The 56,840-nt window shown below is 62.7% G+C and carries 51 protein-coding genes and 1 pseudogene (2 of these 52 only partly in view); 37 read left to right on the top strand and 15 right to left on the bottom strand.

Features of this window, described 5'->3' with window-relative positions:
- The 6 genes in view from ACP7CJ_RS19665 to ACP7CJ_RS19640 are tightly spaced (at most 23 nt apart) and all read left to right on the top strand, a layout consistent with a single transcriptional unit that may run on beyond the window.
- Nucleotides 1-802: the 3' portion of an alpha/beta fold hydrolase gene (locus ACP7CJ_RS19665; protein WP_276193546.1), read on the top strand. Its footprint begins 32 nt before the window's first position; only the last 802 of its 834 coding nucleotides appear in the window; the start codon falls outside the window, past its left edge; its stop codon occupies nt 800-802.
- Complete coding sequence (locus tag ACP7CJ_RS19660) at nt 799-2,280, top strand: aldehyde dehydrogenase (protein ID WP_426101185.1); 1,482 nt, start codon at nt 799-801, stop codon at nt 2,278-2,280. Before ACP7CJ_RS19665 ends, ACP7CJ_RS19660 begins: the two co-directional genes overlap by 4 nt.
- A gap of 12 nt (nt 2,281-2,292) precedes the next feature.
- Complete coding sequence (locus ACP7CJ_RS19655; RefSeq protein ID WP_426101183.1) at nt 2,293-2,778, top strand: flavin reductase family protein; 486 nt, start codon at nt 2,293-2,295, stop codon at nt 2,776-2,778.
- 13 nt (nt 2,779-2,791) lie between these two features.
- The gene (locus tag ACP7CJ_RS19650; protein ID WP_247407889.1) at nt 2,792-3,181 is read left to right on the top strand and encodes a carboxymuconolactone decarboxylase family protein; all 390 of its coding nucleotides are present in this window, start codon (nt 2,792-2,794) and stop codon (nt 3,179-3,181) included.
- 23 nt (nt 3,182-3,204) lie between these two features.
- Nucleotides 3,205-3,957 carry a GntR family transcriptional regulator gene (locus ACP7CJ_RS19645; protein WP_276193549.1) on the top strand — a complete coding sequence of 251 codons (753 nt, stop codon included), beginning with the start codon at nt 3,205-3,207 and terminating at the stop codon, nt 3,955-3,957.
- 2 nt (nt 3,958-3,959) lie between these two features.
- Entirely contained in the window at nt 3,960-4,523 is a 564-nt protein-coding gene (locus tag ACP7CJ_RS19640; RefSeq protein ID WP_276193550.1) for an NUDIX hydrolase, read from the top strand.
- An 872-nt stretch (nt 4,524-5,395) separates the two neighbouring features.
- Here the strand turns inward: ACP7CJ_RS19640 and ACP7CJ_RS19635 are convergent.
- Nucleotides 5,396-5,689, bottom strand: a complete 294-nt coding sequence (locus ACP7CJ_RS19635) for a DUF1330 domain-containing protein (protein WP_247407894.1) — start codon at nt 5,687-5,689, stop codon at nt 5,396-5,398.
- Between the two features lie 68 nt (nt 5,690-5,757).
- Between ACP7CJ_RS19635 and ribBA the strand changes: the two genes are divergently transcribed.
- From ribBA to ACP7CJ_RS19605, 6 genes and pseudogenes are all read left to right on the top strand, one after another.
- A complete protein-coding gene (gene ribBA / locus ACP7CJ_RS19630) occupies nt 5,758-6,867 on the top strand; it encodes a bifunctional 3,4-dihydroxy-2-butanone-4-phosphate synthase/GTP cyclohydrolase II (RefSeq protein ID WP_426101181.1) in 1,110 nt (369 codons plus the stop codon).
- A gap of 226 nt (nt 6,868-7,093) precedes the next feature.
- The gene (locus ACP7CJ_RS19625; protein WP_426101179.1) at nt 7,094-8,119 is read left to right on the top strand and encodes an ABC transporter substrate-binding protein; all 1,026 of its coding nucleotides are present in this window, start codon (nt 7,094-7,096) and stop codon (nt 8,117-8,119) included.
- The gene (locus tag ACP7CJ_RS19620) at nt 8,116-9,033 is read left to right on the top strand and encodes an ABC transporter permease (protein ID WP_426101177.1); all 918 of its coding nucleotides are present in this window, start codon (nt 8,116-8,118) and stop codon (nt 9,031-9,033) included. Before ACP7CJ_RS19625 ends, ACP7CJ_RS19620 begins: the two co-directional genes overlap by 4 nt.
- A gap of 6 nt (nt 9,034-9,039) precedes the next feature.
- Complete coding sequence (locus ACP7CJ_RS19615; RefSeq protein WP_426101175.1) at nt 9,040-9,849, top strand: ABC transporter permease; 810 nt, start codon at nt 9,040-9,042, stop codon at nt 9,847-9,849.
- A 17-nt stretch (nt 9,850-9,866) separates the two neighbouring features.
- On the top strand, nt 9,867-11,021 hold the full coding sequence (locus ACP7CJ_RS19610; protein WP_426101173.1) for an ABC transporter ATP-binding protein: 1,155 nt from the start codon (nt 9,867-9,869) through the stop codon (nt 11,019-11,021).
- Between the two features lie 116 nt (nt 11,022-11,137).
- Nucleotides 11,138-11,221, top strand: a pseudogene (locus tag ACP7CJ_RS19605) (flavin reductase family protein); the annotation flags it as partial.
- Between the two features lie 141 nt (nt 11,222-11,362).
- Here the strand turns inward: ACP7CJ_RS19605 and ACP7CJ_RS19600 are convergent.
- From ACP7CJ_RS19600 to ACP7CJ_RS19590, 3 genes are read right to left on the bottom strand one after another with little or no spacing between them, the layout of a single operon-like run.
- On the bottom strand, nt 11,363-12,106 hold the full coding sequence (locus ACP7CJ_RS19600) for a PAS domain-containing protein (protein ID WP_276197487.1): 744 nt from the start codon (nt 12,104-12,106) through the stop codon (nt 11,363-11,365).
- On the bottom strand, nt 12,107-12,766 hold the full coding sequence (locus ACP7CJ_RS19595; RefSeq protein ID WP_046383903.1) for a response regulator: 660 nt from the start codon (nt 12,764-12,766) through the stop codon (nt 12,107-12,109).
- On the bottom strand, nt 12,735-13,847 hold the full coding sequence (locus ACP7CJ_RS19590; protein ID WP_426120560.1) for an ATP-binding protein: 1,113 nt from the start codon (nt 13,845-13,847) through the stop codon (nt 12,735-12,737). The genes ACP7CJ_RS19595 and ACP7CJ_RS19590 overlap by 32 nt, the downstream gene beginning before the upstream one ends.
- A gap of 182 nt (nt 13,848-14,029) precedes the next feature.
- Here ACP7CJ_RS19590 and ACP7CJ_RS19585 point away from each other — a divergent pair, with 182 nt between their 5' ends.
- The 9 genes from ACP7CJ_RS19585 to ACP7CJ_RS19545 all read left to right on the top strand — a co-directional run bounded on the left by ACP7CJ_RS19585 (nt 14,030) and on the right by ACP7CJ_RS19545 (nt 24,973).
- Nucleotides 14,030-14,476, top strand: a complete 447-nt coding sequence (locus ACP7CJ_RS19585; protein WP_426101169.1) for a dimethylamine monooxygenase subunit DmmA family protein — start codon at nt 14,030-14,032, stop codon at nt 14,474-14,476.
- On the top strand, nt 14,473-15,402 hold the full coding sequence (locus tag ACP7CJ_RS19580; protein WP_426101167.1) for a PDR/VanB family oxidoreductase: 930 nt from the start codon (nt 14,473-14,475) through the stop codon (nt 15,400-15,402). The genes ACP7CJ_RS19585 and ACP7CJ_RS19580 overlap by 4 nt, the downstream gene beginning before the upstream one ends.
- 11 nt (nt 15,403-15,413) lie before the next feature.
- Nucleotides 15,414-16,430, top strand: coding sequence for a heme-dependent oxidative N-demethylase family protein (locus ACP7CJ_RS19575; protein WP_276197482.1), 1,017 nt, complete (start codon nt 15,414-15,416; stop codon nt 16,428-16,430).
- 27 nt (nt 16,431-16,457) lie between these two features.
- Entirely contained in the window at nt 16,458-17,588 is a 1,131-nt protein-coding gene (locus ACP7CJ_RS19570; RefSeq protein ID WP_276197481.1) for an aminomethyltransferase family protein, read from the top strand.
- A gap of 30 nt (nt 17,589-17,618) precedes the next feature.
- Nucleotides 17,619-18,485, top strand: a complete 867-nt coding sequence (gene purU, locus ACP7CJ_RS19565; RefSeq protein WP_276197480.1) for a formyltetrahydrofolate deformylase — start codon at nt 17,619-17,621, stop codon at nt 18,483-18,485.
- Between the two features lie 21 nt (nt 18,486-18,506).
- A complete protein-coding gene (locus ACP7CJ_RS19560; RefSeq protein ID WP_276197479.1) occupies nt 18,507-19,874 on the top strand; it encodes an NAD(P)-binding domain-containing protein in 1,368 nt (455 codons plus the stop codon).
- A 13-nt stretch (nt 19,875-19,887) separates the two neighbouring features.
- Entirely contained in the window at nt 19,888-22,197 is a 2,310-nt protein-coding gene (locus tag ACP7CJ_RS19555; RefSeq protein WP_426101165.1) for a DUF1989 domain-containing protein, read from the top strand.
- A gap of 88 nt (nt 22,198-22,285) precedes the next feature.
- The gene (locus tag ACP7CJ_RS19550; protein ID WP_426101163.1) at nt 22,286-23,965 is read left to right on the top strand and encodes an APC family permease; all 1,680 of its coding nucleotides are present in this window, start codon (nt 22,286-22,288) and stop codon (nt 23,963-23,965) included.
- Between the two features lie 63 nt (nt 23,966-24,028).
- Nucleotides 24,029-24,973: a bifunctional 5,10-methylenetetrahydrofolate dehydrogenase/5,10-methenyltetrahydrofolate cyclohydrolase gene (locus ACP7CJ_RS19545; RefSeq protein WP_426101161.1), complete on the top strand. Its 945-nt coding sequence runs from the start codon at nt 24,029-24,031 to the stop codon at nt 24,971-24,973.
- 867 nt (nt 24,974-25,840) lie between these two features.
- Here ACP7CJ_RS19545 and ACP7CJ_RS19540 read toward each other — a convergent pair.
- The 5 genes from ACP7CJ_RS19540 to glnT all read right to left on the bottom strand — a co-directional run bounded on the left by ACP7CJ_RS19540 (nt 25,841) and on the right by glnT (nt 31,627).
- The gene (locus ACP7CJ_RS19540; protein ID WP_426101159.1) at nt 25,841-27,166 is read right to left on the bottom strand and encodes an ammonium transporter; all 1,326 of its coding nucleotides are present in this window, start codon (nt 27,164-27,166) and stop codon (nt 25,841-25,843) included.
- Nucleotides 27,167-27,340: 174 nt separating this feature from the next.
- Nucleotides 27,341-28,663, bottom strand: a complete 1,323-nt coding sequence (locus tag ACP7CJ_RS19535) for an FMN-binding glutamate synthase family protein (protein WP_276197475.1) — start codon at nt 28,661-28,663, stop codon at nt 27,341-27,343.
- Between the two features lie 15 nt (nt 28,664-28,678).
- A complete protein-coding gene (locus ACP7CJ_RS19530; protein WP_276197474.1) occupies nt 28,679-29,353 on the bottom strand; it encodes a protein glxC in 675 nt (224 codons plus the stop codon).
- Between the two features lie 11 nt (nt 29,354-29,364).
- Nucleotides 29,365-30,270: a class II glutamine amidotransferase gene (locus tag ACP7CJ_RS19525; protein WP_426101157.1), complete on the bottom strand. Its 906-nt coding sequence runs from the start codon at nt 30,268-30,270 to the stop codon at nt 29,365-29,367.
- Between the two features lie 22 nt (nt 30,271-30,292).
- Nucleotides 30,293-31,627, bottom strand: a complete 1,335-nt coding sequence (glnT, locus tag ACP7CJ_RS19520) for a type III glutamate--ammonia ligase (protein WP_253394881.1) — start codon at nt 31,625-31,627, stop codon at nt 30,293-30,295.
- A 282-nt stretch (nt 31,628-31,909) separates the two neighbouring features.
- On the opposite strand from glnT, the gene ACP7CJ_RS19515 reads away from it, so the two are divergent.
- From ACP7CJ_RS19515 to ACP7CJ_RS19480, 8 genes are all read left to right on the top strand, one after another.
- Nucleotides 31,910-32,509: a helix-turn-helix domain-containing protein gene (locus ACP7CJ_RS19515; RefSeq protein WP_046383917.1), complete on the top strand. Its 600-nt coding sequence runs from the start codon at nt 31,910-31,912 to the stop codon at nt 32,507-32,509.
- A gap of 342 nt (nt 32,510-32,851) precedes the next feature.
- Nucleotides 32,852-33,718 carry a formyltetrahydrofolate deformylase gene (gene purU, locus ACP7CJ_RS19510; RefSeq protein ID WP_426101155.1) on the top strand — a complete coding sequence of 289 codons (867 nt, stop codon included), beginning with the start codon at nt 32,852-32,854 and terminating at the stop codon, nt 33,716-33,718.
- Nucleotides 33,715-34,620: a bifunctional methylenetetrahydrofolate dehydrogenase/methenyltetrahydrofolate cyclohydrolase FolD gene (gene folD / locus ACP7CJ_RS19505; protein WP_426101153.1), complete on the top strand. Its 906-nt coding sequence runs from the start codon at nt 33,715-33,717 to the stop codon at nt 34,618-34,620. The genes purU (ACP7CJ_RS19510) and folD overlap by 4 nt, the downstream gene beginning before the upstream one ends.
- On the top strand, nt 34,602-35,843 hold the full coding sequence (locus tag ACP7CJ_RS19500) for an FAD-dependent oxidoreductase (protein ID WP_046383920.1): 1,242 nt from the start codon (nt 34,602-34,604) through the stop codon (nt 35,841-35,843). The genes folD and ACP7CJ_RS19500 overlap by 19 nt, the downstream gene beginning before the upstream one ends.
- A gap of 13 nt (nt 35,844-35,856) precedes the next feature.
- Nucleotides 35,857-36,156: a sarcosine oxidase subunit delta gene (locus tag ACP7CJ_RS19495; RefSeq protein WP_426101151.1), complete on the top strand. Its 300-nt coding sequence runs from the start codon at nt 35,857-35,859 to the stop codon at nt 36,154-36,156.
- A complete protein-coding gene (locus ACP7CJ_RS19490) occupies nt 36,153-39,050 on the top strand; it encodes a 2Fe-2S iron-sulfur cluster-binding protein (protein ID WP_426101149.1) in 2,898 nt (965 codons plus the stop codon). The genes ACP7CJ_RS19495 and ACP7CJ_RS19490 overlap by 4 nt, the downstream gene beginning before the upstream one ends.
- Before the next feature lie 3 nt (nt 39,051-39,053).
- A complete protein-coding gene (locus ACP7CJ_RS19485) occupies nt 39,054-39,623 on the top strand; it encodes a sarcosine oxidase subunit gamma (protein WP_426101147.1) in 570 nt (189 codons plus the stop codon).
- Between the two features lie 490 nt (nt 39,624-40,113).
- The gene (locus tag ACP7CJ_RS19480; protein WP_010566648.1) at nt 40,114-40,599 is read left to right on the top strand and encodes a flavin reductase family protein; all 486 of its coding nucleotides are present in this window, start codon (nt 40,114-40,116) and stop codon (nt 40,597-40,599) included.
- Here ACP7CJ_RS19480 and ACP7CJ_RS19475 read toward each other — a convergent pair.
- Nucleotides 40,596-40,874, bottom strand: coding sequence for a hypothetical protein (locus tag ACP7CJ_RS19475; protein WP_276197466.1), 279 nt, complete (start codon nt 40,872-40,874; stop codon nt 40,596-40,598). The two genes, ACP7CJ_RS19480 and ACP7CJ_RS19475, sit on opposite strands and share 4 nt — an antisense overlap.
- A gap of 188 nt (nt 40,875-41,062) precedes the next feature.
- Between ACP7CJ_RS19475 and ACP7CJ_RS19470 the strand changes: the two genes are divergently transcribed.
- The 3 genes from ACP7CJ_RS19470 to ACP7CJ_RS19460 all read left to right on the top strand — a co-directional run bounded on the left by ACP7CJ_RS19470 (nt 41,063) and on the right by ACP7CJ_RS19460 (nt 46,015).
- A complete protein-coding gene (locus ACP7CJ_RS19470; RefSeq protein WP_276197465.1) occupies nt 41,063-42,106 on the top strand; it encodes an LLM class flavin-dependent oxidoreductase in 1,044 nt (347 codons plus the stop codon).
- Nucleotides 42,107-42,271: 165 nt separating this feature from the next.
- Nucleotides 42,272-44,680, top strand: coding sequence for a glucose/quinate/shikimate family membrane-bound PQQ-dependent dehydrogenase (locus ACP7CJ_RS19465; RefSeq protein WP_426101145.1), 2,409 nt, complete (start codon nt 42,272-42,274; stop codon nt 44,678-44,680).
- A gap of 57 nt (nt 44,681-44,737) precedes the next feature.
- Nucleotides 44,738-46,015 (top strand): carbohydrate porin, encoded by a 1,278-nt coding sequence (locus tag ACP7CJ_RS19460; protein ID WP_426101143.1) that lies wholly within the window; start codon nt 44,738-44,740, stop codon nt 46,013-46,015.
- Here the strand turns inward: ACP7CJ_RS19460 and ACP7CJ_RS19455 are convergent.
- A complete protein-coding gene (locus ACP7CJ_RS19455) occupies nt 46,012-47,187 on the bottom strand; it encodes a XylR family transcriptional regulator (protein ID WP_426101141.1) in 1,176 nt (391 codons plus the stop codon). The two genes, ACP7CJ_RS19460 and ACP7CJ_RS19455, sit on opposite strands and share 4 nt — an antisense overlap.
- A gap of 139 nt (nt 47,188-47,326) precedes the next feature.
- Here ACP7CJ_RS19455 and xylA point away from each other — a divergent pair, with 139 nt between their 5' ends.
- The 4 genes from xylA (at nt 47,327) to ACP7CJ_RS19435 (ending at nt 52,560) form a co-directional block, all read left to right on the top strand.
- The gene (xylA, locus tag ACP7CJ_RS19450; RefSeq protein ID WP_276197460.1) at nt 47,327-48,643 is read left to right on the top strand and encodes a xylose isomerase; all 1,317 of its coding nucleotides are present in this window, start codon (nt 47,327-47,329) and stop codon (nt 48,641-48,643) included.
- 101 nt (nt 48,644-48,744) lie between these two features.
- Entirely contained in the window at nt 48,745-49,743 is a 999-nt protein-coding gene (xylF, locus tag ACP7CJ_RS19445; RefSeq protein WP_253394861.1) for a D-xylose ABC transporter substrate-binding protein, read from the top strand.
- A 135-nt stretch (nt 49,744-49,878) separates the two neighbouring features.
- Nucleotides 49,879-51,423: a D-xylose ABC transporter ATP-binding protein gene (gene xylG / locus ACP7CJ_RS19440; protein WP_426101139.1), complete on the top strand. Its 1,545-nt coding sequence runs from the start codon at nt 49,879-49,881 to the stop codon at nt 51,421-51,423.
- Complete coding sequence (locus ACP7CJ_RS19435; RefSeq protein ID WP_426101137.1) at nt 51,424-52,560, top strand: sugar ABC transporter permease; 1,137 nt, start codon at nt 51,424-51,426, stop codon at nt 52,558-52,560. It abuts the gene before it with no gap.
- A gap of 202 nt (nt 52,561-52,762) precedes the next feature.
- Here ACP7CJ_RS19435 and ACP7CJ_RS19430 read toward each other — a convergent pair whose 3' ends face one another.
- The 3 genes from ACP7CJ_RS19430 to ACP7CJ_RS19420 are packed head-to-tail and all read right to left on the bottom strand — an operon-like array spanning nt 52,763 to nt 55,537.
- On the bottom strand, nt 52,763-53,686 hold the full coding sequence (locus ACP7CJ_RS19430; protein WP_426101135.1) for a LysR substrate-binding domain-containing protein: 924 nt from the start codon (nt 53,684-53,686) through the stop codon (nt 52,763-52,765).
- Nucleotides 53,686-54,534 carry an EamA family transporter gene (locus tag ACP7CJ_RS19425; protein WP_276197455.1) on the bottom strand — a complete coding sequence of 283 codons (849 nt, stop codon included), beginning with the start codon at nt 54,532-54,534 and terminating at the stop codon, nt 53,686-53,688. Before ACP7CJ_RS19425 ends, ACP7CJ_RS19430 begins: the two co-directional genes overlap by 1 nt.
- A 55-nt stretch (nt 54,535-54,589) precedes the next feature.
- The gene (locus ACP7CJ_RS19420; RefSeq protein WP_426101133.1) at nt 54,590-55,537 is read right to left on the bottom strand and encodes a TauD/TfdA family dioxygenase; all 948 of its coding nucleotides are present in this window, start codon (nt 55,535-55,537) and stop codon (nt 54,590-54,592) included.
- A 468-nt stretch (nt 55,538-56,005) separates the two neighbouring features.
- Here ACP7CJ_RS19420 and ACP7CJ_RS19415 point away from each other — a divergent pair, with 468 nt between their 5' ends.
- Nucleotides 56,006-56,314: a DUF6124 family protein gene (locus ACP7CJ_RS19415; RefSeq protein ID WP_276197453.1), complete on the top strand. Its 309-nt coding sequence runs from the start codon at nt 56,006-56,008 to the stop codon at nt 56,312-56,314.
- A gap of 153 nt (nt 56,315-56,467) precedes the next feature.
- On the opposite strand, the gene ACP7CJ_RS19410 is transcribed toward ACP7CJ_RS19415, so the two are convergent.
- On the bottom strand, nt 56,468-56,840 hold the end of the coding sequence (locus tag ACP7CJ_RS19410; protein ID WP_276197452.1) for a glycoside hydrolase family 68 protein. Its footprint extends 878 nt past the window's final position; the window shows 373 of its 1,251 coding nt (coding positions 879-1,251); the start codon falls outside the window, past its right edge; it ends in the stop codon at nt 56,468-56,470.

The raw sequence follows: 56,840 nt of genomic DNA, 5'->3' as shown, positions 1-56,840 counted from the left end.
TGGCACCAGTTATCTGGCGACCGGCCAAGGCCAGCCTGTGGTTTTGATCCACGGCGTGGGCCTGAATAAAGAAATGTGGGGCGGGCAAGTCGTTGGCCTGGCCACGAATTACCGCGTGATCACCTATGACATGCTCGGCCATGGCGCCAGCCCGCGCCCGGCCGCCGACACCCCGCTGCTCGGCTATGCCGACCAGTTGCTGGAACTGCTCGACCACCTGCAACTGCCCCAGGCCAGCGTGATCGGCTTTTCCATGGGCGGCCTGGTCGCACGGGCGTTTGCCTTGCATTACCCCGAGCGCCTGCGGGGCCTGGTCGTACTCAACAGTGTGTTCAACCGCAGCCCTGAACAGCGTGCCGGCGTGATCGCACGTACCGCCCAGGCCGCCGAACACGGCCCGGACGCGAATGCCGAAGCCGCACTGTCGCGCTGGTTCAGCCGTGAATACCAGGCGGCCAACCCGGCGCAGATCGCCGCGCTGCGTGAAACCCTGGCGGGCAACGACCCCCAGGGTTACCTGACCACCTATGAACTGTTTGCGACCCAGGACATGTACCGTGCCGACGACCTCGCGGGGTTGCGCGCACCGACCCTGGTCGCCACCGGCGAACTCGACCCCGGCTCGACCCCGGACATGGCCCGGCAACTGGCCGATCGTATTCCCGGCGCCACCGTTGCGGTGCTGGCCGAGCAACGGCATATGATGCCGGTAGAGTCACCGCGCCTGGTCAACCAGTTGCTGCTGGGGTTCCTCGACACGGTGTACGCCCAAAACACTCCCATTAAGGGGATCGTTGCATGACACTCGCACGCTTCCAGATGTGCATCGGCGGTGAATGGGTCGATGCCCTGTCCGGCAAGACCTTCGACAGCCTCAACCCAGCCCTGGCCGAACCCTGGGCGCAACTGCCCGACGCCGACGAAGCCGACGTGGAGCGCGCCGTACAGGCCGCGCAAAGCGCCTTCGACAGCCCCGCCTGGCGTGGCCTCACGGCTACCGCGCGGGGCAAACTGCTGCGCCGCCTGGGTGACCTGATCGCGGAGAACAAGGAACAACTGGCCCAGTTGGAAAGCCGCGACAACGGCAAGCTGATCCGCGAAACCCGTGGTCAGGTCAGCTACCTGCCGGAGTTTTTCCACTATACCGCCGGCCTGGCCGACAAGCTCGAAGGCGGCACCCTGCCGTTGGACAAGCCAGACCTGTTCGCCTACACCGTGCATGAACCCATGGGTGTAGTTGCCGCGATCATTCCGTGGAACAGCCCGCTGTACCTGACAGCGATCAAACTCGCGCCGGCCCTGGCGGCGGGCAATACCATCGTGATCAAGCCGTCGGAACATGCCTCGGCGACCGTCCTGGAACTGGCGCGCCTGGCCCTCGAAGCCGGCATTCCAGCGGGTGTGGTCAACGTGGTCACAGGCTTTGGCCCCAGCACCGGCGCCGCCCTCACCCGCCACCCGCTGGTGCGCAAGATCGCCTTTACCGGCGGCGCAGCCACGGCAAGACATGTGGTGCGCAGCAGCGCGGAGAACTTCGCCAAACTCTCCCTGGAACTGGGCGGCAAGTCGCCGAATATCATTTTTGCCGACGCCGACCTCGACAGCGCCATCAATGGTGCAATCGCCGGCATCTACGCGGCATCCGGGCAGAGTTGCGTCTCCGGTTCGCGCCTGCTGGTGCAGGACACTATCTACGACGAATTCGTTGAACGCCTGGTAGCACGCGCCCAACGCATCCGCATCGGCAACCCGCAAGACGACGCCAGCGAAATGGGCCCCATGGCCACCGCGCAGCAATTGGCCGTGGTCGAAGGCCTGGTGGCGGACGCCATCGCCGAAGGCGCACGCCTGCGCACCGGCGGCAAACGCCCGCAGAACCTCGGCGAAGGCTGGTTCTATGAGCCAACGCTGTTCGAGTGCGACCGCAACTCGATGAAGATCATGCAAGAGGAAGTGTTCGGGCCGGTGGCCTCGGTCATCCGTTTCAAGGACGAAGCCGAAGCACTGGCCATCGCCAACGACTCGCAGTTCGGCCTCGCTGCCGGCATCTGGACCCGCGACCTCGGGCGCGCCCACCGCCTGGCGCGCGATGTGCGTTCGGGGATCATCTGGGTCAATACCTACCGCGCGGTCTCGGCCATGGCCCCCATCGGCGGTTTCAAGAACAGCGGCTACGGACGCGAAAGCGGCATCGATTCGGTGCTCGCCTACACCGAGCTGAAGACCGTGTGGATCAACCTCTCCCAGGCGCCCATGCCTGATCCCTTTGTGATGCGTTAAGAGTCCACAACCATGATCGAACCCGGCATATACAAAGACGTCATGAGCTCGTTCCCGTCCGGGGTCACGGTGGTCACCACCCTCGACCCGGACGGCGGCATCGTCGGCATCACCGCCAGCGCGTTCAGCGCGCTGTCGATCGACCCGGCCCTGGTGCTGTTCTGCCCCAACTATGCATCGGACACCTACCCGATCCTGCGTGACAGTAAGCGCTTTGCGATTCACTTGCTGTCCGCCGACCAGACCGCCGAAGCCTACGCCTTCGCCAGCAAAGGCAAGGAAAAAGCCAAGGGCATCGAGTGGCACTTGAGCGAGCTGGGCAACCCGCTGCTGGCCAACGCCACGGCGATCATCGAGTGCGAGCTGTGGCGCGAGTATGACGGCGGCGATCACGCGATCATCGTCGGCGCCGTGAAGAACCTGATCCTGCCCGCGCAACCGGTCACGCCGATGATCTATCACAAAGGCAAGCTGGGCCCCCTGCCCACCCTGGCCTGAGGAGCTGTGTGCAATGAGCAACGCAAAGTATGAGCAGGGGCTGAAGATCCGCACCCAGGTGCTGGGCGAGGCCTACGTGCAGCGTTCGATCGAGAACGCCGACGACTTCACCCGCCCCCTGCAGGAGATGGTCACCGAATACTGCTGGGGCCATGTGTGGGGCCGGGAGGGTTTGTCGCTTAAAGAACGCAGCATGATAAACTTGGCGATGATTTCGGCCCTCAATCGGCCCCATGAGCTCAAGCTGCATGTGCGCGGCGCCTTGCGTAACGGGCTAAGTCGTGAACAAATACGCGAAATTCTGCTTCAGGTCGGCATCTATTGCGGGGTTCCCGCCGCCGTGGACAGCTTCCGGCTGGCCCGGGAAGCCTTCGCCGAAGCCGATGCCGAGGCCTCCCGTTAACCGTCCCATTCAGAGCAGCCCCCATGAAACGCCTGCCACTCGACGACAGCTTCAAGGTCAATCACAACCCGATCACCCTGCGCGAAATCGTGCTGGAGAAACTGCGCAGCGCCATCATGAACTTCCAGCTGCTGCCGGGTGACCGCCTGGTGGAGCGCGACCTGTGCGACCGCCTCGGCGTCAGCCGCACCTCGGTGCGCGAAGCCTTGCGTCACCTGGAGTCCGAAGGCCTGGTGGAATTCGCCGATGCCAAGGGCCCCCAGGTGGCGATCATTACCCTGGCCGACGCCGTCGACATCTATGAGCTGCGCTGCGTGCTCGAAGGCTTGATCGTGCAGCTGTTCACCCTGCGCGCCAAGGCCAAGGACATCAAGGCCCTGGAAAAAGCCCTGGAGGAAAACCGCAAGGCCCTCAAGGACGGCGAACTGCAACAGGTCATCGATTCGGTGCAGGGTTTCTACGACGTGTTGCTTGAAGGCTCCGGCAACCACGTGGCCGCCACCCAGTTGCGTCAATTGCAGGCGCGCATCAGCTACCTGCGCGCCACGTCGGTGTCCCAGGCAAACCGTCGCGGCACCAGCAATCAGGAAATGGAACGCATGGTCCAGGCGATCAAGAGCGGCGACCCGCTCGCCGCCCACCAGGCCTGCGTCGACCACGTGCGCGCGGCAGCCGCCGTGGCCCTGGACTACCTCAAGCGCAAACAGGAAGAGACCGGCAAGATCCCCGAGATCACCCTGCCCATCGCCCTCAAAGAACCGCGTATAGGTCACTGACCGTGTTCAGGCCAAGCTTTTGCCCCACATGCGGCGGCAGTGACCTCGGTCACCAGCTGCCACCGGGCGATACGCATGAGCGCCTGATGTGCCGCGGTTGCGGCTATATCCACTACATCAATCCCAAGATCATCGCCGGCTGCATCATCGAGCAGGACGGCAAGTACCTGCTGTGCCAACGGGCGATCCCACCGCGCCCCGGCACCTGGACGCTGCCGGCCGGTTTCATGGAAGGTGGCGAGACCACTGAACAAGCGGCGTTGCGCGAAGTCTGGGAAGAAAGCGGCGTGCGCGCGGAGATCCTCTCGCCCTACTCGATCTTCAGCGTGCCGAAGATCAGCGAGGTGTACATCATCTTCCGCGCCATTGCGCTGGAGATCACCGGCCAGTTCGGGCCGGAAACCCTCGACTATCAGTTCTTCGCACCCGAGGACATTCCCTGGGACAGCATCTACTACCCGGCGATCCGGCAGATCCTCGAACGCTACATCGAGGAACGCCAGGCCGGGGTGTATGGCATCTACATCGGCAATGACGACAGCGGCAAGATCCATTTCATCCGCTGATATTCAAACTGAACTCGGTTCAAATGTGGAAGGGGGCTTGCCCCCGATTGCAGTGGCATATTCAACATCGTCGTTGGCTGACACACCGCTATCGGGGGCAAGCCCCCTCGCACAGTTTGAAGCGCGTTTATTCAGCCACGAATCAGCCCTGCTCATCGTCGAAACCAGGGCGCTGCAACGCAGCCTACTCCACACCACCGAACCTAATGTGGGAGGGGGCTTGCCCCCGATGGCAATGGCACATTCAACATCGTCGTTGGCTGACACACCGCTATCGGGAGCAAGCCCCCTCCCACAGTTTGAAGCGCGTTTATTCAGCCACGGATCAGCCCTGCTCATCGTCGAAACCAGGGCGCTGCAACGCAGCCTAGTCCACACCACCGAACCCAATGTGGGAGGGGGCTTGCCCCCGATGGCAGTGGCACATTCAACATCGTCGTTGGCTGACACACCGCTATCGGGAGCAAGCCCCCTCCCACAGTTTGAAGCGCGTTTATTCAGCCACGAATCAGCCCTGCTCATCGTCGAAACCAGGGCGCTGCAACGCAGCCTACTCCACACCACCGAACCCAATGTGGGAGGGGGCTTGCCCCCGATGGCAATGGCATATTCAACATCGTCGTTGACTGACACGCCGCTATCGGGGGGCAAGCCCCTCCCACAGTTTGAAGCGCGTTTATTCAGCCACGAATCAGCCCTGCTCATCGTCGAAACCAGGGCGCTGCAACGCAGCCTAATCCACACCACCGAACCCAATGTGGGAGGGGGCTTGCCCCCGATTGCAATGGCACATTCAACATCGCCGTTGGCTGACACACCGCTATCGGGAGCAAGCCCCCTCCCACATTTGAATCGATTTACACTTGAAAAAACTAGGGTGCCAGCCCTTCCACGATGATGATCTGCGCCTGCCCCACGCCCTCACGGTGGGCCTTCGCCGCCTGATATTCGGCGGATTCGTAACACGCCACCGCCTGCTCGTAGCTATCGAACTCAATCACCACGTTACGCTGCCGTGCCGGCCCGCCTTCCATCGCTTCGCTGCGCCCGCCCCGGGCCAGAAACCGCCCGCCAAACTTCGCAAACGCCGCCGGGGCGCGCTGGGTGTACTGCGTGTACTGCTCTGCATCGGACACATCTACATGGGCAATCCAATAGGCCTTCATCGTGACATCCTCTTGCCTGGTTTTGTGGTATACCATAATACATACAACCAATAAATCGAGCACCCAACATGTCCTTCAACAGCATCGCAGACATCATCGAAGACTACCGCCAAGGCAAGATGGTGCTCCTGGTGGACGACGAAGATCGGGAAAACGAAGGCGACCTGCTGCTGCCAGCAGCGTGCTGCACCGCCGAGACTATCAGTTTCATGGCCCGCGAAGCCCGTGGCCTGATCTGCCTGACCCTCACCGACGAACACTGCCAGCGCCTGGGCCTGGAGCAGATGGTGCCGAGCAATGGCAGCGCGTTCAGCACCGCGTTTACCGTGTCCATCGAAGCGGCCAGCGGCGTGACCACCGGGATCTCTGCCGCTGACCGCGCACGCACGGTGGCGGCGGCCGTGGACGTCAACGCGGGGCCTGCCGATATCGTGCAGCCGGGGCATATCTTTCCGTTGCGCGCCAAAGATGGCGGCGTGCTGACCCGCGCCGGCCACACCGAAGCCGGCTGTGACCTGGCCCGCCTGGCCGGGCATACACCGGCCTCGGTGATCGTCGAAGTGATGAACGACGACGGCACCATGGCCCGCCGGCCTGACCTGGAGATCTTCGCGCGCAAGCATGGGATCAAGATTGGCACTATCGCCGACCTGATTCACTACCGCCTCAGCACCGAACGCACCGTGGTGCGCATTGGCGAACGCGACCTGCCCACGGTGCATGGCACGTTCCGCCTGATTACCTTTGAAGACCGCATCGACGGTGGCGTACACATGGCCATGGTGATGGGCCCGTTGCGCCGCGATGAACCTACGCTGGTGCGCGTGCATGTGATCGACCCGCTGCGCGACCTGGTCGGCGCCGAGTACAACGGTCCGTCCAACTGGACGCTGTGGGCCGCCCTGCAACGCGTCGCGGCCGAAGGCCGTGGCGTGGTGGTGGTGCTGGCCAATCATGAATCGTCCCAGGCGCTGCTGGAGCGCGTACCGCAACTGACCCAGGCACCGCGCCAGTTCAACCGTTCGCAGTCGCGGATTTATTCGGAAGTCGGCACCGGGGCGCAGATATTGCAGGATCTGGGCGTCGGCAAGTTGCGTCACCTCGGCCCGCCCCTGAAATACGCTGGGCTGACCGGCTACGACCTGGAGGTCGTCGAGAGCATTCCCTTCACCGAATGACGGATAACCGGTAAGGCAAAATGCTTGCACAAAGTTTGGAATACCATAATATGATATTCCATAGACCGAACGCTTTCGCCAAGTGCGCCCGCCAGGGACAGCACCAATAACAGCCCTTGGCACGGTCGCCTTTTGGGTCTCGATTAGAGGCTCGGATGGACCTACTGCTCCCGATAGGCGGGCATTACCAAGCCCGCTCAATAACAAAACAAATGAGGGCGTGAAAATGGTGTTGAACAAACGTGCAACCGCTGTGCTGTTCGCGGGTTTATTGGCTACGGCCAGTCACGCGGCCCTGGCGGCCGAAAGCGTGAATTTCGTGAGCTGGGGCGGTAGCACCCAGGATGCGCAGAAGCAGGCGTGGGCCGACCCTTTCAGCAAGGCCAGCGGCATCACCGTTGTACAGGACGGCCCGACCGACTACGGCAAGCTCAAGGCCATGGTCGAAAGCGGCAACGTGCAGTGGGACGTGGTGGATGTCGAGGCCGACTTCGCCTTGCGCGCCGCCGCCGAAGGCCTGCTCGAACCCCTGGACTTCTCGGTAATCCAGCGCGACAAGATCGACCCACGCTTCGTCTCCGACCATGGCGTCGGCTCGTTCTTCTTCTCCTTTGTGCTGGGCTACAACGAAAGCAAACTCGGCGCCGGCAAACCCCAGGATTGGACCGCGCTGTTCGACACCAAGACCTACCCCGGCAAACGCGCCCTCTACAAATGGCCCAGCCCTGGCGTGCTCGAACTGGCCCTGCTGGCCGACGGCGTACCGGCCGACAAGCTCTACCCCCTGGACCTGGACCGCGCCTTCAAGAAACTCGACACCCTCAAAAAAGACATCGTCTGGTGGGGCGGCGGTGCGCAGTCGCAGCAACTACTGGCCTCCGGCGAAGTCAGCATGGGCCAGTTCTGGAACGGTCGCATCCACGCCCTGCAGGAAGATGGCGCACCGGTGGGCGTGAGCTGGAAGCAGAACCTGGTCATGGCCGACATCCTCGTCGTGCCTAAGGGCACCAAAAACAAAGCCGCCGCGATGAAGTTCCTGGCCAGTGCCAGCAGCGCCAAGGGTCAGGCCGATTTCTCCAACCTGACCGCCTATGCACCGGTGAATATCGACAGCGTGCAGCGCCTGGATTCAGTCCTGGCGTCCAACCTGCCGACGGCGTATGCCAAGGACCAGATCACCCTCGATTTCGCCTACTGGGCCAAGAACGGTTCGGCCATTGCGACACGGTGGAATGAATGGCTAGTCAAATGAAAATGACGGCAACCACACCGACCGGGAGCGCCCTCGGCGCTGCCGGCGCGGTTTGCAGCAAAACCGTAGCGCCGTCCCTGGCCCAGCGCTGGCGGGGGGCGGGCAACCTGATCCCGGCCCTGCTGTTCCTCGGCCTGTTCTTCCTCGCACCGCTGATCGGGCTGTTGCTGCGCGGTGTACTGGAACCGGTGCCGGGCCTGGGCAACTATGAACAGCTGTTCGCCAACTCGGCCTACGCCCGGGTAATGCTCAACACCTTTTCGGTGGCGGGCCTGGTGACCCTGTTCAGCCTGTTGCTGGGCTTCCCGCTGGCCTGGGCGATTACCCTGGTGCCACGCGGCTGGGGCCGCTGGATCTTGAATATCGTGCTGCTGTCGATGTGGACCAGCCTGCTGGCCCGCACCTATTCCTGGCTGGTATTGCTGCAAGCCTCCGGGGTCATCAACAAGGCGCTGATGGCCCTGGGCATCATCGATGTGCCCCTGGAGATGGTGCATAACCTCACCGGTGTGGTGATCGGCATGAGCTACATCATGATCCCGTTCATCGTGCTGCCGTTGCAGGCGACCATGCAGGCCATCGACCCGATGATCCTGCAGGCCGGCTCCATCTGCGGCGCGAGCCCGTGGACCAACTTCTTCCGGGTGTTCCTGCCGCTGTGCCGGCCGGGGTTGTTTTCCGGCGGGTTGATGGTGTTCGTGATGTCCCTCGGTTACTACGTCACCCCGGCGCTGCTCGGCGGTGCGCAGAACATGATGCTGCCCGAGTTCATCATCCAGCAGGTGCAATCGTTCCTCAATTGGGGCCTGGCCAGTGCCGGTGCCGCGTTGCTGATCTTCATCACGCTGGTGCTGTTCTACTTCTACCTGAAACTTCAGCCGGAATCCCCGGTTGGCGCGAGCAATGCGAGGTAAGCCGTCATGCTGCTGACTCCGAATGCCATGAGCCGCAGGATGCGCCTGGGCCTCTACACCACCACCGGTTTGATTGGGCTGTTCCTGCTGCTGCCGATCGTGTTTATCGTGCTGCTGTCGTTCGGCTCGTCGCAATGGCTGGTGTTCCCGCCACCGGGCTGGACGCTGAAATGGTACGGCCAGTTCTTCTCCAACGCCGACTGGATGAGCGCGGCGCTGGCCAGCCTCAAGGTCGCCGTGCTGACCACCGTGTTCGCCGTAGCGCTGGGCCTGCCCACGGCATTTGCCCTGGTGCGCGGGCGCTTCCCCGGCCGCGAGCTGCTCTACGGCCTGTTCACCCTGCCGATGATCGTGCCGCTGGTGATCATCGCCGTGGCGGTGTACGCGCTGTTCCTCAAGCTCGGCTACACCGGCACGATGTTCGCCTTTGTGGTCAGCCACGTGATTGTCGCGTTGCCGTTCACCATCATTTCGATCATCAACTCGCTTAAGCTGTTCGATCAGTCGATTGAAGACGCGGCGGTGATCTGCGGTGCGTCGCGCCTGCAGGCGGTGTTCAAGGTGACCTTCCCGGCGATTCGTCCGGGGATGGTGGCCGGTGCGCTGTTCGCCTTTCTCGTGTCATGGGACGAAGTGGTGCTCAGCGTGATGATGGCCAGCCCGACCCTGCAAACCCTTCCCGTGAAAATGTGGACCACCCTGCGTCAGGACCTGACACCGGTGATCGCCGTCGCCTCGACGTTGCTGATCGGCCTCTCGGTGCTGGTCATGGTCATCGCCGCCGCCGTTCGCCGGCGCACAGAAACCCGCGCTTGAGCGCCCAGGAGCAGAACATGAGTGCAGTGATCCAAGATGCCGCGCAGAACCCGGGCCAACCCCTGGTCAGCTTGCGCAACCTGAACAAGTACTACGGCGAATTTTGCGCCGTGGACAACATTTCGCTGGACATCAAGGACGGCGAATTCCTCACCTTCCTCGGCTCCAGCGGCTCGGGCAAAAGCACCACCCTGTCGATGCTCGCCGGCTTTGAAACGCCCAGCAGCGGCGAGATCCTGGTGAGTGGTCAATCGCTGGTCAACGTACCGCCGCACAAGCGCGACATCGGCATGGTGTTCCAACGCTACTCGCTGTTCCCGCACCTGTCGGTACGCGACAACATCGCCTTCCCCCTGGCAATCCGCAAACTGGCCAGCGCCGAGCGCGAGAAGCGCGTCGACGCCATGCTCAAGCTGGTGCAGCTGGAACAATTCGCCCATCGCCGCCCGTCGCAACTGTCCGGCGGCCAGCAACAGCGCGTCGCCATCGCCCGGGCGCTGGTGTACGAGCCGCGCATCCTACTGATGGACGAACCCCTCGGCGCCCTCGACAAAAAACTGCGTGAAGACTTGCAGGACGAGCTGCGCCAACTGCACCGGCGCCTGGGCATCACCATCGTCTATGTGACCCACGACCAGGAAGAAGCGATGCGCCTGTCGCAACGCATCGCGATTTTCAGCCATGGCAAGATCGTCGGCCTGGGCAGCGGTTTCGACCTGTACCAGAACCCGCCGAACGCATTTGTCGCCTCATTCCTCGGCAACTCCAACTTCCTCAAGCTCAAGGCCCAGGGCAACGCGGTGGCGTCGTTCGAAGGCCAATCCCTGTCGATCCGCCTGACCGGCGGCCTACGCACCAAGCAGGATGTGCTGCTGATGGTGCGCCCGGAAAAAGCCCTGGCGCTGAGCGTCGAACAGGCCGCCGAGCAGCCCCTGGCCGCCGGTTGGAATGAGGTGTCGGCGATCGTCGGCGAAGTGCTGTTCCTCGGCGAAAGCCAGACCTGCAGCGTGAAAACCCTGGGCGGCACCTCGATGACGGTCAAGGCATTGTCCGCCGCCGGCATGCCGCTCAAGGCCGGCGACCCGGTGCGCGTGCGCTGGGCTACGGCGGATGCCTGTGTGTACACCGAGTGGGCCGAAAGCGATCTGAACAAGGCCGCCGGCGCTCATTGAGTCACCCATGTGGGAGGGGCGGTGCGACGGTTCGACTTGCTCCCGATAGCGGAGGAACAGTCAACTTATCTGTAGCTGACCCACCGCTATCGGGAGCAAGCCCCCTCCCACAGTTTGAGAACCTCATCGTGCCCCAGCAGAACGCCGGGCCACTGGTGTATTGCCACGGCAAGATGGGCGCCCTGCCCATGCCGGCCTAAGCCACACACAAAACTTTGTGGGAGGGGGCTTGCCCCCGATTGCGGTGGGTCAGTCAGCTTGTTTGTAACTGATCCACTGCCATCGGGAGCAAGTCGAATCGTCGCACCGCCCCTCCCACATTTTTTAACTGCATTTACCCGTTAAATCCTACGCTCGAAAATCGCCCCCTCGATGCCCAGCACCTCGCAGGTATCGGCATAGATCCCCACGCCCTTCTCCCACACATGCTTGATCGACTGGTCGGCGCAGCGGATCTGGTAATTGAGCTCGAACGGTTCATGGCGCGACAACGCATATTGCACCTCGCGCCACACGTAGTCGGCGTCCTGGGCCAGGATCAGGCTGTTGTAGGTGAATTCATGGTTGTCCACCAGCCGCTCGGCGGGGTAGCCGGTCAATTGCAGGCAGCCGGCACTGACGAACTCCATGGTCCAGTCGCGGTTGTTACGGCCGCGATAGATCAGCCCTGGCATGCTGTCGAGCAAGCTCATGCTGCTGCGCTGGCTGGCTAGCAAGGCGATTTCGCGGCGCTTGTGCGCAGTGACATCCCCGGCCACCAGGTAGAAGCCCTGCGGGCCGCGCTTGAGGCTGATCTCGAACCAGCGCAGCTCGCCGCACGGATGCACGAAGCGCAGGCGCTGGTTGAACGAGGTCTCGGGGCGTCGGCGCAGTTCATGCAAGGCCTGGCGCCACAGCGGGCGGTCTTCCTGGTGCACGTAGTCGACGAGGTTGCGCTCCGCGCCCGGCGCGCCCATCAACTCGGCCCAGGCCAGGTTGAAGTGGGCGATCTGGCCGTTGTCGCGCAGGTGCAGCAAGGCGGCGGGAAAACAATCCATCGGGTACGCGGGCGGTGTCTGTACCAAAGCGTCAGGGCTTTCCCTCATCTAATGACGCTCCTCGTGTTTGAGCAACGCGCCGCTGTGTACCCGGGCCGCCAGCTCCAGGCGCGAATGCAGGTTGAGTTTCTGCAACAGGCTGCGCACGTAGATTTTCACCGTGCCGTCGCTGATCCCCAGTTCCCTGCCGATCTGTTTATTGCTCATGCCGGCGGCGATCAGCGCCAGGGTCTGGCCTTCGCGTTCGGTGAGGTTCTCACCGCCCGGCGTCTCGCCGTGTGGCCTGGGCTCGGCCGGGTCGGCGAGCAAGGCGATCAGAGTTGAGTCGAGCATGATCGCGCCCTTGTGACAGTTGCGCATATACGCCAGCAATGCCTCGGGCTCGGTTTCCTTGAGCACGTAACCGCTGGCGCCCAGGCGCAAGGCGCTGAGCAATTCGGCGCGGTCCATCGACGCCGTGAGCACCACCACCTGGCAGTCCAGGCGCAATTGGCGCAGTTCGTCCAGCACCTGCAAGCCGCTGAGGCCGGGCATGTGCAGATCCAGCAGGACCTGCTGCGGCGTCAGGCTCACGGCCAGGTTGATGCCCTCTCGGCCACTGGCCGCCTGCCCCACCACTTCGAAGTCGTCGCTGGCATCGAACAGTTGCGCCAGGCCTTTGCGAAACAGCGGGTGATCATCGATCAGTAATAAGGTCGTGCAGTCCATCGAGACTCCCTTGTGGCAGGTCGTGGTGGCGGCGCAGGCCAAGGTGCACGCGTACGCCGTGCGGGCGGATCGCTTCAATGCTCAGCCGCGCGCCGATGCTGGCGGCGCGCTCGCGGATAATTGCCAGGCCGAAATGGTTCTGCTCATCGCACGCCGGGCTCAAGCCGATGCCATCGTCCTCCACCGACACCGAGGCATCGCCGTCCTGGGTCTGGCGCAGTTCAATACGCACATGCCGCGCGTGGGAATGGCGCACCGCATTGGCCAGGGCCTCGCGCACGATCTGCAGGATCTGCAACTCGGTTTCCGGGCTCAGGGCATCGTCGGCCAGGCGGTTGTCCAACTCGAACACGATGATGCAGCGCCGCGAAAACTCCGCGACCGAGTCGGCCAAGGCCTGGCGCAACGAGCGTCCGTCCATGGTCAGGCGTGCGCTGGTGATCAGCTCGCGCACCTGGCGTTGCAACTGGCTCAGGCCGGCGCAGAGGTCCTGCAGGACGGGCGCGCCCAACTGTGACTGCAAGCCGTGGGCCTGGAATGCCAGGTAACCCAACTGCTGCGCCACCGAATCGTGCAACTCACGGGCCAGCGCACCGTGGCGCGACGTTGCCTGTCTGCGCTGCTGCTCACGGTTGTCGCTGCGCAGACGCACGGTGACCGCCACGGCGTGCGCCGCTTCCTCCAGCAACTGACGCCAACTGGCACCGGCCCGTCTGGGGGTATCGAGCAGTAACGCGCCCTTTTCACCCTCGGGCAAGGCGCACACCAATCGGTGCACCCCCCGTTGTCGGCAAGGGCCGCAGGCCTGGGGCGTGTCCATCGCACTCGCGTCGCGCCAGGGGCAGTGCGCCACGCCCTGGCAGCCCTCGATCAAGCCACGTCGCGTCGGGCCTAGGTCTTCGCCGCCGAGGATCAAATTGAGCCTGCCAGCGGGCAGCAGTGCGTCGAAACGGTCCAGAAAACCCGACAAGGCACCGTCAGCGTGCAGGGGCAACCCGGCCAGCAGCCTGCGCACGCTACGCGCCTGTTCGGGGCGCACAGGCCCCAACCAGAGCGGCCAGCCCTTCGGTCGTGTTCGCACTCTTCGATAACTCCCCGTCCGGTTGCTGAGCGTTAACGCAAGACCAGCAACTTCCATGCCCCGAACGGCCGTGCGGCAAGGCTTATCTCCAAAGGCATAGCCCTTTTTCCAGATTGAGAAGATTTTCCTCATAGGAAATTATCTCTCCCAGCAGGAAACACAACGCACCTTGGAGAGCCCGCATGACGCACACCCACAACCGCCCCATCGTGGTGATGCAATCGGCAACCGCCTTCACGCAGGGGGGCACCGAACTGGACAACCCGTTGCTGCTGAGCGGCGAACAACCCGACTTTGCCCGGCGCTTGCAACAGGCATTGGCCAGCGCCACCGTGGGCTGCCGACTCCACCTGCTAGGCGATGAAGCCTTTGTCTGGCGCATTCACGCTGAGGCCCGCGCCGCAGGCCTGGAAGACGCCGAGATCCACATGACCTGCACGACGCCCGGCCTGCGCCAGGTGTATTGCGCCCATTGCGGGCTGACCCAGACCGCCGGCCCAGCGCCGGTGTTGAACTGCATCGGCTGCAACGTCGGGCTGGAAGTGCGCACCCATTTTTCCCGGCGCCTGGGCGCTTACCTCGGCGTGTGCAGCAACCCCGACCAGCCCTATGCGGGGTTCCAGCCATGAGCGCCGCCCTCAAGGTTCAGGTCAGCGCGGCCAGAATGCTCACGCCCGTGGTGCGCGAGTTCACCCTGACCGCCTGCGACGGCGCCCTGCCCGCTTTCTCGCCCGGCAGCCACGTCCAGGTGCATCTGCCGCTGGCCGAGGGCACGCTGCGCAACGCCTACTCGCTGACCGGCGACCCGGCGCACACGCACCACTACCGCATCGCCGTGCGCCTGCAAGAGGCTTCTCGCGGCGGTTCGCAGTACTTGCATCGCCAGGTACAGGTCGGCGACACCTTGCAGATTTCGCCGCCAGCCAATCTGTTCGCGCCCCATGGCACCGCACGCCGGCACATCCTGATCGCCGCCGGCATCGGCATCACGCCGTTCATGGCCTATATCGCCGCGCTGGAACAGCAGCAGGCCGATTTCGAACTGCATTACCTGTTCCGCCCAGGCCTCAGCGATGCCTACCTCGATGAGTTGCAACAGCGCCTCGGCCCGCGCCTGCATGCCTACGACCGCCGCCCGGACCTGAGCCGCATCCTCACCAACCGGGCGCTGGGCAGCCACGTCTATACCTGTGGCCCGCCATCCTTGATCGAGGCGGTCGAGCAACACGCCGACCGCCTCGGTTGGCCACGCAATCGGCTGCACGCAGAAGCATTCAAAGGCGCGCAACCGGGCCAGCCGTTCGACCTGCAACTGCTGCGCAGTGGCCGCACCCTGCGCGTGGCGGCCGAGCAGAGCCTGCTCGAAGCCTTGGAACACGCGGGGTTGCAGGTGCCCAACCTGTGCCGTGGCGGGGTCTGCGGCCAGTGCATCACGCGCCATCGAGGCGGCGCCATCGAACACCGCGACAGTTTCCTCAGCCCGGCCGAGCAGGCCGAATTTCTGATGCCTTGCGTCTCGCGCGGCAGCGGCCCCTGCGTTTCGCTGGACCTATAGGAGTGAGTGCCATGCCCCTGCAATCGAGCCCTGTGCTGAGCTATCGCGACGATTTCAGCTTTCGCAACAGCCCGGCGGCGATCCGTCGCTTCCCCTTCCCGTTTATCGAGGACAGCTACCTGTACTCGGTGAATATCGAACCGGCCACCTCCCGCGACCCTGGCTCCATTTATGAGCACGCCTTCGACATCGACGAGCACTACCGCTCGGAAATGGCCGAACGCGCGCTGATCCTGGACAACGACCCACGCCGCTACCTGGTGATGCCGCACATGCAAGCGGCGGCCTGGGATGCGCTGCAAATGCTCATGGAAAACCTCGCCATCGACTACCCGCAGTGGTTCAGCCTGGTGCGTGACGGCGACCGCTGGCACTGGCGCAACCACCTGCTGCAGATCGATCAGCCCTTCATCTTCGGCGATGCCGCCAGCCTGCCCTGCGCACCGCTGGAATACATCGGCCGCCAGGTACAAGGGGATTTCGCCCTGCTCGACCAGCGCGACGGCGACCTGTACATGGACGCCGGCCTGGTCACCAGCCCGGCCGACTGGTCGCTGGCGTTCGATGCCGGCATGAGCTTCAAGCAGTGGCATGCACCGGTGCCCATGGCCAACCAGATGGGGGTGTTCGACCGTGCGCTGAAGTACCTGCTCAACCTGCAGGCCGGCCAGCCGGTCCGGCGCCTGAACTGGACCCTGACCATCAACCCGCGCCTGGATTCATCTCCGGAAACCTTCCATCAATGGGGTGCCGACCGCGGTCGGATCACCGCGCAGAACGTCGGGCAACAGGTACACCTGCGGGTCGAACTGCAAGTGATGGCGCGCCTGCCGCGCAGCAACGCGGTGATGTTCAGCATTCGCACCTACCTGATCAGCCTGGACGAACTGGTCACCCAACCCGGCTGGGGCTGCCGCCTGCACCGCGTGCTGCGCGACCTGCCCGATGCCATCGCCGACTACAAGGGCATGACCCGCTATCGACAGCCACTGGTCGAGTGGCTGAGCCAGTTCGATCCATTCGCCTGACCTTCTTTTCCCGACAAGGAACATCACATGACCCACTCCTGGCGTATTTCTGCATTGGCCGAGCGGCACCGCGCCCTTGGCTCGAACCTCGAAGACTGGAACGGCATGGGCACCGCCTGGACCTACAACAGCGCGCTAGCCGACCACCACGAAGCGATCCGCACCCGCGCCGGCCTGATGGACGTATCGGGCCTGAAAAAAGTCCACTACGTAGGCCCGCACGCCGAAAGCCTGTTGCAGTGGGCCACCACCCGCGACATCGCCAAGCTCTATCCTGGCAAATCGGTGTATGCGTCGATGCTCGACGAGGACGGCAAATTCGTCGATGACTGCATCGTCTACCGCACCGGGCCCAATGCCTTCATGGTCGTGCATGGCGCCGGCACCGGGCATGAAATGCTCGTGCGCTCCGCTCAGGGCCGGCAAGTGGCGGTGCTGTTCGACGACGACCTGCACGACCTGTCGCTGCAAGGCCCGCTGGCGGTGGACTTTCTCGCCGAGCACGTGCCTGGCATCCGCCAGTTGCCGTACTTCCATCACCTGCAAACGCGCCTGTTCGAGCGCCCGGTGATGATCTCCCGCACTGGCTACACCGGCGAGCGCGGCTACGAGATTTTCTGCAAGGCCGCCGACGCACCGTTTCTGTGGGACAGCATCCTCGAACAGGGCGCGAGCCTGGGCATTATCCCCTGCGCCTTCACCGCCCTGGACTGGCTGCGGGTGGAAAGTTCGCTGATGTTTTTCCCCTACGACAACTCGCAGATGTACCCCTTCGCCGACCAGAAGGCCGGCGACACCCTGTGGGAAATGGGCCTGGACTTCACGGTTTCGCCCGGCAAGCAAGCGTTCCGCGGCGCCGAGGAACACCTGCGCCTGCGCGGCCAGGAGCGCTTCAAGATCACCGGCGTGCTGCTCGACGGCGTGCGCCCGGCCGAGGCTGGCGACACCTTGTGGCAAGGCAACCAGCAAGTCGGCGTGATCACCTGCGGCATGTATTCGCGCCTGAGCAAACGCTCGATGGCCCTCGCGCGCATGAGCGTTGCCTGTTCCGTCCCCGGCATCGCATTGCAGGTGCGCGGCAGCCTCGAAGGCGCCGCCGCCACCCACGCCTTGCCTTTCGACGACCCGGAAAAAACCAAGCGCACGGCCAAGGGCTGAGTCTTCCTTCATCTTATTCAGGAGCCTTCGATGGACGCCTCCAGCGAACATTACATTCTCAAGATCACCTGCCCGGCAGCGTCCGGGATCGTCGCCGCGATCAGCGCCTGCCTGGCCCGGCAGCAGTGCTACATCAGCGAGCTGGCGCAATTTGACGACGAGTTCACCGGGCAGTTTTTCATGCGCGCGGTGTTCCGTTTCAACACCGGCGTCAGCGGTGATGTCGGCGCCCTGCGCGAAGACCTGGGCGGACTCGCCGGCGGCTTCGACATGCAGTGGCAGTTGTTCAGCTCACGCCAGCCGACCCGCGTGCTGCTGATGGTCAGCAAGTTCGACCATTGCCTCACCGACCTGCTCTACCGCCACCGCAAAGGCGAGATGGACATGACCATCACCGCCGTGGTCTCCAACCACCTGGACCTGCGGGCAATGGCCGAGCGTGAAGGCATCCGCTTCATCTACCTGCCCATCACCAAGGACACTAAGGCCAGCCAGGAAGCCGAACTGATGCGCATCGTCGAAGACACCCAGACCGACCTGGTGGTGCTCGCGCGCTACATGCAGATCCTGTCCGACGGCCTGTGCCAGCAACTCTCGGGGCGCGCGATCAACATCCACCACTCGTTCCTGCCCGGTTTCAAGGGCGCCAAGCCGTATCACCAGGCCTATGACCGGGGGGTGAAGCTGATCGGCGCCACCGCCCACTACGTCACCAGCGACCTCGACGAGGGGCCAATCATCGAGCAGGAAATCCAGCGCGTCGACCATACCCACCTGCCCGATTCCCTGGTCGCCATCGGCCGCGACACCGAAACCGTAGCCCTTTCCAAAGCCCTGAAATACCACCTGGAACACCGGGTGTTCATCAACCACGACAAGACAGTGATCTTTCGCTGAAACCCTTCAGGAGACACGTTCATGACGCTACGTGTAGCAATCATCGGCGCCGGCCCATGCGGCCTGGCCCAACTTCGCGCCTTCCAGTCGGCCCGCGACAAGGGCGCCGCCATTCCCGAGCTGGTGTGCTTCGAGAAACAGCAGGACTGGGGCGGCATGTGGAACTACACCTGGCGCACCGGCCTGGACGAAAACGGCGAGCCGGTGCACGGCAGCATGTACCGCTACCTGTGGTCCAACGGCCCCAAGGAATGCCTGGAGTTCGCCGACTACACCTTTGAAGAGCATTTCGGCCGGCCCATCGCCTCCTATCCGCCCCGCGAGGTGCTGTGGGACTACATCAAGGGCCGGGTGGAAAAGGCCGGCGTGCGCGACTACATCCGCTTCAACAATGTGGTGCGCCAGGTCACCTTCGACGAACAGACCCAGCGCTTCACCCTGTACGCCCACGACTACACCCACGACACCTTGACCTGTGAAGAATTCGACTACGTGATCAACGCCTGCGGCCACTTCTCCACGCCCATGGTGCCGTACTTCGACGGCTTCGAGCAGTTCGCCGGGCGCATCCTGCATGCCCATGACTTTCGCGAGGCCCTGGAATTCAAGGACAAGGACCTGCTGATCGTCGGCAGCAGCTATTCGGCCGAGGACATCGGCTCGCAATGCTACAAATATGGCGCGCGCAGCATCACCAGCTGTTACCGCAGCGCGCCCATGGGCTATGCCTGGCCGGACAATTGGGAAGAAAAACCGCTGCTGCAGCGCCTGGAAAACAACCGCGCGTTCTTTGCCGATGGCAGCAGCAAGCACGTCGACGCGGTGATCCTGTGCACCGGCTACAAGCACCACTTCCCGTTCCTGCCGGATGAGCTGAGCCTCAGGACCGACAACCGCCTGTGGCCGATGAACCTCTACAAAGGCGTGTTCTGGGAACCCAACCCACGGTTGATCTACCTCGGCATGCAGGACCAGTGGTACTCGTTCAACATGTTCGATGCCCAGGCCTGGTATGCCCGCGATGTGATCCTGGGGCGTATCACGCTGCCCAGCCAGGCCGAGATGATCGCCGACAGCCAACAATGGCAGGCACGCGAACAAACCCTGGAAACCAACCAGCAGATGTTCGAGTTCCAGGGCGCCTACATCCAGCACCTGGTGGACGCCACCGACTACCCGAATTTCGACATCGCCGCCGTCAACCAGACCTTCCTGCACTGGAAGCACGACAAGGCCGAAAACATCATGGGTTATCGCGACAAGTCCTACCGCTCGCTGATGACCGGCACCCAGTCGCCGCCGCACCACACCCCGTGGCTGCAGGCCCTGGACGACTCGATGGCGGCGTACCTGGGTGAGCCTGCGACGCCCATCAAGTCAGTCGGCTGAGCGGGCGCCCATGATGAATGCTCCGCGTGTTTCCCACCCGCGAGAACCCGGGCTGTTTGCCCGGGCGCCGAACCTGGAGCGCTACCGCGTGGCCGCAGGCGGTGTGAGCCTGGTCGACCTGCAGCCCGGCGACGGCCTGCAGGTGATCGACGTCGAAGGCCGGCAACCCTGCGCATTGCTGGCCCTCGACGCTAACGGCCGCAGCGCCCTGGCGAGCTGGGGGCTGAGAGGCTCAAGCGCCTGCCGCGTGCCCCCGCGTGTCGGCCAGGCGCTCAAGCGGCGTGGCATCGACGCCCAGGCATTGCCCCTGGCCGCCGCGCTGTGGGACGACGACAGCCCGCCCGGCCACGCCCGGCAGTTCGTCGCCGATGAGCGCCTGCTGGTGATCGTCGCCGCCCCTGCCAGGCCCACCGCCGTCGACCGGCAATACCGGCCCAGCGAACTGCGCCTGCAGGTGACACGGGCCAACCCGTCGCCCCTGCTGGTGCCCGTCCTGCCCGAGCCATTGGGCGAGGTGCTGGACGAGTTCACCCTGCGCGCGGGCACCGCCCGCAGCTACACCGTCGCCAAGGGCCAGTACGTGCAGGTGCTGGACGTCGCCGGCCGCCAGTGCTCGGACTTCGTCGCCCTCGACCGCCGCGCCCTGGATCGCGGCATGGAGTTGGACCTGGACCAGACCGTGACGCGCACGCTGAACGGCAGCGCCTACCCCGCACCGGGGCTGTTCTCGAAGTTTTTCGACCGTCGGATGCAGCCGATGCTGGAGGTGGTGCAGGACACGGTCGGGCGTCACGACGCCTTCGCCCTGGCCTGCGCGGCGCGCTACTACGAATCCCATGGCTATTTCGGGCACGACAACTGCAGCGACAACCTCAGCCGCGTACTCGCGCCCTACGGCGTGCAGGCGCGCAATGGCTGGCCGGCGATCAATTTTTTCTTCAACACCGGCATTGATGCACACCAACAGATGACCCTGGATGAGCCGTGGTCGCGGCCCGGCGACTACGTGCTGCTGCGGGCCATGACCGAACTGGTGTGTGGCAGTACCTCGTGCCCGGATGACATCGACCCGGCCAATGGCTGGAACCCGACCGATATCCATGTCCGTATCTACCGCGAGAAGGAGCGTTTTTCCATCGCCATGAGCACTCGAACTACGGCCGATGCCGACCCGATACTGACCCGTGAGACCGCGTTCCACTCACGCACCAGCGCCCTCACCGGCAGCTTCACCGACTACCGCAACTGGTGGCTGCCGCTGCGCTACGACGGCTACGGCGCCACCGAGGAATACCTCGGCTGCCGCGAACGCGTGGCCGTGATGGACCTGACCGCCCTGCGCAAGTTCGAGATCATCGGCCCCGACGCCGAAGCCCTGCTGCAGTACTGCCTGACCCGCGACGTGCGGCGCCTGGCGGTGGGCCAAGTGGTCTATTCGGCGATGTGCCACGCGCACGGCGGCATGCTCGACGACGGCACCCTGCTGCGCCTGGGCCCGGACAACTTCCGCTGGATCTGCGGCGAAGACTACGCCGGCGTGTGGCTGCGCGAGCAGGCCGAAAAACTGGGCATGAAGGTGTGGGTCAAGTCCGCCAGCGAGCAGATTCACAACCTGGCGGTGCAAGGGCCGCTCAGCCGCGAGCTGCTCACGCAGATGGTCTGGACGCCGCCCACCCAACCGAGCGTGGAGAGCCTCGGCTGGTTCCGCTTCCTGGTCGGCCGGCTGGACGGCTTCGAGGGCTGCCCGTTGATGATTTCGCGCACCGGCTACACCGGTGAACTGGGCTTCGAGGTGTGGTGCCAGCCCGAAGACGCCGAACGGGTGTGGGACCGCATCTGGCAACTCGGCCAACCCTTGGGCCTGGTGCCCCTGGGCCTGGAAGCGCTGGACTTGCTGCGCATCGAAGCCGGGCTGATTTTTGCCGGCTACGAGTTCAGCGACCAGACCGACCCGTTCGAGGCCGGCATCGGGTTCAGCGTGCCACTCAAGAGCAAGACCGATGACTTTATCGGCCGCGACGCTCTGTTGCGGCGCAGCGCCCATCCCAGCCACAAGCTGGTCGGCCTGCACCTGCGCGGCAATGAGGCCGCGCATCACGGCGACCCGGTGTACCACGGCCGCGCCCAGGTCGGGGTCATCACCAGTGCCTGCCGCTCACCGTTGCTGGCCAGCAATATCGCGCTGTGCCGAGTGGACGTGAGCTGCGCCGAGCCCGGCACCCTGCTTGAGATTGGCAAAGTCGATGGCCTGCAGAAGCGCATCAGCGCCACGGTCAGCGCAGCGATTTTCTATGACCCGGACAAGAGCCGGGTGCGTAGCTGATCGTCCCAATAGCGATGTGTGCCACCCCACTTTGACTGCCCACTTTGATTGCCCTTCTTAACCGCTACTCAGACATGGGAATACGAAGATGGAAGCGACGACGTTCGAGGCTGTACCGCAGGCTGCCAGCTCAGTGGGCAGCCTGCACCGCAAGATCGATTGGCGCGGTGCATTCTGGGTCGCCAGTGGCGTACCCGCGCTGGTGCTGTTCTCCATCGGCGCGATTGCCGCCACGGTGGGCAAACCGGCCTGGATCGTGTGGATCGTGTCGATCCTGTTCGGGTTTATCCAGGCCTTTACCTATGCCGAGATCGCCGGGCTGTTCCCGCACAAGTCCGGCGGTGCCTCGGTGTACGGCGCGGTGGCCTGGGTGCGCTACAGCAAGTTGATCGCACCGGTGTCGGTGTGGTGCAACTGGCTGGCCTGGTCGCCGGTGCTGTCCATCGGCTCGGGGCTGGCGGCGGGGTATATCCTCACCGCGCTGTTTCCCGCCGATGCGCTGATCAACACCTGGCAACTGACCCTGCTCGACCTGGGCTGGGTCAAGAGCGGCCTGTCGTTGCGCATCAACGCGACATTCGCCATTGGCCTGTTGATTCTGCTCACGGTGTTTGCCGTGCAGCATGGCGGCATCCTGCGCTCGGCGCGCCTGACGCTGGTGCTCGGCGTCACCTCGCTGATCCCGCTGTTGCTGGTGGGCGTGGTGCCGTTGTTCACCGGGGATGCGACCCAGGCCAACTTCCTGCCGCTGTTCCCGCTGGCGCATGACGCGGCCGGGCAAGTCATCGATGGCCCGTGGGATATGTCCGGCTGGTCGCTGATGGCCGGCGGGCTGTTCATGGCCGCGTGGTCCACCTACGGGTTCGAAACGGCGGTGTGCTACACCCGCGAGTTCAAGGACCCCAAGCGTGACACCTTCAAGGCGATCTTCTACGCCGGCCTGCTGTGCATCCTGGTGTTCACCCTGGTGCCGCTGGCGTTTCAAGGCAGCCTGGGGCTCGGCCAACTGGTGACCCCGGCGGTGCTCGACGCCAGCGGCGCGGTGGTGACACCGGCGGTGTACAGCGGCCTGCTGTCGCCGGCGATCTACAGCGGCATGGGCGTTGGCCAGGCGATGGCCGACAGCATCGGCGGCGGCAAGGTGGTCGCCAATATCGTACTGATCATGCTGGTGTTGGCCACGTTGCTGGCGATCATGACCTCGATGTCCGGCTCGTCGCGCACCCTGTATCAGGCATCGGTGGACGGCTGGCTGCCCAAGTACCTGGGGCGCACCAACGAACACGGCGCGCCCACGGCGGCGATGTGGACCGACCTGTCGTTCAACCTGCTGTTGTTGCTGATGTCGGACTACGTGTTCGTGCTGGCGGCCTCCAACGTCAGCTACATCATCTTCAACTTCCTCAACCTCAACGCCGGCTGGATTCACCGTCTGGACCGCCCCGACTGGGTGCGCCCGTACAAAGCCCCCACCGTGCTGCTGGCGGCCGGCGGCGTGCTGAGCTTCGTCAACCTGGCGTGCATGGGCCTGGGCGCGGATATCTGGGGCGCGGGCACGCTGGTCACCGGCTTGCTGCTGGCGCTGCTGATCCTGCCGGTGTTCTGCTACCGCCACTATGTGCAGGACAAAGGCCGCTTCCCCGCGGCCATGCTCAGCGACCTGTATATCCAGGCTGATGACGGTCAACGCCGCGCCGGCTGGCTGCCCTATGCCACGCTGATCGCCGGTGTGATGGTGGTGTATGCCTGCCATCAACTGGTAGCCTGAATGCCCTGGGCGGCTTATCGCTGAGGGATTTATCCCTCAGCTCCCCTATTTTTCCAGACATCGGTGACGCTTTTGACCAGCACACTCTCCCCCCTTGCCCGCGATATCGACGGCAAGGCCATTTCTGCCCAGGTTCTCGACGAGGTTCGCGACGAGGTCCTGCTGCTTGCCACGCAAAAAATCTTCCCGGCCCTGGCCGTCGTGCTGGTGGGCGACGACCCGGCCAGCGAAGTGTATGTGCGCAACAAACTGCTGCGGGCCAAGGAAGTCGGGATTCGCTCCCTTGAATACCGGCTGCCGGATGACGCCAGCCAGGCGCAAGTGCTCGACCTGCTTGCGCAGCTGAACGCCGACGCTTCGGTCAACGGCGTGCTGGTGCAGTTGCCGTTGCCGGCGAATATCGACGAGGCAGCCGTGATCCATGCGATTGACCCGGTCAAGGACGTGGACGGTTTCCACCGTGAGAACGTCGGCGGCCTGGTGCAAGGCATCGAGGTCCTCACGCCCTGCACGCCCAGCGGCTGCATGCGTCTGCTGCATGAAACCTGCGGCGACTTGACTGGCTTGCACGCGGTGGTGATTGGTCGCTCGAACATCGTCGGCAAACCGATGGCGACCCTGCTGTTGCAGGCCAACTGCTCGGTCAGCGTGGTGCACTCGCGCAGCGTCGATGCACCGGCGTTGTGCCGCTTGGCCGATATCGTCGTCGCCGCCGTCGGTCGGCCGCAGTTGATCGATGCCAGCTGGCTCAAGCCGGGCGCGGTGGTGATCGACGTGGGGATCAACCGCATCAGCACCGAGACCGGTACGCGGTTGGTGGGCGATGTCGACTATGCCAGCGCACGCACCGTGGCCAGCGCGATTACGCCGGTGCCGGGCGGTGTCGGGCCGATGACGATTGCCTACCTGCTGAAGAACACCCTGGTGGCCAGCCAGTTGCAGCGCAGCAAGGCAACTGTGGGAGGGGGCTTGCCCCCGATGGCAGTGGGTCAGCTACAAACAAGCTGACTGTTCCGGCGCCATCGGGAGCAAGTCGAATCGTCGCACCGCCCCTCCCACATTTTGAGCTGCGTTTACTCAGGGAGAGGATCAGTGGTTGTAGGCCCGCTCGTTATGCTCGGCCAGGTCCAACCCCATCCACCGTGGCGCAGCAAGGCAACTGTGGGAGGGGGCTTGCCCCCGATGGCGGTGGGTCAGCTACAAACAAGCTGACTGATCCGGCGCCATCGGGAGCAAGCCCCCTCCCACATTTTGAGCTGCGTTTACTCAGGGGGAAGATCAGTGGTTGTAGGCCCGCTCGTTATGCTTGGCGAGGTCCAGCCCCATCCACCGTGGCGCAGCAAGGCAACTGTGGGAGGGGGCTTGCCCCCGATGGCGGTGGGTCAGCTACAAACAAGCTGACTGTTCCGGCGCCATCGGGAGCAAGTCGAATCGTCGCACCGCCCCTCCCACATTTTGAGCTACGTTTACTCAGGGGGAAGATCAGTGGTTGTAGGCCCGCTCGTTATGCTTGGCGAGGTCCAGCCCCATCCACCGTGGCGCAGCAAGGCAACTGTGGGAGGGGGCTTGCCCCCGATTGCAGTGGGTCAGCTACAAACAAGCTGACTGTTCCGGCGCCATCGGGAGCAAGCCCCCTCCCACATTTTGAGCTGCGTTTACTCAGGGAGAGGATCAGTGGTTGTAGGCCCGCCCGTTATGCTCGGCCAGGTCCAACCCCATCCACCGTGGCGCAGCAAGGCAACTGTGGGAGGGGGCTTGCTCCCGATGGCGGTGGGTCAGCTACTAACAAGCTGACTGATCCGGCGCCATCGGGAGCAAGTCGAATCGTCGCACCGCCCCTCCCACATTTTGAGCTGCGTTTACTCAGGGGGAGAATCAGTGGTTGTAGGCCCGCTCGTTGTGCTCGGCGAGGTCCAGGCCCATCTCTTCCACCGACTCATGGGCACGCAGGCCGACCAGCGCATTGACCACTTTGAGGATGATCCAGCTGACCACGAAGCAGTACACGGTGGTCAGCGCCACCCCTTTGAGCTGTGCCACTACCTGGGCGCCCATGGTCACGCCTTCCACCAGTCCACCCATGGACGGTACGCAGAACACACCGGTGAGTACGGCGCCGATCATGCCGCCGATGCCGTGCAGGCCGAATACGTCGAGGCTGTCGTCGTAGCCGAAGCGCCGCTTCAATACGGTCACGCTCAGGTAGCAGAACACCCCGCACAGCAAGCCGATGGCCAACGCGCCGCCGACGCCCACATAGGCGCACGCCGGGGTGATCCCCACCAGGCCAGCCAATGCACCGCTGGCCAGGCCCAGGGCGCTAGGCTTGCCGACCTTGAACCACTCGGTGAACATCCAGCCGAGAATCCCCGCACAGGCGCCCAGTTGGGTGTTGAGCATGACAATCCCCGAGGTGCCGTTGAGGCCGCCGCCGGAGCCGATGTTGAAGCCGAACCAGCCGACCCAGAGCATCGCCGCACCGGCCATGGTCAGGCTCAGGTTATGCGCGGGCATCGGCGTGTTCTGGTAGCCCTTGCGCTTGCCGAGGATCAGGCATGCGGCAAGCGCGGCCACACCGGCGTTGATGTGGACGGCGGTGCCGCCGGCAAAGTCGAGCACGCCCCAGTTATGCATCAAGGCCCCCGAACCGCCCCAGACCATATGCGCCACCGGGGCATACACCAGGGTGAACCAGATGGCCATGAACAGCAGCGCCGCCGAGAACTTCATGCGTTCGGCGAAGGCGCCGGCGATCAGCGCCGGGGTGATGATCGCGAAGGTCATCTGGAAGGTCACGAATACGCCTTCCGGAATATCCCCCACCAGGCTGGCGGGGGTCATGCCCGCCAGGAACGCGCGGCCCAGGCCGCCGACAAAACTGTTGAAGGTCACCTGCCCTTCGACCATGCCCGTGGTATCGACCACCATGCTGTAGCCGTAGATCACCCACAGCACGCCCACCAGGCCGGCGACGCCGAAGCACTGGGTGAACAGCGAGAGCATGTTTTTCGCACGGACCAGGCCGCCGTAGAACAGCGCGAGCCCCGGCAGACACATGAACAGCACCAGCACGGCGGCGGTGATCATCCAGGCGGTGCTGCCGGTGTTCAAGGTCGGAGCATCGGCGGCCTGGGCCAAGGGTGCGAAGGCACTGGCCGCCAATAAGCCGAAGAGGGATTTGCCGAGAAGACGATTGATCATGTTCAAAGCTCCTGCAAAAGATAGGGGAGATGCATGTAGGAGCGAGCTTGCTCGCGAAAACCGTCCAGACAACGCGGTCATCCAGGATGCCCGCGTTATCGTTAACGACCTTCGCGAGCAAGCTCGCTCCTACAGGGGTGGAACGCCGTAGCAGCCGGCAAGCCGGCTCGTAACTCAGTAACCGGAACCCGGCACCCAGTTGGTCCCTGCCAACGGCACCCGTGCCATGGCGGCCGACTCCACCGTCAGCGCAACCAGGTCCTCGGGGTCGAGGTTGTGCAGGTGCGACTTGCCGCACGCACGGGCCATGGTCTGGGCTTCGAGCACCATCACCCGCAGGTAGTTGGCCAAGCGCCGCCCGCCTTCCACCGGGTCGAGGCGTTTCGATAGCTCCGGGTCCTGGGTGGTGATGCCGGCCGGGTCGCGGCCGTTCTGCCAGTCGTCGTAGAAGCCGGCGGCCGAGCCGATCTTTTTCAGTTCCGCGTCCAGCCGTGGGTGGTTGTCGCCCAGGGCAATCAGCGCGGCCGTGCCAATGGCCACCGCATCCGCGCCCATCGCCATGGCCTTGGCCACATCGGCGCCGTTACGAATCCCGCCCGACACAATCAACTGGACCTTGCGGTGCATGCCCATCTCTTGCAAAGCCTGTACCGCTTGGGGGATGGCCGACAGAATCGGGATGCCGACATGCTCGATAAACACTTCCTGGGTGGCGGCTGTGCCGCCTTGCATGCCGTCGAGCACGATCACATCGGCACCGGCCTTGACCGCCAGCTTCACGTCGTAATACGGCCGGCTGGCGCCGATTTTCACGTAGATCGGTTTTTCCCAATCGGTGATCTCGCGCAACTCGGCAATCTTGATCGCCAGGTCGTCCGGGCCGGTCCAGTCCGGGTGGCGGCAGGCGCTGCGCTGGTCCACGCCGATCGGCAAGGTGCGCATGCCGGCCACGCGCTCGGTGACTTTCATGCCTAGCAACATGCCGCCACCGCCGGGCTTGGCGCCCTGGCCGAGGACGATCTCGATGGCATCGGCCTTGCGCAGGTCATCGGGGTTCATGCCGTAGCGCGACGGCAGGTACTGGTACACCAGGTGCCGCGACTGACCGCGCTCTTCCGGAGTCATGCCGCCGTCACCGGTGGTGGTGCTGGTGCCGGCGATGCTCGCGCCACGGCCCAGGGCTTCCTTGGCGTTGGCCGACAACGCACCGAAACTCATGCCGGCGATGGTCACCGGGATCTTCAGGTGGATCGGTTTCTTGGCGAAGCGGTTGCCGAGGATCACGTCGGTGCCGCACTTCTCGCGATAGCCTTCCAGCGGGTAACGCGACACGCTGGCGCCGAGCAGCAGCAAGTCATCGAAGTGCGGCAGCTTGCGCTTGGTACCGCCGCCGCGAATGTCGTAGATACCGGTTTCGGCGGCGCGCTGGATTTCCTGGATGGTCAGGCGATCGAAGGTGGCCGACTCGCGCAGTACCGGAGGGGTTTGTTCACTCATGTTGTAGCTCCTGAATCAGTAGGCGGAGGCGTTATCGACTTTGAAGTTGTACAGCTGGCGGGCCGAGCCGTAGCGCTTGAAATCCGCAGCGCGGTGGGCGAAACCGGCGCGATCGAGCAGCTCTTGCAGCTCGTGCAGGTGCTCGCTGCGCATCTCTTTTTCGACGCAATCGGAGCCCAGCGACTCCACCGTGCCCTTCACGTAGATGTGGGTTTCGTACAGCGAGTCGCCCAGCGCATCGCCGGCATCGCCGCAGACGACCAAACGCCCGGCCTGGCCCATGAAGCAGCTCATGTGGCCGATGCTGCCACCGACCACGATGTCGATGCCTTTCATGGAGATGCCGCAACGCGCGCCCGCGTCGCCTTCGATCACCAGCAAGCCGCCATGGGCCGTGGCCCCGGCCGCCTGGGACGCGCTGCCTTTGACGCGCACCGAACCGGACATCATGTTCTCGGCGCAGCCCACGCCGACGTTGCCGTGTACGGTGATCGACGCCTGTTGGTTCATGCCCGCGCAGTAGTAGCCGGCGTGGCCCTCGATATCGATGGACACCGCCTGATTCACCCCGACCGCCAGGTTGTGCTTGCCGTTGGAGTGGGTGACGCGCCATTCGTTGTCGATGGCCTGCGCGTGCAGCGCCTGGTTGAGGTCACGCACGGTGGCGGTGGAAAGATCGATGGTTTTCATGTGTGCGCTCCTTAAGCTGACTGGCGTTCCCAGATGTACAAAGTGGCCGGTGCGGGCTCCCAGATGCGGGCGTTCTCGATGCCTGGCAGGCTCGACAGCGCCTGGTACTCGGAGGCCATGGCGACGTAGTCGTCGGTCTCGGCGAGGATCGCCGGCTTGCACGCGATCGGGTCGCGGATCACCGCAAAACCGTTGCGCGTGCCGATGGCGAAGGTGAAGAAGCCGTCGAGGTCTTCCAGGGCGTGGTCCAGCGCCTCTTTGAGCGAGTCGCCCTGTTGCAGGCGCCAGGTCAGGTAGCCGGCGGCGACTTCGGTGTCGTTGTCGGTTTCAAAATGGATGCCTTCGCGCTTGAGTTCCTGGCGCAGGCGGAAGTGGTTCGACAGCGAACCGTTGTGGACCAGGCACAGGTCGGCACCGGTGGAAAACGGGTGGCTGCCTTCCATGGTCACCGCGCTTTCAGTGGCCATGCGGGTGTGGCCGATGATGTGGCTGCCTTGCATGCTCGCCAGGCCGAAGCGCTGGGAAATTTCCTGGGGCAGGCCCATGCCCTTGAGGATCTCGATGCTCTGCCCGGCGCTCATGATGCGCACGCTCGGCGCCAGTTCGGCCAGGGCCAGGCGCACCGGGGCTTCGTCGGCGTGGATCTTCAACACGGCGGCGCTGGCGTTCTGAAACCAGTCCAGCGAACAGCCCAGGCGCCCTTCCAGTTCGCCCATCAGGGCTTTCCAGTCGAAGCCCTCGGTAGTCGCTTGCAGGGTCAGCTTGACCCAGCCGTCGGCGACTTCATCACCGTAGATGGCAAAACCCGCACTGTCCGGGCCACGGTCGGTCATGGCCTGCAACATCGGTTCAAACAACTGGCCGAGCTGGGGTTCCAGTCGGGGGTTTTTCAGGTACAGACCTACGATTCCACACATATCAAGTCTCCGTCACACGGTGTCAGAAAAATTCGGTATAGCGCTGGACTTCCCAGTCGCTCACATGGCGGCTGTATTCCACCCACTCCATGCGCTTGAGCTTGATGAACTCACCCACGATCTGCGGGCCCAGCACCTCGGCGAACAGCGGGTCGGCTTCCAGCGCGTCGCAGGCTTCCTTGAGGGATTGGGGCAAGGTCTTGATGCCGCGCTCGGCGATCTGCTCCAGGCTCAGGCTGTAGAGGTTTTCGTTGCAGACGTGGTCGATTTCCAACTCGCGATCGATACCGTCCAGGCCCGCCGCGATGATCGCGGCGCTGACCAGGTAAGGGTTGCAGCCGGCATCCGGCAGGCGGAACTCCAGGCGGCCGTAAGGCACGCGCACCATGGCCGAACGGTTGTTGGCGCCAAACGCGATAAAGGCCGGGGCCCAGGTGGCGCCGGACAGCGAGTTGCCCACCACCAGGCGCTTGTAGGAGTTGACGGTGGGCGCGGCGAACGCACACAGCGCCGGGCCATGGGCGAGCAGGCCGGCGGCGAAGTGATAGGCCAGTTTCGACAGGCCCATGCCGCTCGGGTCGCTGGCGTCATGGAACAGGTTCTTGTTCTCGGCGCTGCTGATCGACAGGTGAAAGTGCATGCCGTTGCCGGCGCGTTTCGGGTCGGGCTTGGGCATGAACGAACAGATCATGCCCAGGTCGTTGGCGATCTCGCCGGCGGCCATGCGGAAGAAGGTGAAGCGGTCGGCCGAGGTCAGGGCGTCGCTGTAGGTGTAGTTGATTTCGAACTGGCCGTTGGCGTCTTCGTGGTCGATCTGATAGACCTCGAAATCCACCGCCTGCAAGGCTTCGGTCAGGCGCTCCAGGAACACCCGCGAGCGCGACAGGCCCTTGTAGTCGTAGCAGGGCTTGTCGAGGTTGTCGCTGGGGTCGACCAGTTGCAGCTTGCCCTGCTCGTCGCGGCGCATCAGGTTGAATTCGGGTTCCAGGCCGGTGTTCAGCGTCCAGCCCTTGTCTTGCAGGCGCTGCACCTGCTGCTGCAGCACGTAGCGGCTATCAAAGGGATGGGGCTTGCCGTCGACATGCCCGACGCACACCACGCGCCCGTAACCCGGCTGCCAGGGCACCGGGGTCAGCGTGGACAGGTCGCCCCGCGCCATGAAGTCCGGGCCGTGGGGTTCCATGCCCATGCCGCTGATGGCAAACCCGGCAAACCCGGCGCCCTCTTCGGCCACCGTCTTGAGCCCGCAAATCGGCACCGACTTGGTCTTGGCCGCACCGTGTATATCCACAAACTGCGCAAGCACGTACTTGATGCCGTACTTGTCGATGATGCGCTGGGTTTCTGCTGGCAACATTGCGTGTCACTCCTCGCGAAAGGCAAAACCGTGTGGGTGGGCCTAGACTGTCTTTTTATTCTTAAAAAGAAAGTTAGTTTCCCCACAGGAATGCAATACCCTTGCCAGATTCGCGAGCGGCCGATTGAAGTGCCGGTGAAAGCGCTTTTGTGCTGTATATATGGAAAAATTCTTTTCCCCGTGGGAATACGTGCCGGGGCACGGCCGCCAAGCGCCGCCACTTGCACTTTCCTAGTGCGAAACTAATATTACTGAACGGAAAGCGTGCAGGATCTGATGACTATGTCCACCGAAACCGCCCCCCGCCTCAAGCTGGAGCAATACCTGGGTTTGCAGATCAAACGCCAACGCCAGGCCCAGGACCTGAAGCTGTCCGACGTGGCGAAGATTGCCGATATCAGCCAGGGCATGTTGAGCAAGATCGAAAACGCCCAGGTGTCCACCAGCCTCGACACCCTGAGTCGCCTGTGCGACGTGCTCGGGCTGCCGTTGTCGAAATTGTTCGCCGAATACGATCAACAAGATGGCAGTGCCTTGCTGGTCAAAGCCGACCAAGGCATGGAAGTGGTGCGCCGGGGTACGGAAAAGGGGCATACCTACCATCTGCTCAACCATACGCGGGGGCCGAAGAAGAGCTTTGAGGCGTACATGGTCAGCATGGATGACGCCAGCGAGGAGTTCCCGACCTTTGCCCACCCGGGTACCGAGTTTCTGCACTTGCTGGAAGGGGAGCTGATTTATCGGCATGGGAATCAGCTGTATCGGATGGAAGCCGGCGACAGCCTGACGTTCGAGGGCGAAATTCCCCATGGGCCGGAAGAGTTGGTGCGGGTGCCGATTCGCCTGCTGTCGATCATGAATTACGGCAACGACAAGGAATAATCCGGACTCGCGATACACCTGAAGCACAGAGATCCAACTGTGGGAGGGGGCTTGCTCCCGATGAGGGAGTGTCAGTGAATGCATCTTTCATTGACCCCCCTCATCGGGGGCAAGCCCCCTCCCACATTTTTGACCGCGTTCGACGCCGTCCTCCCCGGTAAAAATTCCCCTCAGTTAAAAAACTTTCCCAAAACCCCTAGACGGCCCGCGTCCATTCCCCTATAAAGCCGCTTCAGGAATATTTTATTCCTCACAAGAAAATGCGCTCACGGAATGAGCCTGCTGTCCTCTGACATTTTTTCGCTATGCGATGAGCTGCCGCCATCATCCCGAGGACGTGTCATGCAACACGAAAAAAACCATTTCATCATCAAGGTCACTTGTCCCGCGGTGTCCGGCATTGTCGCTGCCGTCACCACGTATCTGGCGGACAACGCGTGCTACATCGGGGAGATGGCGCAGTTCGATGATGACTTCAGCGGTCGCTTCTTCATGCGTGCCGTGTTCCGTTTCAACGATGGGCACGCAGGCGATCTGGAACAGATCCGCGCCGGTTTCGCCGACGTCGCCCAGGCCTTCGACATGCAGTGGGAGCTCTACGACACCCGCGAGCCGATGCGCGTGCTGCTGATGGTGAGCAAGTTCGACCACTGCCTCACCGACCTGCTCTACCGCTACCACAAGGGCGAGATGGACATGACCATCACCGCCATCGTCTCCAACCACCTCGACCTGCGGCCCATGGCCGAGCGCGAGGGCATTCGCTTTATCTACCTGCCGGTGTCCAAGGACAACAAAGCCGCGCAGGAAGCCGAGCTGATGAAGATCGTCGACGACACCCGCACCGAACTGGTGGTGCTGGCGCGCTATATGCAGATTCTCTCCGACGACCTGTGCCGGCAACTGTCGGGGCGCGCGATCAATATTCACCATTCGTTCCTGCCCGGTTTCAAAGGCGCCAAGCCCTATCACCAGGCCTATCAACGCGGCGTGAAGTTGATTGGCGCCACCGCGCACTATGTCACCAGCGACCTGGATGAGGGCCCGATCATCGAGCAGCAAGTACAGCGCGTGGACCATGTGTACAAGCCGGACGACCTGGTTGCTATCGGGCGTGACACCGAGACCGTGGCCCTGTCCAAGGCGGTCAAGTACCACCTGGGGCACCGGGTGTTTCTCAACCAGGACAGAACGGTGGTGTTCCGGTGAGCGAGCCTAAACTGATCGATGGCAAAGCCGCCGCTGCGCGGGTGCTGCTGCAGGTCCGCGAGGACGTAGCGCGTCTGCATGCGCAAGCTATTCAACCGGCCCTGGCGGTGATCCTGGTGGGCAACGACCCGGCCAGTCAGGTCTATGTGCGCAACAAGGTCCTGCGCGCCACCGAGGTTGGCATCCACTCCCTGGAGCACCGGCTGCCCGACGATACCAGCACCGAACAGCTGTTGATCCTGATCGGCCAATTGAACGCCGACCCGGCAATTCACGGCATCCTCCTGCAATTGCCGCTGCCGGTGCAGATGGACGAACTGCGCGCCCTGGAAGCCATCGCACCGGACAAGGACGTGGACGGTTTCCACAGCCAGAACGTCGGCGGCCTCAGCCAGGGCCGCGCCGTGCTCACCCCCTGCACGCCCAGCGGTTGCCTGTATCTGCTGGAGCAAACCTGTGGCGACCTGCGCGGTAAACACGCGGTGGTGGTCGGTCGGTCGAACATCGTCGGCAAGCCCATGGCGGCCCTGCTGCTCAAGGCCGATTGCTCGGTGACGGTGTTGCATTCGCGCAGCCACAACGCCCAGGCCCTGTGCAGCCAGGCCGACATCGTGATCGCCGCCGTAGGCCGCCCACGCTTGATCGATGCCAGTTGGCTCAAGCCTGGCGCGGTGGTGATCGACGTCGGTATCAACCGCATTGACGACGACGGCCGCAGCCGCCTGGTGGGCGATGTCGACTTCGCTGCCGCCCTGCCCCACGTCGCCGCCATCACCCCGGTCCCCGGCGGTGTCGGCCCGATGACCATTGCCTTCCTGATGAAAAACACCGTGACCGCCGCCCTTGCGCAACATCACGCCCTACGCAGCCAATCGGAGGCCGTATGCCATTCAATCTATTGAAATACGGGCTGAGTTCGGAGTACCCGGTGGAGGTGGATCTGCCACCGCCCAAAGAGCTCAAGTCGAGTTACGACGTGGTGATCATCGGCGCTGGCGGCCACGGCCTGGCGACCGCCTACTACCTGGCCAAGTACCACGGCATCAGCAACATTGCCGTGCTGGAAAAGTCCTACCTGGGCGGTGGCAATACCGCGCGCAACACGGCGGTGATCCGCTCCAACTACCTGACCAGCGAAGGGGTGCGCTTCTATGCCGAGTCGGTAAAGATGTTCCAGGCGCTGTCCAATGAATTCGATTTCAACATCATGTACTCCGAGCGCGGCCAACTGACCCTGGCCCACACCGACGCCACGGTGCGTTCGTTCCGCCAGCGCGCCGAGGTCAACAAGCACTTCGGCGGGCGCACCGAGATGATCGACCGCCAGCAGATCCGCGAACTGGTGCCCAGCCTCAACCTCGACCCCGGCCACCTGCCGGTGCTCGCCGGGCTCTGGCACATCGACGGCGCCACCGCGCGCCATGATGCAGTGGCCTGGGGCTATGCCAAGCAGGCGGCCAAACGCGGCGTGGAAATCCATCAGCTCACCGAAGTGCAAGACCTGATCATCGAGAACGGCGCCATCACCGCCGTGAAAACCAATCGCGGCACCATCCGGTGCGGCTGCGCGGTGCAGGCGATTGCCGGGCACAGTTCGCTGCTGATGGCCAAGGCCGGTATCCGCTCGCCGATCCAGACCTTCCCGCTGCAGGCCATGGTCACCCAGCCGTTCAAGCCATTCCTCGACCCGCTGGTGAGTTCCTCGGCCCTGCACTGCTACGTGCAGCAAACCAGTCGCGGCGAAGTGGTGTTCGGCGGCGGTTCCGATCCCTACCCGCTGTTCAACACGCGCTCGACCCTGGACCTCAAGGAAAGCCTGCTGGCCCATGCCATCGAGATGTTCCCGTTCCTGGCCAACGCCAAGTTGATGCGCCAGTGGGCCGGGATCACCGACATGACCCCGGACTACAGCCCAATCATGGGCCTGTCACCGGTGAAAAATTACTACCTCGACGCCGGTTGGGGCACCTGGGGCTTCAAGGCCACGCCGATCTGCGGCAAGACCATGGCCGAGCTGGTCGCCAGCGGCGGCAAGGTGCCGGAGCTGATCAAACCCTTCGGCCTCGAACGTTTCTCGACCTTCCAGCAAGTCAACGAAATGGGCGCCACGGCGGCCAGCCATTAATGGAGAGCGGACTATGAAAATCATGATGTGCCCGCTCAACGGGCCGCGCAATATCAGCGAGTTCACCTACGGCGGCGAGTTCAAGCCCATGCCTGATCCGGTCAACTGCAGCGACGCCGAATGGGCCGACTACGTGTTCAACACCGACAACCTCGCCGGTGTGGTGCGTGAATGGTGGATGCACACGCCGTCCAGCTATTGGTTCCTCGCCGAGCGCCACACCGTCACCGATGAAATCCAGCGCACCTTCGACCCCAGGGAAGTGTTCAACACGCGTGTCGACTTCAACACCGCCAAGGAGATCGCCGGATGAACCGCCTCCCCGCCCCCATGGGCTTGCTGATCCAGCGTGATCAGCCACTCGATTTCAGTTTCGACGGCCAACCCTACCAGGGCTTGCAGGGCGACAGCATCGCCAGCGCCCTGCTCGCCAACGGGCGCTTCCTGATGTCGCGTTCGTTCAAATACCACCGTCCACGCGGACCGCTGAGCATGGCCGGCCAGGACGCCAACAGCCTGGTGCAATTGCCCCAGGAGCCCAACGTGCTGGCCGATGCCCACGCGCTGTCGGCCGGCCTGGCGGTGAGCGCGCAGAACGTCAATGGCACGCTTGACAACGACCGCGATGCCTACCTGGGCAAGTTCTCCAAATTCATGCCGGTGGGGTTCTATTACCGTTCGTTCTACAAGCCCAAGGGCATGTGGAAAGTGTGGGAGCCGATCATCCGTAAAAAGGCCGGCCTGGGCGTGCTCGACCTGAACTTCCAGCCCGAGTACTACGACAAGGCCTACCTGTTCACCGACCTGGCCGTCATCGGCGCCGGCCCCGCCGGTTTGCAGGCGGCGCTGACCGCCGCCGATGCCGGGGCCAAGGTGCTGCTGATCGAGCAGCAGCCGATTCTCGGCGGTTCGCTGACTTATGCGCGCTTCGATATCGCCGGCACCCGCGCCGACAGCCTGCGCCGCGAATTGCTCGGCGCGGTGCAGCAACACGCGAATATCCAGGTGCTCACCGAGGCCACCTGCAACGCCTGGTTCACCGACAACTACCTGCCGGTGATCCAGGGCAAGCGCATGTACAAGGTGCGCGCGCAGCAGTGCCTGGTGTGCAGCGGCTCGTTCGACCAGCCGGTGATCTTTCGCAACAACGACCTGCCGGGGGTGATGCTGACCAGTGCCGCGCAACGCCTGATGAGGCTCTACGCCGTCAAGCCCGGCAAACGCGCGGTGGTGCTGACCGGCAACGATGACGGCTACCTCGCCGCCCTCGACCTGCATGACCAGGGCGTGGACGTCGCCGCCGTGATCGACCTGCGCCACGCCCCCGCCGACCAGGCCTTGGCCGGCGCGCTGGCGCAGCGCAAGATCCGTTGCCTGCCCAACAGCACGGTGTTCGAGGCCTTGCATGAAAAAGGCCTGCGCCATGTGAAGGGTGTCGATGTGCGCCAGATCACCGCTCAGGGTCAGGTCAGCGACACTGGGCAGGTAATCGACTGCGACCTGCTGTGCATGTCGGCCGGCTATATGCCGGTGTACCAACTGCTGTGCCAGGCCGGCGGCAAGCTGGCCTATGAGGACTCGCGTGCGGAGTTCAGCCTCAGCGGCCTGCCGCAGAACCTGAACGTGGCCGGTTCGGTCCACGGTCGGCACCAACTGGACAATGTGCTGGTAGACGCGACCAACGCCGCCAACACCATCGCCCTCGCCCTCGGCTTGATCACGGCCAGCGCGCCCGTGCCGCTGCGCAGCGAAGCCCAGGTCAACTTCAACTGGCCGATCTTCGCGCACCCCAAGGGCAAGGATTTCGTCGACTTCGACGAAGACCTGCAAGTGGCGGATATCGTCAACGCCACCCGCATCGGCTACCGCGATGTGCAGTTGGTCAAACGCTACTCCACCGTGGGCATGGGCCCGTCCCAGGGCCGCCACTCGGCGCTGCCGACCGCACGCCTGGTGGCCTGGGCGACCCAGCGCAACATCAGCGAAACCGGCGTCACCACCGCACGGCCGCCGTTTGTCGCGGAGAAACTCGCCCATGTGGCCGGGCGCGCCTTCGACCCTTACCGGCAAACGCCGATGCATGCGCGGCACTTGCAGGCCGGGGCGAAGATGATGCCCGCCGGCATCTGGCAACGCCCGGCCTATTACGGCAAGGCCGAGGACCGCGACGCCTGCATGCAGGCCGAAGCCCTGCATGTGCGCAACAAGGTCGGGCTGATCGATGTGTCGACCCTCGGCGGCCTGGACGTGCGCGGCCCGGATGCCGCCGAACTGCTCAACCGGATGTACACCTTCGCGTTTCTCAAGCAGCCGGTGGGCCGTTCGCGTTATGCGCTGATGACCAATGAACACGGGGTGGTGATCGACGACGGTGTGTGCGCGCGGCTGGCCGACACGCACTTCTATGTCACCGCCACCACCAGCGGCGTCGACCGCATCTACCAGCAGATGCTCAAGTGGAACGCACAATGGCGCCTGGACGTGGATGTGACCAACGTCACCGCCGCGATCTGTGCGGTGAACGTGGCCGGGCCGGATTCGCGCAAGGTGCTGGAACAGCTGTGCAGCGACCTCGACCTAAGCGCGGAGGGTTTCCCTTACCTCGGTGTACGCCAGGGTACGGTGGCCGGGATCAAGGCGCGGCTGCTGCGGGTCGGCTTCGTCGGCGAACTGGGTTATGAAATCCACGTGCCTGCACGCCACGGCCTGGCGTTGTGGGATGCCTTGATGGCCGCCGGCAAAGCCTTTGATATTCGCCCCTTCGGCGTCGAAACCCAGCGCCTGCTGCGCCTGGAAAAAGGCCATGTGATCATCAGCCAGGACACCGACGGCATGACCCATCCGGCGGAGATTGACATGGGCTGGGCCGTGAGCCGTAACAAACCGTTCTTCGTCGGCCGCCGTTCGGTGGACATCCTCGAAGCCCAACCGCTGAAACGCAAACTGGTGGGCTTCAGCTTGCCCAAGGGCAGCGTGCAACCGCTGGAAGGCCACTTGGTGCTCAACGGCCCGGACATCAGCGGCAACGTCACCTCGTGTGAATACTCCGCCAGCCTGGGCCGGATCATCGGCCTGGCCTATGCCGGAATCGACCAGAGCACGCCGGGGCAATGCATTCCGATTCGCGTCGAGGGCGGCATCGTCGTCCAGGCCGAAGTGGTGCAGCTACCGTTCTTCGACCCCACCAACCAACACCAGGAGGGTTAAGCCATGACCAGTCTGAAAGCCCACGAATTGATCACCCGGCCCTGCCATCTGGTCGACCAGACCGACCTGCCCCGGGTCGGCTTTCGCGGCGCACACAGCGCCGAGTACCTCACGGCGCGCGGCTTCAGCCTGCCCGACGCACCCAACCGAGCCAGCGCGCAAACGGACGGCGGTTGGGTGGCGCGCCTGTCGCAGAACGAATACCTGTTGCTGGGCAGCCCGAAGGATCAGGGCCAGCGCATCGCCGATGAAGAGGCGCGCTGGGAACTGGACCACCGTGCCCTCTACCTGCTGCCGCGCCAGGACAGTCACGCCTGCGTGTTGCTCAGCGGCGACGCGATTGCCCAGGTGATGGCCAAGCTGTGCGGCGTCGACCTCAGTTTTCCGGCCTTCAAGCCGGGGGCGGTGGCGCAGACGGCGGCAGCGCGGATCAATGTGATCGTCATCCATTCGGGAAGCGTGGACGCGCCAGCGTTCCATATCCTCTGGGATCGCGCCTCGAAGGACTACTTCGAAGGTGCGTTAATGGATGCGTTGGAGGAGTTTGGCGGGAACGGCCTACACAGCAGATGAAGCATGCGTGCCCCCGTGGCCTAGGAACCAATGGGCATCTCATGTCGATATCGGTCAAACATGTGGGAGCGGGCTTGCTCGCGAATGCGGAGTGTCAGTCACTGTATTTAGCGACTGATTCACCGCATTCGCGAGCAAGCCCGCTCCCACATTTGAATCGCGGCGCATCAGACAGATCGCCGTCTTCAGTCGGTATAGCCTGCGTGCGCTGACGCGCCACCAGGCAGCAACCGATGAGGACCACGCCCGACAGCCCCACACGCACCCCAATTTTTTCACAAGACTAATCCGTAGTTCTGGCGCTCATCTGATCTGCTAGTGTGCCGCATGGCCAATAGCCATTTATCGCCTTTGCCTCAGTATTTATTGGTGACAAGACCAAGCACTGACGTTCATCGGGCGCTTGAAAAAGCAGTTGCATGCTTTGTATTACGGTATACCATCATACCTACAAACTTATAAAAACCGTTCCACCGCCGAGGACCGTCCCATGATCGATGCCGCTATCTACAAACAAGTGATGGGTTCGTTTCCGTCCGGGGTCACCGTGATCACCACGCTCGATGACGACGGGCAAATCGTCGGGCTGACCGCCAGTGCTTTCAGTTCATTGTCGATGGACCCGGCGCTGGTGCTGTTCTGCCCCAACTACAGCTCCGACTCGTACCCGGTGTTGATCAAGAACAAACGCTTTGCCATCCATGTGCTCTCCGGCGGGCAGCAAACCGAAGCCTATGCCTTTGCGCGCAAGGGCAAGGACAAGGCCCAAGGCATCGAATGGACGCTCAGCGAGCTGGGCAACCCGATCCTGGCGAATGCCACGGCGGTGATCGAATGCGAGTTGTGGCGCGAGTATGAAGGCGGTGACCACGCGATCATGGTCGGCTCGGTGAAGAACCTCATCGTGCCCCAGCAGAACGCCGGGCCACTGGTGTATTGCCACGGCAAGATGGGCGCCCTGCCCATGCCGGCCTAAGCCACACACAAAACTTTGTGGGAGGGGGCTTGCTCCCGATGGCGGAGGAACAGCCAGCTTATCTGTAGCTGACCCACCGCTATCGGGGGCAAGCCCCCTCCCACAGTTTGATTGCGGGGTGTCAGCCCCGTCCCAGTGGCGTGAGCGACCACGCGATCATGGTCGGCTCGGTGAAGAACCTCATGCACGCTGAGGATGATCAGCACAGCCACCAAAATCACCGGTAGGCTGGCAATCACCGCAAAGGCCAGGATCAGTTTTTGTTTTATGTTCATCGAACTCACCGTCCTTGCGAGGTGAGGGTGTAACCGTTGGAGAGAAAAGTTTTGTGGATATTCCATATTATGGTATACCAACAATCAATCCGCCGAACAGTCGTTATCCAAGGCAAGCGTTACAACGGCGAGAGCACTTAAGGGCCCGCGGTCGACAGGCCGATCACAATAGATCCGAGGTAAGCGTCATGAAGTTTTCCCTGTTCGTACACATGGAACGTTGGGACGAGAGCATCAGCCACCGCCAGTTGTTCGAAGACTTGACCGAATTGACCCTGATGGCCGAAGCCGGTGGCTTCAGCACCGTATGGATTGGCGAGCACCACGCCATGGAATACACCATCTCGCCAAGCCCGATGCCGTTGCTGGCTTACCTCGCGGCCAAGACCACCACCATTCACTTGGGCGCCGGCACCATCATCGCGCCGTTCTGGCACCCGCTGCGGGTGGCGGGTGAATGCGCGTTGCTCGATGTGATCAGCAACGGCCGCATGGAAGTCGGCCTGGCCCGCGGCGCCTACCAGGTTGAGTTCGACCGCATGGCCGGCGGCATGCCCGCTTCCAGCGGCGGCCAGGCGCTGCGCGAAATGGTCCCGGTGGTGCGCGCGTTGTGGCAAGGCGACTACGCCCACGACGGCGATATCTGGAAATTCCCCACCTCCACCAGCGTGCCCAAACCCGTGCAGAAACCCAACCCGCCGATGTGGATCGCCGCCCGCGACCCGGACTCCCACAACTTCGCGGTGGCCAACGGCTGCAACGTGATGGTCACGCCGCTGATGAAGGGCGACGAAGAAGTCCTTGACCTGAAAAACAAATTCCAGACCGCCCTCGACAACAACCCCGGCGTGCCGCGCCCGCAATTGATGGTGCTGCGCCACACCCACGTACACGCCGCCGACGACCCGCAAGGCTGGAAAGTCGGGGCCAAGGCGATCTCCAAGTTCTATCGCACCTTCGATGCCTGGTTCGGCAACAAGGAGGTGCCGGTCAACGGTTTCCTGGCGCCGAGCCCGGAAGAGAAATTCGCCGCCCGCCCGGAGTTCGAGCTGGACAGCCTGCACAAGACCGCCATGATCGGCACCGCCGAAGAAATCATCCCGCGTATCCAGTACTACCAGGAACTGGGCGTGGATGAGTTCAGCTTCTGGTGCGACAACAGCCTGCCCCATGCCGAGAAGAAAAAGTCTTTGGCGCTGTTTATCGAGCAGGTCGTGCCAGCGTTTCGTTGATCGCTGAATAACCAAGCCGCTTGCCTCCTCACGGAGCAAGCGGCTTTTTTGCACCCGGCTATCATCACCCTAGCGGTAAGAGTCTATTACCGAGCTAAATGTACTAACCAGTTACTTATCTTGCTAAAATCGCGTTTTTGCCCTTCCCACTCGAGTCCTGTCGACATGAAACGAGCATCGCGCGCCACTGGCGCCTCTAGATTCCTCCTCCTGGGCCTGGGCGTGATCATCGCCCTGTTCGGCCTCGCGCTAGCCGTTGGCGGCTTCAAGCTGGTCAGCCTGGGCGGCTCCTGGTACTTCCTGATCGGCGGCGTGGTCATGGCCGTTTCCGGGCTGTTGATTGCCCAGTGCAAAACCGCTGGCGCGTGGCTGTTCGCGGCGTTCCTGGTGGGCACCGCGATCTGGGCGGTGGCGGACGTGGGGCTGGTGTTCTGGCCGCTGTTTTCGCGGCTGTTCATGTTCGCGGTGGTCGGCCTGGTGGTGGCGTTGGTGTATCCGCTGCTGGCCAGCCGACCTGCGCGCGGTGCTTATGGCGTCACCGCCGTCCTGGCGGTGGGGGTGGCGGTCGCGGCGGGCAATATGTTCGTGGCTCACCCAAGCGTAGCGCCGACAGGTAAAGGCCCTGGCATCACGCCAGTGGCCGCAGCCGATGCACAGAAAGACTGGGCCCACTACGGCAACACCGAAGGTGGCAGCCGCTTTGCCGCGCTGGACCAGATCAATCGCGACAACATCGACACACTCAAAGTGGCGTGGACCTACCACACCGGCGACGTGGCCATCAGCGACGGCAATGGTGCGGAAGACCAACTGACGCCCCTGCAGATCGGCAACAAAGTGTTTATCTGCACGCCGCACAACAACCTGATCGCCCTGGACGCCGACACCGGCAAAGAGCTATGGAAGAACGCAATAAACGCCAAGTCGGCGGTATGGCAGCGTTGCCGAGGCATGGCGTATTTCGATGCCAGCGCGCCGATCGCACAGCCGACCCAGCCGAACAGCTCGCCGATCATCGCCGCCAGCGTGGCAGCCGGTGCGCAGTGCCAGCGTCGCTTGCTGACCAACACCATTGATGCGCGCCTGATCGCCGTGGATGCCGACACCGGCAAATTCTGCGAAGACTTCGGCACCCACGGCCAGGTGGATCTCAAAGCCGGCCTGGGCGATGTGCCCGACAGTTATTACCAATTGTCCTCGGCGCCGTTGATCGCCGGCACCACCGTGGTGGTCGGTGGCCGCGTGGCCGACAACGTGCAGACCGACATGCCCGGTGGCGTGATCCGTGGCTTCGATGTGATCAGCGGGCAAATGCGCTGGGCCTTCGACCCGGGCAATCCGGACGACAAACAAGCGCCGGCAGCAGGCAGCACCTATGTGCGCAGCACGCCCAACAGTTGGGCGCCGATGTCTTATGACCCGCTGATGAACACCGTCTTCCTGCCGATGGGCAGCCCGTCCACCGATATCTATGGCGTGGAGCGCACCCAGCTCAACCACAAATACGGGGCTTCCGTGCTGGCGCTAGACGCCTCCACCGGTGCTGAAAAGTGGGTGTACCAGACCGTCCACAATGACCTGTGGGACTTCGACCTGCCGATGCAACCGAGCCTGATCGACTTCACCCCACCGGGCAGCGACAAAGCCGTACCGGCGGTGGTGATCGGCACCAAGGCCGGGCAGATCTATGTGCTCGACCGCGCCACCGGCAAGCCGCTGACCGACGTGCAGGAAGTGCCGGTCAAGGCGGCGAATATCCCCAACGAACCGTACTCGCCAACCCAGCCAAAATCCCTGGGCATGCCGCAGATCGGCGCGCAGACCCTGACCGAGTCGGACATGTGGGGCGCCACGCCCTATGACCAGTTGCTGTGCCGCATCGACTTCAAAGGCATGCGCTACGACGGCCTGTACACCGCGCCGGGCACCGACAAATCGCTGAGCTTCCCCGGCTCTCTGGGCGGCATGAACTGGGGCAGTATTTCCACCGACCCGGTACACGGTTTTATCTTCGTCAACGACATGCGCCTGGGTCTGTGGATTCAGATGATCCCATCGCAGAACAAGGCCCAGGCCACGTCCGGTGGCGAAGCGCTGAACACCGGCATGGGCGCCGTGCCGCTCAAGGGCACGCCGTATGCGGTGAACAAAAACCGCTTCCTGTCGGTGGCCGGCATCCCATGCCAGGCGCCGCCGTTCGGCACCCTCACCGCCATCGACATGAAGACCCAGAAAATCGCCTGGCAAGTACCGGTCGGCACCGTGGAAGACACCGGCCCCCTGGGCATCCGCATGCACCTGCCGATCAAGATCGGCCTGCCGACCCTCGGCGGCACGCTGTCGACCCAGGGCGGCCTGATCTTTATCGCCGGCACCCAGGACTTCTACCTGCGCGCCTTCAACAGCGGCAACGGTGACGAAATCTGGAAAGCCCGCCTGCCCGTCGGCAGCCAGGGTGGCCCGATGACCTATGTGTCGCCGAAAACCGGCAAACAGTACGTCGTGATCACTGCCAGCGGTGCGCGCCAGTCCACCGACCGTGGCGACTATGTGATCGCCTACGCCCTGCCATAACCCTGCCCTTTCGCGCGGCACCCCCGTACCGCGCGTTGTGTTTCTGGAAGACCACGCATGCCTCCTGCTTCTCACTTTTTACCCAACAACCTCGTTGGGCGCCTGCTGCTGGGCCTGGCATTCAGTGCCGCCCTGCCCGCCCAGGCCGATGACACCACCCTGACCGGCGACTGGGGCGGCCTGCGCCGTGAGCTCGACGAGCAAGGCATCCGCTTTACCGGCGACTACAGCGGCGAAACCGCGTACAACGCCCACGGCGGCCTACACCGTTCGGCACGCTACTCCCAAAACCTCAAGCTGGGCGTGCAGTTCGACCTGGGCAAGTTGTACGGCTTGAACAACGGCGACCGCATCCAACTGACCATCAACGACCGACGCGGCAACAGCGCTTCCGAGGACCTGGTAGGCAACCGCCTGCCGATCCAGGAAAACTACGGCGGCCTCTACACCCGCCTGACCGAGTTGAGCTACGAGCGCACGCTGTTCACCCCGGCGTTGAACCTCAAGCTCGGTTATATGGCGATGGGCAACGACCTGGGCGGCCTGGACAGCGGCATCCTATGCAACTTCATGAACGCCGGTTTCTGCGGGCACCCGCTGAACATGTCCGGCGGCAGCGGCTGGACCAACTACCCGAATGCCCGCCTGGGCGCGCGGGTGAAATACGACTTTTCGCCGTCCTGGCAACTGCGCGTGGCCGCGTTCAATGTGGACCCGCAGAGTAATGGCAACGCCAGCCGCGCCTGGAAGCTGAGCCCCAAGCACACCACCGGCACTGTGGTACCGATTGAGTTGGTGTACAAACAGGCCGGCACGCTGCCGGGTGAATACAAGCTGGGCTATTACTACGACAGCTCCGATGTGAAACGCATCGGCAGCACGGAGAAGGTCAGCGGACGCGGCGGTCACTACCTGCTGATCGACCAGGCAGTCTGGGCGTCCAGCGCATCGGCAGGTCGCGTGCTCCACGCCTTCGGCCAATACTCCGCCGCCAGCGAAGCGGCCTCGCCGTTCACCAAGTGGTATGGCGCGGGCGTGGTGTTGTACAAACCATTCGAAGGCCGGCCACGCGACACCCTCGCCCTGGGTTACGGCCGCGCCGTGCAGAACCCGCGCAGCCGCGATGTGCAGGAGCTGGCCGCCCTCAACGCCGGTACCAGCTACCCCAACCTCGACAACGCCGAACAATTGATCGAACTCAGTTACGGCTACCAGGCCACGCCATGGCTGAACCTGCGCCCGGATGTGCAATACATCCTCGAGCCTGGGGCGTTTTCCGGTAAGGACATCGAAAACGCACTGGTGCTGGGCTTGCAGGTCAAGGCGGTGTTCTAGACCACGCCTTGCTGGTATTCGCGCGGCGTACAGCCAAATTCACGGCGAAACACCGTATGCAGGTACTGCGCCGACTTGAAGCCGCACTGCTGCGCCACATCGGCAATCGCCAGGCCAGGGTTTTCCAGGCCCTTGGCGGCGGCGGCGAGTTTGAAGCGCAGGATCTCGTCATGCACGCTGCACCCGCGCTCCTTGCGAAAGTGCGACGCCAGGGATGAGCGCGACACGCCGACATAGGCCGCCACCTGCGCGGTCTTGATGCCCTGGCAGGCGTACTGGCGGATAAACAGCAGCGCCTGCATGACATACGGATTGCCCAACGGCTGATGCAAGCTGGACGCCTGCACATTGATTGCCTCCGGCGGTACCAGGATCTGCGTGCCCGTGCAGGGTTTGCCGTGCAGCATCTGATGCAACAGCGCGGCGGCCGTGCGGCCCATGGTTTCCGTGCCCTGGATCACCGAACTCAGCGGCACCCGCGTGAGGGTGCGGGTCAGCGGGTCGTTGTCGATGCCGATCAACGCGACTTGCTCCGGCACGGCAATACCGGCGGTGAGGCAGGCTTGCAGCAGTTGCCGGGCGCGGGCGTCGGTGACGGCGATGATACCGATGGGCTTGGGCAGGCTGTGCAGCCAGGCGATCTGCTGTTCCACGGCGCTGTCCCACAGCGGCGCGCTGGTGCCCAGGCCGCGATACACCTCCACCGGCAAGCCGTCGCGTTGCAGCAGATGCTTGAAGGCCTTTTCGCGCTCTTGGGCCCAGCGATTGGCCTCGGCTTGCGGCAGGCTGAAACAGGCAAACCGGGTCAGCCCGGCTTCGATCAGGTGTTCATACGCCAGCTTCATCAGCGCATGGTTGTCGGTGGCCACATAGGGAATGCCCTTGGGGTAGGCGCACGCATCCTCATAGGAACCGCCCACCGCCACCACCGGCAACTTAATGTCGGCCAGCGCCTCGCCGATCAGCGGGTCGTCGAAGTCGGCAATGATCCCGTCGCCCTGCCAGCGCTCGATACCGCGCAGGCGACAGAGGAAATCCTCCTCGAGGAACAAATCCCAGGACGCGCGGGTGCTGCTCAGGTAATTACCGATGCCGGTGATGATGCCGCGGTCGTAGATTTTGCTGCCGTTGAATAGCAAGGCGATGCGGTGGACGGGCGGTAGGGTTTTCATTGTTTTTGTCCTGAGGCCAGTGGCAACAGACTAGCCCTCGTCACTCAAAATCGCACTACACCTTGGTGATTTTCATAATCAGCAGGCCAGGTGCCGTTGCTAGTATCCAGACACCGCCAAGAACAATAAGGAAAACGCCATGCCGTACTTCCCCGGTGTCGAGAAGGTTCGCTTCGAAGGCCCCAGCAGCGATGCCCCCCTCGCCTTTCGTCACTACGACGCCAACAAGCTGATCCTCGGCAAACCGATGCGCGAGCACCTGCGCATGGCCGCGTGTTACTGGCACACCTTCGTCTGGCCCGGCGCCGATATGTTTGGCATGGGCACCTTCAAGCGCCCGTGGCAGCGCAGCGGCGAGCCGATGGAAGTGGCCATCGGCAAGGCTGACGCGGCCTTTGAGTTTTTCTCCAAGCTGGGCATCGACTACTACAGTTTTCACGACACCGACGTTGCGCCGGAAGGCAGTTCGCTCAAGGAGTACCGCAACCACTTTGCGCAGATGGTCGACCACCTGGAGCGCCATCAGGAACAGACCGGCATCAAGCTGTTGTGGGGCACCGCCAACTGCTTCAGCAACCCGCGTTTTGCCGCCGGCGCCGCCAGTAACCCGGACCCGCAGGTGTTTGCCTACGCTGCTGCCCAGGTGTTCAGTGCGATGAACGCCACGCTGCGGCTCAAGGGCGCCAATTACGTGCTGTGGGGCGGCCGCGAAGGTTACGAAACCCTGCTCAATACCGACCTCAAGCGCGAGCGCGAACAGCTCGGGCGCTTTATGCGCATGGTGGTGGAGCACAAGCACAAGATCGGCTTCAAGGGCGACCTGCTGATCGAACCCAAGCCCCAGGAGCCGACCAAACACCAATACGATTACGACAGCGCCACGGTGTTCGGCTTTTTGCATGAGTACGGCCTGGAACACGAGATCAAGGTGAATATCGAGGCCAACCACGCGACCTTGGCCGGGCACAGCTTTCATCATGAGATCGCCACCGCCGTGTCCCTGGGGATCTTCGGCAGCATCGACGCGAACCGTGGCGACCCGCAGAACGGCTGGGACACCGACCAGTTCCCCAACAGCGTCGAGGAAATGACCCTGGCGACCTATGAAATCCTCAAGGCCGGCGGCTTCAAGAACGGCGGCTACAACTTCGATTCCAAGGTGCGCCGCCAGAGCCTGGACGAGATCGACCTGTTCCACGGCCACGTCGCCGCCATGGATGTACTCGCCCTGGCACTGGAACGCGCGGCGGCAATGGTGCAGAACGATCGGTTGCAGCAGTTCAAGGACCAGCGCTATGCCGGTTGGCAGCAGCCGTTGGGCCAGGCGGTACTGGCGGGCGAGTTCAGCCTTGAGTCCCTGGCCGAACACGCGTTTGCCCACGAGTTCAACCCGCAGGCCGTCAGTGGCCGGCAAGAAATGCTTGAAGGCGTGGTCAATCGGTTTATCTATCGGTGACATTTGCGCGACAAATCTGCGCACCGCGCGTCGAGGGACGCTCTACAGTTCTACCCGCATCACGCTGTGTCTTTCCAACAACAATAAAAGGACGCACCACCATGAAATCATTCAAACGCACGCTGCTCGCCAGCGCCCTGGCCCTGCTCGCCCTGCCGGTGATGGCCGATTCCGCCCATCCGAAAATCGGTTTTTCCATCGACGACCTGCGCCTGGAACGCTGGTCCCGCGACCGTGACTACTTCGTCGCGGCAGCGGAAAAACTCGACGCCAAGGTCTTCGTGCAGTCAGCCGACGCCAACGAGCAAAAGCAGATATCCCAGATCGAAAACCTGATTTCACGCGGCGTCGATGTGATCGTGATCGTGCCGTTCAACGCCACCGTGCTGACCAACGCCGTCGCCGAAGCCAAGAAAGCCGGGATCAAGGTGGTGTCCTATGACCGTCTGATCCTCAACGCCGACATCGACGCCTACATCTCCTTCGATAACGAAAAGGTCGGCGAGATGCAGGCCAATGGCGTGCTGCAGGCAGCGCCCAAGGGCAACTACTTCCTGCTCGGCGGCGCGCCCACCGACAACAACGCCAAGGTGCTGCGCGAAGGCCAGATGAAGGTGCTGCAACCGGCCATCGACAAGGGCGACATCAAGATTGTCGGCCAGCAGTGGGTCAAGGAATGGAACCCGACCGAAGCCCTGAGCATCGTCGAAAACGCCCTGACCCGGAACGACAATAAGATCGACGCCATCGTTGCCTCCAACGACGCCACCGCCGGCGGTGCGATCCAGGCCCTGGCCGCGCAGAAGCTGGCGGGCAAGGTGCCGATCTCCGGGCAAGACGCCGACCTCGCCGCCGTCAAGCGCGTGATCGACGGCACCCAGACCATGACCGTGTACAAGCCGCTCAAGCTGATCGCCACCGAAGCCGCCAAGCTCTCGGTGCAGCTTGCACGTAATGAAAAGCCCACCTACAGCTCGCAATACGACAACGGCAGCAAGAAAGTCGACACCATCCTGCTCACCCCGACGCCGCTGACCAAGGCCAATATCGACCTGTTGGAGAAGGACGGCTTCTACACCAAAGAGCAGATCGGCCTATAGGAACGGGCTTGCCCGCGAAAAACGTCAACGATGACGCGGGCATCCTGGATGCGCGCGTTGCCTGTGGGTTCTTCGCGAGCAAGCTCGCGCCTACAGGAACACGCGTTTCTTCGGTCTTTTGTGTGAGCCATGGTCATGTCCGACTACCTGCTGCAAATGAACGGCATCGTCAAACGTTTTGGCGGTGTCAACGCGCTCAACGGCATCGATATCAAGGTGCGGCCGGGGGAATGTGTCGGCCTGTGCGGCGAGAACGGTGCCGGCAAATCCACCTTGATGAAGGTGCTGTCGGCGGTTTATCCGCATGGCACTTGGGAGGGCGAAATCCTCTGGGACGGGCAACCGCTCAAGGCCCAGTCCATCAGCGAAACCGAGGCCGCCGGCATCGTCATCATTCACCAGGAACTGACCCTGGTGCCGGACCTGTCGGTGGCCGAGAACATCTTCATGGGCCACGAACTGACCCTGCCCGGCGGGCGCATGAACTACCCGGCGATGCTGCACCGCGCCGAAGCGTTGATGCGTGAACTCAAGGTGCCGGACATGAACGTCGCGCTGCCGGTGTCGCAGTACGGTGGCGGCTACCAGCAACTGGTGGAAATCGCCAAGGCCCTGAATAAGCAGGCGCACCTGTTGATCCTCGACGAACCCTCCTCGGCCCTGACCCGCTCGGAAATCGAGGTGCTGCTGGACATCATCAAAGGGCTCAAGGCCAAGGGCGTGGCCTGCGTGTACATCTCCCACAAGCTCGATGAAGTGGCAGCGGTGTGCGACACCATCACAGTGATCCGCGACGGCAAACACATCGCGACCACGGCCATGGCCGACATGGATATCCCACAAATCATCACGCAGATGGTCGGGCGCGAAATGAGCAACCTCTACCCCACCGAGCCCCATGAGATAGGCGAGGTGATGTTCGAAGCACGCCACGTCACCTGCTACGACGTCGACAACCCCAAGCGCAAACGCGTCGACGATATTTCCTTCGTGCTCAAGCGCGGGGAAATCCTCGGCATTGCCGGGCTGGTCGGCGCCGGGCGTACCGAGTTGGTGTCGGCACTGTTCGGCGCCTACCCGGGCCGCTACAGCGCCGAGGTATGGCTGGACGGCCAACTGATCGACACGCGCACGCCGCTCAAATCGATCCGCGCCGGGCTGTGCATGGTGCCCGAGGACCGCAAGCGCCAGGGCATCATTCCCGACCTGGGCGTGGGCCAGAACATCACCCTGGCCGTACTCGACACCTATGCGCACCTGACGCGCATCGACGCCGAAGCCGAACTGGGCAGCATCGACCAGCAGATCGCACGCATGCACCTGAAGACCGCCAGCCCGTTTTTGCCGATAACCAGCCTGTCCGGCGGCAACCAGCAAAAGGCCGTGCTCGCAAAAATGCTGATGGCCAAGCCCAAGGTGTTGATCCTCGACGAGCCCACGCGCGGGGTGGATGTGGGCGCCAAGTATGAGATCTACAAACTGATGGGCGCGCTGGCGGCCGAAGGCGTGGCGATCATCATGGTCTCCTCGGAGCTGGCCGAAGTGCTCGGCGTGTCCAACCGCGTGCTGGTGATCGGCGACGGCCAGTTGCGTGGGGATTTCATCAATGCAGGCCTCACCCAGGAACAGGTCCTCGCCGCCGCGCTCAGCCAAAATAATAATGATCGGAAGACCGCTTAGATGAATCAGCTCAAACAGCTGTTTACCCGCTACAAAATGCTCGCCCTGGTGATCGCCGTGGCGTTCATCTGGCTGTTTTTCAGTTGGCAGACCGAGGGCGGTTTCCTCACGCCGCGCAACCTGTCCAACCTGCTGCGGCAGATGTCGATCACCGGGATTCTGGCGTGCGGCATGGTGCTGGTGATCATCAGCGGCGAGATCGATTTGTCGGTGGGTTCGTTGCTCGGGCTGTTGGGCGGGCTGGCGGCGATCCTAGATGTGGTCTATCACCTGCCGCTGCTGGCCAACCTGAGCCTGGTGGCGTTGTGCGGGTTGATGATCGGGCTGGCCAACGGCTACATGACCGCTTACCTGCGCATCCCGTCGTTTATCGTCGGACTGGGCGGCATGCTGGCGTTTCGCGGGATTCTGCTGGGCATCACCGGCGGCACCACGATTGCGCCGGTGTCGCCGTCACTGGTGTATGTGGGCCAGGGGTATTTGCCGCATGCGGTGGGCATCGGCCTCGGGGTTTTGCTGTTGGCCCTGACCCTGTTCTTGACCTGGAAACAACGGCGCAACCGCGCACTGCACGGGCTGGCCGCGCATTCGTTGGTGCGCGATGTAGTGCGCGTGGGGGTGATTGGCGCGGTGCTGGCCGGGTTCGTCACCACGCTCAACAGCTACGACGGCATTCCCGTACCGGTGCTGCTGTTGCTGGTGCTGCTCGGCGTGTTCAGCTACGTCACCAGCCAGACCGTCTTCGGTCGCCGCGTGTATGCGGTGGGCAGCAACATGGAAGCCACGCGCCTGTCGGGCATCAACGTGCAGGCGGTGAAACTGTGGATCTTCGGCATCATGGGCGTGATGTGCGCCCTCGCCGGCCTGGTCAACACCGCCCGCCTCGCCGCCGGTTCACCTTCAGCGGGCAACATGGGCGAACTCGACGCCATCGCCGCCTGCTTTATCGGCGGCACCTCGATGCGCGGCGGCTCGGGCACGGTGTATGGCGCGCTGCTCGGGGCGTTGGTGATTACCAGCCTGGATAACGGCATGTCGATGCTGGATGTGGACAGTTACTGGCAGATGATTGTGAAGGGCAGCATTTTGGTGCTGGCGGTGTGGGTGGATGTGAGTACGCGGGCGGGTCGGCGGTGATTCCCACTCTCACCGACACCGCATAACCCCTGTGGGAGGGGGCTTGCTCCCGATGGCAAAGTGTCAGTCACTGCATGAGTGCCTGAACCACCGCCATCGGGAGCAAGTCGAACCGTCGCACCGCCCCTCCCACATGGACCGTATTCCATTGTTTGAGCGGCGGTGTGGGTGAATGCGAGTACGCGGGCAGGTCGCCGGTGAGTCATTTGCCGGAACGCTGCACCTCCCCCATAAACTGATGCGCTTGGGCCTTGAGCCAATCAAGCAAACGGGCGATATCGGGCTTTGATTGTTGTCCGTTTCGACAAATGATGTAGTACGCAGCAGGCGACATCATTAAGGGGGCCTCCAACGCAACCAATTCACCGTCTTTCAATTGGTCATACACCAGCGCCGTCCTGCCCAGCGCAATCCCGCCGCCTTTCACTGCCAAACTGATGGCCAGGCTGGAATCTGGAAAGCGCGGCCCATGGTGATACGGCGGTGCCTCTAGCCCTTGAAATGCAAACCAGCTCTCCCACCCTGGGCATACCTGATCGTCGACGCGATGAATCAGCGGGTACCGCGCTATTTCCTCCAGCGCAATATCACCATTCACACGTTTAAATTCCGGCGAGCACACGGGGAACACCGCATCGCGCATCAGCAGTTCGGCATGATGATCCGGGTAGTCGCCATGCCCCATCACCACCGCGACATCGAACGGGTGAGCACTTAAGCTGGCGCTGCTTATGTCCGCGCTGGTCAACACCAGATCAAGGTTGAATGCCGCTTCGGCGTGAGCACCATGCATTCTGGGAATCAGCCAAGTTGCACAAAGAGAGGAGGTGCACGAAAGGTAAAGTGGCTGGGATCTACTCGGGTTGAGCGAATGCAGCACCGTATCCAGTTCTTTGAAAAAACCATCGGTCACTGGCAACAAGGCCTGCCCCGCTGTCGTGAGTTTGACCCCCCGCGAATGCCGCTCGAACAACTGCACCCCCCACCATTCTTCCAGGCCCGCAATTTGATGGCTGATGGCACTGGCGGTGAGGTTCAACTCGAACGCAGCACGCGCAAAACTGCCCGTTTGCGCGGCGCTGACGAAGGCTTGAAGCATGGGGGTGGGCGGCGGGCGCTGGGCCATCAGGTGCTCACTTTGATCAGGATGATCCCGCAGACAATGACGAACGCCGACAGCATCCGTCGCCAGCCGAACCGCTCCCGGAAGAACAGCGCAGCAATGATGGCGCCGATAATAACACTGGTTTCCCGCAGGGCTGAGACCTTGGCCACTGCGTCCAGCGACAACGCAAACAGGACCAAACCGTAGGACGCCAAGTAAAAAACACCGCCCATTGCGCCTACTCGCCAGTGGTCGCGCACAGCCTGGGTGAGTGCTGATCGCGTCTTGAAAAACGCCAGCATCGGAATCGGAATGCTCTGGAACAGCGTGAGGTAGATGATGTACTGCAGCACCGTCTCACTGGCTCTTACACCTTTGGCATCCACCACCGTGTAGGACGCGATGAACACCCCCGCACACACGGCCATCAGAATTGGTTTGAACATCTGCGCGGTCATCCTGCGCACAAACGTCAGGCTGATGATCCCCGCGCAAATCAGCAGCACTCCCGCCATCGACGGGAACGATAGCTGTTCATGCAAAAGGAAGTAGGAAAACAGCGCAACCAACACCGGCGGCACGCCGCGCATCACCGGGTAGACCTGGCCGAAGTCGCCCGTTTCATAAGCCTTGATCAGGAACAATCGATAGACCGTATTGAGCATCACAGAAATCAGCACATAGCCCCACACCTCCAGGCTCGGTACGTTGACCAACGGCAGCGCCGCCAGGCAGATCACTAATGCGGTGCCATCGACCATGGCCAAGGTCATGAAACGGCTGCTGCCGGCACGGACAACGGCATTCCAAGTGGCGTGCATGAAGGCGGAGACCAAGACCAGGGTGATGGCTATGTTGGCGTTGTCCATGAGGGCTCGGCTTTTGAGTGGGTATAAAGGTCGCGTGCCATGCGTGGCATGGGCATCATTGCTTGCGTAACCACATCCGCAACATGTAGCGATTCAAGGCGTTTAAAGGCTCTGCATCATCAATTTCCGAGCGTGGAGAATGCATATCGATGAAATGCGTTCGGGTATGGAGAAACTTGTTGTCCGCTGAAATAAGCACCTGACCAGGCTCAAGCAATACACGATGCTGAACAGATGATTGATCGAGAACTGTATCCAGAAAATCCAATGCTTGAACCTGCGCCAACGTCAACGGCATTTTCGCTTTAAGGTGAGCCGATTCAATGTAGACGCGAAAGTACCTTATCAAGGGAATACCTTCGTTGGAAAAACTCAGGATGGGCGCTTTAAATAGGCACTCGTCCTCTGACATGCCTCTATTTTCAAAATAGAAATCGCATTTAAGTTCCTCGAGAATTTCCGGAAATGCCATCAGCTCCGCATATACCGCGCTTGCATCAATAAGAATGCTCTCGCCTCCCAGAAGCGCTTTCTGTCCACAAGCCAGAATCAAATAGTCGATAGGGAGAGGGTCGCTGACGCCATCGTTATGTACGTAGGCGCCCTGACGGGTCTGATGGTACCTCGCACCCTCTTCAATGCTTTTACCGCCTCGGTCGTAAACCTCAATAACCTTATGACCAAGATGATTTTGCACCATTGGCGTACCAAGCAAAGATACAAATGCCCACACCAGTGATTTGAAACTTGCAAGGTTATCCGTCCTAAATCCATCAAGGATCAAGACATGACTTTCATGTTCAATAATGTTTCGTATATTGCGCAACGCCTCGCCAAGGGACTGCGAATAAAACGGATCAATGCAAGCGTGTTTTATATCGAATCGACCGGTTTTGGCTTCTGCACCCAACATCGCGCTGGCACTCAGCAACTCTTCAAATGCTGCGTTTGAGAGCCTGATCTTAGATACTGCTTGGCGAAAATTACTGACGTTTATGTTCATCGCAATCCTTTACGGAGGTTAGTTGGCGTCGATATTTAACTCGGCCCACTACACCCTGAAAAAGCGAAAAGTCGTCAGCGCTGCCATCAAATTCCGCCATGGCAGATCTTTCCTACAGACAGAAACCATCACGTGTTCGTTAGTGGCATTTGGTCATGGTTTTTAAAGGGCCAGCAAGCCGTGTCGCTTTAAATTGCAGGACGTTTCCTAGACAATCTGCGCCGCCTTGTGCCTGTTGGAATCGATGGCTAGTCTGCGGTCCGTCACTGCCAAATCAGTGATCGGGTTTAGTCGCCCGACCTCTCATCACGTGCACGGTCTTCCATCAGTTTTTATGGTGGCTGTGCGCAGGGCGCCTTCGGGTGCGCCGGATTTTCGTGATGGCCGGTCGACTAACCTGCGTACAGCCGCCACCCTACGTTTAGTCGCGGCGGGGTGGCGAATCTCAATCCATCACGGAATTACACCATGAATAAAGTCCTACCCGACCCACCCATCGATCCCACCAAAGACCGCGCCGCCTTCAACCGCGCCATCGACCATTACCTGCCCACCCAAGGTTTCCACGCCGTCAACGAAGACCTGAGCTTCGAAGACGCCCTGCTCTACACCGCCAGTTTGCTGGACAGCGCTTCGGCGACGGCGCTGGATTGCGGGGAACTGCTGGAGAAACCGGAGCGGGCGAAGATCCTCGCGGTGTGGCATTTGCTGGAAATCGCCAAAACCACGGTTGACCGCTCCGTCGAGTGCCTCAGGCCCACGAAGACCACTGCCTGACCACGGACAAAAAAATGTGGGAGGGAGCTTGCTCCCGATAGCGGTGGTTCAGCCAAGTCGCTGTCGACTGACACTCCGCCATCGGGAGCAAGCCCCCTCCCACATTTGGATCGGTTTACACCCGATGAAATCAGGCCGGCTATCGCGCTGCCGTTACTGACTCAACACAACATCGCGCATCGCCGGAATGTAACCGTAGTCGTAAGCCTCCTGCACAAACGAGCGATCACCCTTCAATACAATCCGAACAGTAGGCGCTTCGGTGCCGCCAATGCGGTAGTCATCGCCACTGGTGGGCACGCTGTCGATAAACGACGTCACCAGGCCGTTGGGCATCACGCAGTGGGAATAGGTTTGGAACGGCTGCGAAGGCGGGTTGCCCAGTACCAGCCCCGAGGCGTTCATCGGCGTGTAGGGGCCGAACAGATGATCGCCGACGAATCCATAGACGCCATCCGGGCCGGTCACGCCGTCGGCATAAGTGAACTTGTGACTGATGGTGAACAAGTAATACTTGTTGTCCTGG

This window comes from Pseudomonas sp. PSPC3-2 (assembly GCF_049897085.1).
GTDB classification, from domain to species: domain Bacteria; phylum Pseudomonadota; class Gammaproteobacteria; order Pseudomonadales; family Pseudomonadaceae; genus Aquipseudomonas; species Aquipseudomonas paraveronii.
This window is presented reverse-complemented; position numbering and strand designations above follow the sequence as displayed.

Excerpts from the sequence above, each read along its gene's own strand:
- ACP7CJ_RS19660 (WP_426101185.1), top strand. The coding sequence starts at position 799 with ATGACACTCGCACGCTTCCAGATGTGCATCGGCGGTGAATGGGTCGAT.
- ACP7CJ_RS19655 (WP_426101183.1), top strand. The coding sequence starts at position 2,293 with ATGATCGAACCCGGCATATACAAAGACGTCATGAGCTCGTTCCCGTCC.
- ACP7CJ_RS19650 (WP_247407889.1), top strand. The coding sequence starts at position 2,792 with ATGAGCAACGCAAAGTATGAGCAGGGGCTGAAGATCCGCACCCAGGTG.
- ACP7CJ_RS19645 (WP_276193549.1), top strand. The coding sequence starts at position 3,205 with ATGAAACGCCTGCCACTCGACGACAGCTTCAAGGTCAATCACAACCCG.
- ACP7CJ_RS19635 (WP_247407894.1), bottom strand. The coding sequence starts at position 5,689 with ATGAAGGCCTATTGGATTGCCCATGTAGATGTGTCCGATGCAGAGCAG.
- ribBA (WP_426101181.1), top strand. The coding sequence starts at position 5,758 with ATGTCCTTCAACAGCATCGCAGACATCATCGAAGACTACCGCCAAGGC.
- ACP7CJ_RS19625 (WP_426101179.1), top strand. The coding sequence starts at position 7,094 with ATGGTGTTGAACAAACGTGCAACCGCTGTGCTGTTCGCGGGTTTATTG.
- ACP7CJ_RS19620 (WP_426101177.1), top strand. The coding sequence starts at position 8,116 with ATGAAAATGACGGCAACCACACCGACCGGGAGCGCCCTCGGCGCTGCC.
- ACP7CJ_RS19615 (WP_426101175.1), top strand. The coding sequence starts at position 9,040 with ATGCTGCTGACTCCGAATGCCATGAGCCGCAGGATGCGCCTGGGCCTC.
- ACP7CJ_RS19610 (WP_426101173.1), top strand. The coding sequence starts at position 9,867 with ATGAGTGCAGTGATCCAAGATGCCGCGCAGAACCCGGGCCAACCCCTG.
- ACP7CJ_RS19600 (WP_276197487.1), bottom strand. The coding sequence starts at position 12,106 with ATGAGGGAAAGCCCTGACGCTTTGGTACAGACACCGCCCGCGTACCCG.
- ACP7CJ_RS19595 (WP_046383903.1), bottom strand. The coding sequence starts at position 12,766 with ATGGACTGCACGACCTTATTACTGATCGATGATCACCCGCTGTTTCGC.
- ACP7CJ_RS19585 (WP_426101169.1), top strand. The coding sequence starts at position 14,030 with ATGACGCACACCCACAACCGCCCCATCGTGGTGATGCAATCGGCAACC.
- ACP7CJ_RS19580 (WP_426101167.1), top strand. The coding sequence starts at position 14,473 with ATGAGCGCCGCCCTCAAGGTTCAGGTCAGCGCGGCCAGAATGCTCACG.
- ACP7CJ_RS19575 (WP_276197482.1), top strand. The coding sequence starts at position 15,414 with ATGCCCCTGCAATCGAGCCCTGTGCTGAGCTATCGCGACGATTTCAGC.
- ACP7CJ_RS19570 (WP_276197481.1), top strand. The coding sequence starts at position 16,458 with ATGACCCACTCCTGGCGTATTTCTGCATTGGCCGAGCGGCACCGCGCC.
- purU (WP_276197480.1), top strand. The coding sequence starts at position 17,619 with ATGGACGCCTCCAGCGAACATTACATTCTCAAGATCACCTGCCCGGCA.
- ACP7CJ_RS19560 (WP_276197479.1), top strand. The coding sequence starts at position 18,507 with ATGACGCTACGTGTAGCAATCATCGGCGCCGGCCCATGCGGCCTGGCC.
- ACP7CJ_RS19555 (WP_426101165.1), top strand. The coding sequence starts at position 19,888 with ATGAATGCTCCGCGTGTTTCCCACCCGCGAGAACCCGGGCTGTTTGCC.
- ACP7CJ_RS19550 (WP_426101163.1), top strand. The coding sequence starts at position 22,286 with ATGGAAGCGACGACGTTCGAGGCTGTACCGCAGGCTGCCAGCTCAGTG.
- ACP7CJ_RS19540 (WP_426101159.1), bottom strand. The coding sequence starts at position 27,166 with ATGATCAATCGTCTTCTCGGCAAATCCCTCTTCGGCTTATTGGCGGCC.
- ACP7CJ_RS19535 (WP_276197475.1), bottom strand. The coding sequence starts at position 28,663 with ATGAGTGAACAAACCCCTCCGGTACTGCGCGAGTCGGCCACCTTCGAT.
- ACP7CJ_RS19530 (WP_276197474.1), bottom strand. The coding sequence starts at position 29,353 with ATGAAAACCATCGATCTTTCCACCGCCACCGTGCGTGACCTCAACCAG.
- ACP7CJ_RS19525 (WP_426101157.1), bottom strand. The coding sequence starts at position 30,270 with ATGTGTGGAATCGTAGGTCTGTACCTGAAAAACCCCCGACTGGAACCC.
- glnT (WP_253394881.1), bottom strand. The coding sequence starts at position 31,627 with ATGTTGCCAGCAGAAACCCAGCGCATCATCGACAAGTACGGCATCAAG.
- ACP7CJ_RS19515 (WP_046383917.1), top strand. The coding sequence starts at position 31,910 with ATGTCCACCGAAACCGCCCCCCGCCTCAAGCTGGAGCAATACCTGGGT.
- purU (WP_426101155.1), top strand. The coding sequence starts at position 32,852 with ATGCAACACGAAAAAAACCATTTCATCATCAAGGTCACTTGTCCCGCG.
- ACP7CJ_RS19500 (WP_046383920.1), top strand. The coding sequence starts at position 34,602 with ATGCCATTCAATCTATTGAAATACGGGCTGAGTTCGGAGTACCCGGTG.
- ACP7CJ_RS19495 (WP_426101151.1), top strand. The coding sequence starts at position 35,857 with ATGAAAATCATGATGTGCCCGCTCAACGGGCCGCGCAATATCAGCGAG.
- ACP7CJ_RS19490 (WP_426101149.1), top strand. The coding sequence starts at position 36,153 with ATGAACCGCCTCCCCGCCCCCATGGGCTTGCTGATCCAGCGTGATCAG.
- ACP7CJ_RS19485 (WP_426101147.1), top strand. The coding sequence starts at position 39,054 with ATGACCAGTCTGAAAGCCCACGAATTGATCACCCGGCCCTGCCATCTG.
- ACP7CJ_RS19480 (WP_010566648.1), top strand. The coding sequence starts at position 40,114 with ATGATCGATGCCGCTATCTACAAACAAGTGATGGGTTCGTTTCCGTCC.
- ACP7CJ_RS19475 (WP_276197466.1), bottom strand. The coding sequence starts at position 40,874 with ATGAACATAAAACAAAAACTGATCCTGGCCTTTGCGGTGATTGCCAGC.
- ACP7CJ_RS19470 (WP_276197465.1), top strand. The coding sequence starts at position 41,063 with ATGAAGTTTTCCCTGTTCGTACACATGGAACGTTGGGACGAGAGCATC.
- ACP7CJ_RS19465 (WP_426101145.1), top strand. The coding sequence starts at position 42,272 with ATGAAACGAGCATCGCGCGCCACTGGCGCCTCTAGATTCCTCCTCCTG.
- ACP7CJ_RS19460 (WP_426101143.1), top strand. The coding sequence starts at position 44,738 with ATGCCTCCTGCTTCTCACTTTTTACCCAACAACCTCGTTGGGCGCCTG.
- ACP7CJ_RS19455 (WP_426101141.1), bottom strand. The coding sequence starts at position 47,187 with ATGAAAACCCTACCGCCCGTCCACCGCATCGCCTTGCTATTCAACGGC.
- xylA (WP_276197460.1), top strand. The coding sequence starts at position 47,327 with ATGCCGTACTTCCCCGGTGTCGAGAAGGTTCGCTTCGAAGGCCCCAGC.
- xylF (WP_253394861.1), top strand. The coding sequence starts at position 48,745 with ATGAAATCATTCAAACGCACGCTGCTCGCCAGCGCCCTGGCCCTGCTC.
- xylG (WP_426101139.1), top strand. The coding sequence starts at position 49,879 with ATGTCCGACTACCTGCTGCAAATGAACGGCATCGTCAAACGTTTTGGC.
- ACP7CJ_RS19435 (WP_426101137.1), top strand. The coding sequence starts at position 51,424 with ATGAATCAGCTCAAACAGCTGTTTACCCGCTACAAAATGCTCGCCCTG.
- ACP7CJ_RS19430 (WP_426101135.1), bottom strand. The coding sequence starts at position 53,686 with ATGGCCCAGCGCCCGCCGCCCACCCCCATGCTTCAAGCCTTCGTCAGC.
- ACP7CJ_RS19425 (WP_276197455.1), bottom strand. The coding sequence starts at position 54,534 with ATGGACAACGCCAACATAGCCATCACCCTGGTCTTGGTCTCCGCCTTC.
- ACP7CJ_RS19420 (WP_426101133.1), bottom strand. The coding sequence starts at position 55,537 with ATGAACATAAACGTCAGTAATTTTCGCCAAGCAGTATCTAAGATCAGG.
- ACP7CJ_RS19415 (WP_276197453.1), top strand. The coding sequence starts at position 56,006 with ATGAATAAAGTCCTACCCGACCCACCCATCGATCCCACCAAAGACCGC.